The sequence below is a fragment of the Microbispora sp. NPDC049633 genome (assembly GCF_040675265.1).
Taxonomy (GTDB): Bacteria; Actinomycetota; Actinomycetes; order Streptosporangiales; family Streptosporangiaceae; genus Microbispora; species Microbispora maris.
Window position 1 is genome coordinate 1 of sequence record NZ_JBFAOO010000018.1, and the last position, 55055, is coordinate 55055.

Annotated in this window: 62 protein-coding genes (1 of these 62 running past the window's edge); 25 read left to right on the forward strand and 37 right to left on the reverse strand. The window is 72.0% G+C overall.

Going from position 1 to position 55055, the window contains the following annotated elements; all coding sequences use genetic code 11:
- From AB0J39_RS07325 to lipB, 5 genes are all read left to right on the forward strand, one after another.
- Positions 1-951, forward strand: a 951-nt coding sequence (locus AB0J39_RS07325; RefSeq protein ID WP_363462564.1) for an iron ABC transporter permease, incomplete at its 5' end; no start/stop codon positions are given.
- Positions 948-2012: an iron chelate uptake ABC transporter family permease subunit gene (locus tag AB0J39_RS07330; protein WP_363462565.1), complete on the forward strand. Its 1065-nt coding sequence runs from the start codon at positions 948-950 to the stop codon at positions 2010-2012. The genes AB0J39_RS07325 and AB0J39_RS07330, both read left to right, overlap by 4 nt.
- Positions 2009-2806 (forward strand): ABC transporter ATP-binding protein, encoded by a 798-nt coding sequence (locus tag AB0J39_RS07335; RefSeq protein ID WP_363462566.1) that lies wholly within the window; start codon positions 2009-2011, stop codon positions 2804-2806. The genes AB0J39_RS07330 and AB0J39_RS07335 overlap by 4 nt, the downstream gene beginning before the upstream one ends.
- A gap of 105 nt (positions 2807-2911) precedes the next feature.
- Entirely contained in the window at positions 2912-3127 is a 216-nt protein-coding gene (locus AB0J39_RS07340) for a PspC domain-containing protein (RefSeq protein WP_346224866.1), read from the forward strand.
- 58 nt (positions 3128-3185) lie between these two features.
- Positions 3186-3821 (forward strand): lipoyl(octanoyl) transferase LipB, encoded by a 636-nt coding sequence (gene lipB / locus AB0J39_RS07345; protein ID WP_363462567.1) that lies wholly within the window; start codon positions 3186-3188, stop codon positions 3819-3821.
- A gap of 9 nt (positions 3822-3830) precedes the next feature.
- On the opposite strand, the gene AB0J39_RS07350 is transcribed toward lipB, so the two are convergent.
- The 5 genes from AB0J39_RS07350 to AB0J39_RS07370 form a co-directional block, all read right to left on the reverse strand.
- The gene (locus tag AB0J39_RS07350) at positions 3831-4829 is read right to left on the reverse strand and encodes a phosphotransferase (protein ID WP_363462568.1); all 999 of its coding nucleotides are present in this window, start codon (positions 4827-4829) and stop codon (positions 3831-3833) included.
- A gap of 48 nt (positions 4830-4877) precedes the next feature.
- The gene (locus tag AB0J39_RS07355; protein WP_363462569.1) at positions 4878-6449 is read right to left on the reverse strand and encodes an amino acid permease; all 1572 of its coding nucleotides are present in this window, start codon (positions 6447-6449) and stop codon (positions 4878-4880) included.
- Between the two features lie 387 nt (positions 6450-6836).
- Entirely contained in the window at positions 6837-7268 is a 432-nt protein-coding gene (locus tag AB0J39_RS07360; protein WP_363462570.1) for a fasciclin domain-containing protein, read from the reverse strand.
- Between the two features lie 706 nt (positions 7269-7974).
- Complete coding sequence (locus AB0J39_RS07365) at positions 7975-8853, reverse strand: sugar kinase (protein WP_363462571.1); 879 nt, start codon at positions 8851-8853, stop codon at positions 7975-7977.
- A gap of 67 nt (positions 8854-8920) precedes the next feature.
- On the reverse strand, positions 8921-9466 hold the full coding sequence (locus tag AB0J39_RS07370) for a type 1 glutamine amidotransferase domain-containing protein (protein WP_363462572.1): 546 nt from the start codon (positions 9464-9466) through the stop codon (positions 8921-8923).
- 83 nt (positions 9467-9549) lie between these two features.
- On the opposite strand from AB0J39_RS07370, the gene AB0J39_RS07375 reads away from it, so the two are divergent.
- Entirely contained in the window at positions 9550-10320 is a 771-nt protein-coding gene (locus AB0J39_RS07375) for a DUF72 domain-containing protein (RefSeq protein ID WP_363462573.1), read from the forward strand.
- 34 nt (positions 10321-10354) lie between these two features.
- Here AB0J39_RS07375 and AB0J39_RS07380 read toward each other — a convergent pair whose 3' ends face one another.
- Entirely contained in the window at positions 10355-10852 is a 498-nt protein-coding gene (locus AB0J39_RS07380) for a hypothetical protein (RefSeq protein WP_363462574.1), read from the reverse strand.
- A gap of 167 nt (positions 10853-11019) precedes the next feature.
- Here AB0J39_RS07380 and glnII point away from each other — a divergent pair, with 167 nt between their 5' ends.
- From glnII to AB0J39_RS07410, 6 genes are all read left to right on the forward strand, one after another.
- A complete protein-coding gene (glnII, locus tag AB0J39_RS07385; protein WP_363462575.1) occupies positions 11020-12075 on the forward strand; it encodes a glutamine synthetase in 1056 nt (351 codons plus the stop codon).
- 88 nt (positions 12076-12163) lie between these two features.
- Positions 12164-13156, forward strand: a complete 993-nt coding sequence (locus AB0J39_RS07390; protein ID WP_363462576.1) for a glycerophosphodiester phosphodiesterase — start codon at positions 12164-12166, stop codon at positions 13154-13156.
- A gap of 66 nt (positions 13157-13222) precedes the next feature.
- Positions 13223-14221, forward strand: a complete 999-nt coding sequence (locus AB0J39_RS07395) for a metal ABC transporter substrate-binding protein (RefSeq protein ID WP_363462577.1) — start codon at positions 13223-13225, stop codon at positions 14219-14221.
- A complete protein-coding gene (locus tag AB0J39_RS07400; protein WP_346224855.1) occupies positions 14218-14979 on the forward strand; it encodes a metal ABC transporter ATP-binding protein in 762 nt (253 codons plus the stop codon). The genes AB0J39_RS07395 and AB0J39_RS07400 overlap by 4 nt, the downstream gene beginning before the upstream one ends.
- Positions 14976-15860 (forward strand): metal ABC transporter permease, encoded by an 885-nt coding sequence (locus AB0J39_RS07405; protein WP_363462578.1) that lies wholly within the window; start codon positions 14976-14978, stop codon positions 15858-15860. Before AB0J39_RS07400 ends, AB0J39_RS07405 begins: the two co-directional genes overlap by 4 nt.
- Entirely contained in the window at positions 15857-16696 is an 840-nt protein-coding gene (locus tag AB0J39_RS07410) for a metal ABC transporter permease (RefSeq protein WP_363462579.1), read from the forward strand. Before AB0J39_RS07405 ends, AB0J39_RS07410 begins: the two co-directional genes overlap by 4 nt.
- On the opposite strand, the gene AB0J39_RS07415 is transcribed toward AB0J39_RS07410, so the two are convergent.
- The 8 genes from AB0J39_RS07415 to AB0J39_RS07450 all read right to left on the reverse strand — a co-directional run bounded on the left by AB0J39_RS07415 (position 16686) and on the right by AB0J39_RS07450 (position 23526).
- The gene (locus AB0J39_RS07415; RefSeq protein ID WP_363462580.1) at positions 16686-17867 is read right to left on the reverse strand and encodes a zinc-dependent alcohol dehydrogenase; all 1182 of its coding nucleotides are present in this window, start codon (positions 17865-17867) and stop codon (positions 16686-16688) included. The genes AB0J39_RS07410 and AB0J39_RS07415 overlap by 11 nt on opposite strands.
- An 84-nt stretch (positions 17868-17951) precedes the next feature.
- Positions 17952-18227: an isoamylase early set domain-containing protein gene (locus AB0J39_RS07420; protein WP_363462581.1), complete on the reverse strand. Its 276-nt coding sequence runs from the start codon at positions 18225-18227 to the stop codon at positions 17952-17954.
- Between the two features lie 74 nt (positions 18228-18301).
- Complete coding sequence (locus AB0J39_RS07425; RefSeq protein WP_363462582.1) at positions 18302-19123, reverse strand: SAM-dependent methyltransferase; 822 nt, start codon at positions 19121-19123, stop codon at positions 18302-18304.
- 15 nt (positions 19124-19138) lie between these two features.
- Positions 19139-19858, reverse strand: a complete 720-nt coding sequence (locus AB0J39_RS07430) for a hypothetical protein (protein WP_363462583.1) — start codon at positions 19856-19858, stop codon at positions 19139-19141.
- Complete coding sequence (locus AB0J39_RS07435) at positions 19855-21315, reverse strand: hypothetical protein (RefSeq protein ID WP_363462584.1); 1461 nt, start codon at positions 21313-21315, stop codon at positions 19855-19857. The genes AB0J39_RS07430 and AB0J39_RS07435 overlap by 4 nt, the downstream gene beginning before the upstream one ends.
- Positions 21312-22166 carry an ATP-binding cassette domain-containing protein gene (locus tag AB0J39_RS07440; RefSeq protein ID WP_363462585.1) on the reverse strand — a complete coding sequence of 285 codons (855 nt, stop codon included), beginning with the start codon at positions 22164-22166 and terminating at the stop codon, positions 21312-21314. Before AB0J39_RS07440 ends, AB0J39_RS07435 begins: the two co-directional genes overlap by 4 nt.
- Positions 22163-22990 carry a zf-HC2 domain-containing protein gene (locus AB0J39_RS07445; RefSeq protein ID WP_363462586.1) on the reverse strand — a complete coding sequence of 276 codons (828 nt, stop codon included), beginning with the start codon at positions 22988-22990 and terminating at the stop codon, positions 22163-22165. Before AB0J39_RS07445 ends, AB0J39_RS07440 begins: the two co-directional genes overlap by 4 nt.
- Positions 22987-23526 (reverse strand): sigma-70 family RNA polymerase sigma factor, encoded by a 540-nt coding sequence (locus AB0J39_RS07450; RefSeq protein ID WP_363462587.1) that lies wholly within the window; start codon positions 23524-23526, stop codon positions 22987-22989. Before AB0J39_RS07450 ends, AB0J39_RS07445 begins: the two co-directional genes overlap by 4 nt.
- 146 nt (positions 23527-23672) lie before the next feature.
- Between AB0J39_RS07450 and AB0J39_RS07455 the strand changes: the two genes are divergently transcribed.
- A complete protein-coding gene (locus AB0J39_RS07455; RefSeq protein ID WP_363462588.1) occupies positions 23673-24662 on the forward strand; it encodes a zinc-binding dehydrogenase in 990 nt (329 codons plus the stop codon).
- Positions 24663-24667: 5 nt separating this feature from the next.
- Here AB0J39_RS07455 and AB0J39_RS07460 read toward each other — a convergent pair whose 3' ends face one another.
- From AB0J39_RS07460 to AB0J39_RS07470, 3 genes are all read right to left on the reverse strand, one after another.
- Entirely contained in the window at positions 24668-25726 is a 1059-nt protein-coding gene (locus AB0J39_RS07460) for a sulfite oxidase (protein WP_363462589.1), read from the reverse strand.
- 38 nt (positions 25727-25764) lie between these two features.
- Entirely contained in the window at positions 25765-25929 is a 165-nt protein-coding gene (locus AB0J39_RS07465) for a hypothetical protein (protein WP_363462590.1), read from the reverse strand.
- A 94-nt stretch (positions 25930-26023) separates the two neighbouring features.
- Complete coding sequence (locus AB0J39_RS07470; RefSeq protein ID WP_363462591.1) at positions 26024-26353, reverse strand: helix-turn-helix transcriptional regulator; 330 nt, start codon at positions 26351-26353, stop codon at positions 26024-26026.
- Positions 26354-26446: 93 nt separating this feature from the next.
- On the opposite strand from AB0J39_RS07470, the gene AB0J39_RS07475 reads away from it, so the two are divergent.
- The 5 genes from AB0J39_RS07475 to AB0J39_RS07495 all read left to right on the forward strand — a co-directional run bounded on the left by AB0J39_RS07475 (position 26447) and on the right by AB0J39_RS07495 (position 30759).
- The gene (locus AB0J39_RS07475; RefSeq protein WP_363462592.1) at positions 26447-27544 is read left to right on the forward strand and encodes an NADH:flavin oxidoreductase/NADH oxidase; all 1098 of its coding nucleotides are present in this window, start codon (positions 26447-26449) and stop codon (positions 27542-27544) included.
- A 28-nt stretch (positions 27545-27572) separates the two neighbouring features.
- Positions 27573-28538, forward strand: coding sequence for an LLM class F420-dependent oxidoreductase (locus tag AB0J39_RS07480; protein ID WP_363462593.1), 966 nt, complete (start codon positions 27573-27575; stop codon positions 28536-28538).
- A 64-nt stretch (positions 28539-28602) separates the two neighbouring features.
- The gene (locus tag AB0J39_RS07485; protein WP_363462594.1) at positions 28603-29412 is read left to right on the forward strand and encodes an SDR family NAD(P)-dependent oxidoreductase; all 810 of its coding nucleotides are present in this window, start codon (positions 28603-28605) and stop codon (positions 29410-29412) included.
- Entirely contained in the window at positions 29409-30008 is a 600-nt protein-coding gene (locus AB0J39_RS07490) for a TetR/AcrR family transcriptional regulator (protein WP_363462595.1), read from the forward strand. Before AB0J39_RS07485 ends, AB0J39_RS07490 begins: the two co-directional genes overlap by 4 nt.
- 37 nt (positions 30009-30045) lie before the next feature.
- Complete coding sequence (locus tag AB0J39_RS07495) at positions 30046-30759, forward strand: dienelactone hydrolase family protein (protein ID WP_363462596.1); 714 nt, start codon at positions 30046-30048, stop codon at positions 30757-30759.
- Here the strand turns inward: AB0J39_RS07495 and AB0J39_RS07500 are convergent.
- A complete protein-coding gene (locus AB0J39_RS07500) occupies positions 30741-31709 on the reverse strand; it encodes a sulfite exporter TauE/SafE family protein (protein WP_363462597.1) in 969 nt (322 codons plus the stop codon). The two genes, AB0J39_RS07495 and AB0J39_RS07500, sit on opposite strands and share 19 nt — an antisense overlap.
- A 148-nt stretch (positions 31710-31857) precedes the next feature.
- On the opposite strand from AB0J39_RS07500, the gene AB0J39_RS07505 reads away from it, so the two are divergent.
- The 6 genes from AB0J39_RS07505 (at position 31858) to hypF (ending at position 40169) form a co-directional block, all read left to right on the forward strand.
- Positions 31858-32772, forward strand: a complete 915-nt coding sequence (locus AB0J39_RS07505) for an ROK family protein (RefSeq protein WP_363462598.1) — start codon at positions 31858-31860, stop codon at positions 32770-32772.
- Between the two features lie 32 nt (positions 32773-32804).
- Positions 32805-34775: a cellulase family glycosylhydrolase gene (locus tag AB0J39_RS07510; RefSeq protein ID WP_363462599.1), complete on the forward strand. Its 1971-nt coding sequence runs from the start codon at positions 32805-32807 to the stop codon at positions 34773-34775.
- Positions 34776-34914: 139 nt separating this feature from the next.
- A complete protein-coding gene (locus tag AB0J39_RS07515; protein WP_363462600.1) occupies positions 34915-36486 on the forward strand; it encodes a GAF domain-containing SpoIIE family protein phosphatase in 1572 nt (523 codons plus the stop codon).
- On the forward strand, positions 36483-37490 hold the full coding sequence (locus AB0J39_RS07520; RefSeq protein WP_363462601.1) for a cobalamin-dependent protein: 1008 nt from the start codon (positions 36483-36485) through the stop codon (positions 37488-37490). The genes AB0J39_RS07515 and AB0J39_RS07520 overlap by 4 nt, the downstream gene beginning before the upstream one ends.
- Complete coding sequence (locus AB0J39_RS07525; protein WP_363462602.1) at positions 37490-37816, forward strand: STAS domain-containing protein; 327 nt, start codon at positions 37490-37492, stop codon at positions 37814-37816. Before AB0J39_RS07520 ends, AB0J39_RS07525 begins: the two co-directional genes overlap by 1 nt.
- A gap of 28 nt (positions 37817-37844) precedes the next feature.
- A complete protein-coding gene (hypF, locus tag AB0J39_RS07530; protein WP_363462603.1) occupies positions 37845-40169 on the forward strand; it encodes a carbamoyltransferase HypF in 2325 nt (774 codons plus the stop codon).
- On the opposite strand, the gene AB0J39_RS07535 is transcribed toward hypF, so the two are convergent.
- The gene (locus AB0J39_RS07535) at positions 40166-41050 is read right to left on the reverse strand and encodes a LysR substrate-binding domain-containing protein (protein ID WP_363462604.1); all 885 of its coding nucleotides are present in this window, start codon (positions 41048-41050) and stop codon (positions 40166-40168) included. The two genes, hypF and AB0J39_RS07535, sit on opposite strands and share 4 nt — an antisense overlap.
- Before the next feature lie 121 nt (positions 41051-41171).
- On the opposite strand from AB0J39_RS07535, the gene AB0J39_RS07540 reads away from it, so the two are divergent.
- A complete protein-coding gene (locus tag AB0J39_RS07540; RefSeq protein WP_363462605.1) occupies positions 41172-41891 on the forward strand; it encodes an SDR family oxidoreductase in 720 nt (239 codons plus the stop codon).
- 17 nt (positions 41892-41908) lie between these two features.
- On the opposite strand, the gene AB0J39_RS07545 is transcribed toward AB0J39_RS07540, so the two are convergent.
- From AB0J39_RS07545 to AB0J39_RS07630, 18 genes are all read right to left on the reverse strand, one after another.
- Positions 41909-42244, reverse strand: a complete 336-nt coding sequence (locus AB0J39_RS07545; protein WP_363462606.1) for a hypothetical protein — start codon at positions 42242-42244, stop codon at positions 41909-41911.
- Positions 42245-42262: 18 nt separating this feature from the next.
- Positions 42263-43345 (reverse strand): hydrogenase expression/formation protein HypE, encoded by a 1083-nt coding sequence (gene hypE, locus AB0J39_RS07550; RefSeq protein WP_363462607.1) that lies wholly within the window; start codon positions 43343-43345, stop codon positions 42263-42265.
- Positions 43342-44466, reverse strand: a complete 1125-nt coding sequence (gene hypD / locus AB0J39_RS07555; protein ID WP_363462608.1) for a hydrogenase formation protein HypD — start codon at positions 44464-44466, stop codon at positions 43342-43344. The genes hypE and hypD overlap by 4 nt, the downstream gene beginning before the upstream one ends.
- 6 nt (positions 44467-44472) lie before the next feature.
- Positions 44473-44763, reverse strand: coding sequence for a HypC/HybG/HupF family hydrogenase formation chaperone (locus tag AB0J39_RS07560; RefSeq protein WP_363462609.1), 291 nt, complete (start codon positions 44761-44763; stop codon positions 44473-44475).
- Positions 44711-45118: a hydrogenase maturation nickel metallochaperone HypA gene (locus tag AB0J39_RS07565; RefSeq protein WP_363462610.1), complete on the reverse strand. Its 408-nt coding sequence runs from the start codon at positions 45116-45118 to the stop codon at positions 44711-44713. The genes AB0J39_RS07560 and AB0J39_RS07565 overlap by 53 nt, the downstream gene beginning before the upstream one ends.
- Before the next feature lie 103 nt (positions 45119-45221).
- The gene (locus AB0J39_RS07570; RefSeq protein WP_363462611.1) at positions 45222-45710 is read right to left on the reverse strand and encodes a hydrogenase maturation protease; all 489 of its coding nucleotides are present in this window, start codon (positions 45708-45710) and stop codon (positions 45222-45224) included.
- An 8-nt stretch (positions 45711-45718) separates the two neighbouring features.
- Positions 45719-46993, reverse strand: coding sequence for a hypothetical protein (locus AB0J39_RS07575; RefSeq protein ID WP_363462612.1), 1275 nt, complete (start codon positions 46991-46993; stop codon positions 45719-45721).
- Positions 46990-47640, reverse strand: a complete 651-nt coding sequence (locus AB0J39_RS07580) for a DUF6084 family protein (RefSeq protein WP_363462613.1) — start codon at positions 47638-47640, stop codon at positions 46990-46992. The genes AB0J39_RS07575 and AB0J39_RS07580 overlap by 4 nt, the downstream gene beginning before the upstream one ends.
- Positions 47641-47642: 2 nt before the next feature.
- The gene (locus tag AB0J39_RS07585) at positions 47643-48248 is read right to left on the reverse strand and encodes a DUF5947 family protein (protein ID WP_363462614.1); all 606 of its coding nucleotides are present in this window, start codon (positions 48246-48248) and stop codon (positions 47643-47645) included.
- Positions 48245-48715: a NifU family protein gene (locus tag AB0J39_RS07590; protein ID WP_363462615.1), complete on the reverse strand. Its 471-nt coding sequence runs from the start codon at positions 48713-48715 to the stop codon at positions 48245-48247. Before AB0J39_RS07590 ends, AB0J39_RS07585 begins: the two co-directional genes overlap by 4 nt.
- Positions 48712-50490, reverse strand: a complete 1779-nt coding sequence (locus AB0J39_RS07595) for a nickel-dependent hydrogenase large subunit (protein ID WP_363462616.1) — start codon at positions 50488-50490, stop codon at positions 48712-48714. The genes AB0J39_RS07590 and AB0J39_RS07595 overlap by 4 nt, the downstream gene beginning before the upstream one ends.
- 2 nt (positions 50491-50492) lie before the next feature.
- Entirely contained in the window at positions 50493-51545 is a 1053-nt protein-coding gene (locus tag AB0J39_RS07600; protein WP_363462617.1) for a hydrogenase expression protein HypE, read from the reverse strand.
- On the reverse strand, positions 51532-52224 hold the full coding sequence (locus AB0J39_RS07605) for an SIS domain-containing protein (protein ID WP_363462618.1): 693 nt from the start codon (positions 52222-52224) through the stop codon (positions 51532-51534). Before AB0J39_RS07605 ends, AB0J39_RS07600 begins: the two co-directional genes overlap by 14 nt.
- Positions 52221-52442, reverse strand: coding sequence for a hydrogenase assembly protein HupF (locus AB0J39_RS07610; RefSeq protein WP_363462619.1), 222 nt, complete (start codon positions 52440-52442; stop codon positions 52221-52223). Before AB0J39_RS07610 ends, AB0J39_RS07605 begins: the two co-directional genes overlap by 4 nt.
- Positions 52439-53056 (reverse strand): SIS domain-containing protein, encoded by a 618-nt coding sequence (locus AB0J39_RS07615; RefSeq protein WP_363462620.1) that lies wholly within the window; start codon positions 53054-53056, stop codon positions 52439-52441. Before AB0J39_RS07615 ends, AB0J39_RS07610 begins: the two co-directional genes overlap by 4 nt.
- Before the next feature lie 171 nt (positions 53057-53227).
- Positions 53228-53500: a GlsB/YeaQ/YmgE family stress response membrane protein gene (locus tag AB0J39_RS07620; RefSeq protein WP_363462621.1), complete on the reverse strand. Its 273-nt coding sequence runs from the start codon at positions 53498-53500 to the stop codon at positions 53228-53230.
- Between the two features lie 75 nt (positions 53501-53575).
- The gene (locus AB0J39_RS07625) at positions 53576-54232 is read right to left on the reverse strand and encodes a response regulator transcription factor (RefSeq protein ID WP_363462622.1); all 657 of its coding nucleotides are present in this window, start codon (positions 54230-54232) and stop codon (positions 53576-53578) included.
- A protein-coding gene (locus AB0J39_RS07630; protein ID WP_363462623.1) for a histidine kinase crosses the window boundary here: on the reverse strand, positions 54229-55055 show its 3' portion. 328 nt of this gene lie beyond the right edge of the window; only the last 827 of its 1155 coding nucleotides appear in the window; its start codon lies beyond the right edge, outside the window — the gene reads right to left on this strand; its stop codon occupies positions 54229-54231. The genes AB0J39_RS07625 and AB0J39_RS07630 overlap by 4 nt, the downstream gene beginning before the upstream one ends.

The window sequence follows — 55055 nt, forward strand, 5'->3', positions numbered from 1 at the left end:
CTGGTCCTCGCCGTACTGCTCAGCCTCGCGCTGGGCAGCCGCCAGATCGCGCCGAGCGTGGTGGTGGACGCCCTGCTGCACGGCGGCGCGGGCGACGACGCCCAGGTCGTACGGTCGTTGCGGGCGCCTCGCACCCTCATCGGGGTGATGGTCGGCGTCGCCCTCGCCGTGGCCGGTACGGTCATGCAGGGCGTCACCCGTAACCCCATCGCCGAGCCCGGCATCCTGGGCGTCAGCCAGGGCGCCTCGGTGGGCGTGGTGTGCGCGATCGCGTTCTTCGGAGTGCACTCGCTCAGCGGCTATGTGTGGTTCGCCTTCGCGGGCGGCGGGATCGCGGCGGTCGCGGTCCACATCATCGCCGCCGGCGGGCGCGGCGGCGCCACCCCGGTCAAGCTCGCTCTGGCCGGCACCGCGATGAACGCCCTGCTCGCCTCCGTGGTCTCCGGCATCGTGACGACCGACGCCCGGGCCCTGGACGAGTTCCGGTTCTGGCATGTCGGCTCGATCAGCGGCCGGAGCGTCGAGATCGCCGGTCAGACCTGGCCGTTCCTGCTCGCCGGACTGCTGCTGGTCGCCGCGACGGCTCGGGGACTCGACGCGCTCGCGCTGGGTGAGGACGTGGCCAGAGGGCTCGGCCACAACATCCCTCTGCTGCGGATCCTCGGAGGGCTTGGCGCGACCGTCCTCACCGGCGTCGCGGTCGCCGCCGCCGGTCCGATCGCCTTCACCGGCCTGGCCGTCCCGCACATCGCGCGAGCGCTCGTGGGCACCGACCATCGCTGGGTGCTTCCCGCGGCGGCCCTGCTCGGTCCCGTGATGATCCTGGTCGCGGACGTCCTCGGCCGCGTCGTCTTCCCGCCCTCGGAGGTGCCGGTGGCCGTCATGACCGCACTGCTCGGTGTGCCGTTCCTGATCGCGCTGGTACGGAGGAAGGCGGTGGTGGCGGCGTGACGGTGTCCAGAAGCCCCGTGCGCCCCACGGGCTTCTCCGTCCTGCGCGCGGGGCGGGGCAGTTTCCTGCTGCACCGCAGGGCGACCCTCGTCGCCTCCGTGCTCGGCGCGGCGCTCGCGGTGACCGCCGTCGTCTATCTGTGCGTCGGCGAGTCCTTCGTCAGTCCTGCGGAGGTCGTGCGCGTGCTCGCGGGGCGGCCGAGCCCCGACGAGTTCGTGGTCGGCACCCTGCGGATGCCCCGCCTCGTGGTCGGTCTTCTCACCGGCGCCGCCTTCGGCCTCGCCGGAGGCTTCATCCAGACCGTGGCCCGCAACCCGCTCGCCAGCCCGGACGTGATCGGTGTGACACAGGGCGCGGGCGCGGCGACCGTCGCCGCGATGACCTTCGGCCTCACCGCGCACACCACCCTGCCGTACGTCGCGATCCTCGGCGGCATGGCCGCCGCCGGGCTGGTCTACGTCTTCGCCTGGCGCAAGGGCCTGCACGCCGCCCGCTTCGTGCTCATCGGCATCGGCATCTCGGTCGCCCTCGGCTCCCTGACGCAGCTGTTCGTGACCAAGGGCGACTACCTGGTGGCCCAGCAGGCCAAGGTCTGGCTCACCGGATCGCTCAACGGCCGCGGCTACGAGCACGCCGTGCCGCTCGCCTTGATTGGGCTCGTGCTGATGCCGGCGCTGCTCTGGGCGGCCCGGGCGCAGCGCACCGTGTCGTTCGACGACGACACGGCGACCGCTCTCGGCGTACGGCTCGGCCGGGTCCGTCTGTGCCTGATCGTCCTCGGCGTCGCCCTGGCGTCGGTGGCGACGGCCGCGGTCGGCCCGGTCGACTTCGTCGCGCTGCTCGCCCCGCAGATCGCCCGCCGCCTCACCCGCACCGCTCAGATCCCGCTGGCCGGCTCCGCCCTGACCGGCGCCCTGATCATGGCCGTCGCGGATCTGCTGGCCCGCACGCTGTTCTCCCCGATCGAGCTGCCGGTCGGCGTGTTCACCGCCGCGGTGGGCGCACCGTATCTGATGTGGCTGATCGTCCGCACTCGCAGCCGTTCCGGAGGCGCCGCATGACCGGCAACCGTCTGAGGGCCGAAGGGCTCGTGCTCACCTACGAGGACCGCACGGTCGTCGACGGCCTCGACCTGGAGATCCCGGACGGGCAGGTCACCGTCATCATCGGGCCCAACGCGTGCGGCAAGTCCACCCTCCTGCGCGCGCTGGGCCGGCTGCTCAAGCCGCGACGCGGCGCGGTCCTGCTGGACGGCACCGAGCTGTCCCGAATCCCCACCAAGCGGGTCGCGCAGAAGATCGGGCTGCTGCCGCAGACCCCGGTGCCGCCGGAGGGGATCACGGTCTCCGAACTGGTCACGCGCGGGCGGCAGCCACACCACAGATGGTGGCAGCAGTGGACGGAGGCGGACGAGAAGGCCGTCGGCGAGGCCATGGAGCGCACCGCGACCGGCGATCTCGCGGAGCGGCCGGTCGACGAGCTGTCCGGCGGCCAGCGGCAGCGGGCCTGGATCGCGATGGCCCTCGCCCAGGACACCGACCTCCTGCTGCTGGACGAGCCGACGACATACCTCGACATCGCGCATCAGGTCGAGGTGCTCGACCTGGTCCGGCGGCTCAACCGGGAGCGTGGCCGGACGGTCGTCGCCGTCCTGCACGACCTCAACCAGGCCGCCCGCTACGCCGACCACCTCATCGCCATGAAGGCGGGACGGATCGTCGCGCGGGGTGCGCCGGGCGATGTCATCACCGCCGATCTGGTCCACGAGGTCTTCGGGCTCACCTCCGTCGTCGTATCGGACCCGGTCACGGGCGGTCCGCTGGTCGTGCCGGGCGCGCCCTGGCAGTGCGGATAGGTCCCTGTCACCTCAGGGTCGGGGGATCGGGGTTTTCTCAGGGTTCCTCGCGGAACGTGACTTGTGAGGCCGTCCGTTGAACCGGATGACGAAAGGAGCCGATCGATGTACCGATCGAGGCAGCACAAGATCATCGCTGGCGTCTGTGGGGGGATCGCGGACCGGTACGGCATGTCGCCGACGGTCGTACGCCTGCTGTTCCTGCTGTCGTGCATCTTGCCGGGTCCGCAGTTCGTGGCCTACATCATCATGTGGGTGCTCTTCCCCAAGGCCCCGGCCCCCACGTCGGCGGGCCACGACTACTCGTACGGGCGCAGGTAGGCGGCTGCGCCGCACGGCGCGGGCGCGTTTATGCTCACATCGGAAGAGGTGAGCGATGATGCGGCAACGGCCCCTGACGCTGATCCAGGACGAGCTGGTCGACTACGAAAAGGCCATGGAGCGGATGGCCGCGCTGGTCGAGGAACGGCAGGACGACGCGCGGCCCGACACGTTGTGGCTGCTCAGCCACCCGCCGGTCTTCACGGTCGGCAAGCGGACGCTGGAGACCCACCTGCCCGACCCGTCGGCCGGCATCCCCGTGGTGCCGACCGGCCGCGGCGGGCAGCTCACCTATCACGGCCCCGGGCAGCTGGTGGGCTATCTCATCGTGAAGCTGCGGGACGGCGAGGGTGTGGTCGACTACATCCGCGAGGTGGAGCTGCGGCTGGTCGAGGCGCTGGCCCGGATGGGTGTCCCGGCCGAGCGCCGCGACACCCCGCCCGGGTCGGAGCTGCTGACCGGAGTGTGGACGCGGGACACCGGGCGGAAGATCGTCTCGATCGGCATGCGGTCGAGCCGGTCGGTCACCAGTCACGGTTTCGCGCTCAACGTGGACGGCGACCTCACGCCGTGGAACCTCGCCATCCCGTGCGGCATGCCCGACGTGGACATGACCTCGATCGCCCGCGAGCTCGGACGGGCCTCCATGGAGGAGACCCGCCCGGTGGTCGCGGAGGCGTTCGAGGCCTCCTGACGCCGGCGGTCACAGGGCCCGGGCCGCGCTCTCCAGGCCGCGGGTCACCCGGTCCCGCCAGTCGTCGCGGAACATCGGCTGTGCCCGTTCCTGCAGCACCCACAGCGTGAGCTGGAGACGCCGCAACGCCGTGAAGTCCCCGATCGCGTCCTCGTGGCTCGGGGGCAGCGGCCGTACGGCGCGGTATCCCGCGAGCAGGGCGGCACGCAGATCCGCGGCGTGTGGCAGGTGGGCGAGTTCGCCCGTGGTCACGGCCAGGTCGTAGACGAAGTGGCCGTACCCGCAGTCGTCGAAGTCGATGGCGCGGACCTCGCCGCGGTGGAAGAGATAGTTCTCCTGGTGCAGGTCGCCGTGGATCAGCCCGTAGGCGTCCGGGCCCTGCCCCAGGGTGTCCCGGATGCGCCGGACGCGCTCCGTCACCGTCCGCACGATCTCGGCGCCCGCCGCCGAATGCACCCGCTCCACCAGGTGTGCCGCCTGCTCGGCCTCCTCCTGCGGCGGGGTCGCGGTGCGACGGCCAGACTCGGTGACGGCGTCGACGCGTCCCCGGGCGAAGCCGGGCGGCGCCGTCCATTCCGCGCTGTGCAGGTGCAGGTGCGCGGTGAAGGCGCCCACCCGGCGCAGGTGCGCGGTGGTGAGCGTGGTGTCCAGGAACCGGCCGTCCACCCAGTGGTACAGCACGCAGCTGCGCGCCGCCGGCACCTCCGCGTGCTCGGCCACGGTCAGGAGGTCACCCGTACGGGTGGGCACCGGTTCGGGGACGGCCAGCGCGGTGTCGCGGCGCAGGGCCCTCAGCCACAGAGCCTCCGACCTGACCATCTCCGGGCTCGGGCCGTCCGGACGCTGGACGCGGAGCACATAACGCCGGCCGTCCGCGCCGTCCACCCGGAAGGTGGTGTTGAAGCCCTTCGCCATCGCGGTCAGGCGGGCCACCGGCACGTCATAGGCCGTCAGGGCCGTGCGGGCGAGCGCGGCCAGGTGGCGCCTGCGCCGAGTGTCGTCGATCATCAGACGAGCGTACGGCCCGCCGGGGCGGGCGGGCCGTACACCGGGAGATCAGGTCACGGGCTCGGGCCGGCCGACGTCGTCACCGACGTCGTCGCCAAGGTCGTCCACGGTACGGCGGGGACCGGTGAACCAGTGCTTGGCCGACAGGTGCCACCACAGGGCGATGCCGACGAGCACGGCGCCGACCGCGATGGGGGCGTAGTTCACCGAGGTCCAGGTGAAGTCCGCGTTGCCCGGCACGCCCGCCGGGGCGATGGGCAGGACGAAGTAGACGGAGATGATCGCGATCTCGATCACGGCGATCCAGGACAACGCCTTGTACTTGCGGCCCAGGGTCCACGGCCCCGGCTGGAATGAGTCCCCGGCGCGAAGGCGCAGCCAGATCGGGATGAGGAACGCGAGGTAGAGCCCGATCACGGCGATGGACACCACGGCGAGGAACGCGACGGGAGTCGTCGTCCCCTCGGGCGCGTAGAGCGCGGGCAGCGTGATCAGCAGCGCGACCCCGCAGCCGGCGATGATCGCGTTGACCGGCGTCCGGTTGCGGTCCACCTTCGACCACAGCCTCCAGCCCGGCACCGCGCCGTCCCGGGAGAACGCGTACGTCATCCGCGACATCGAGGTCACGCAGCTCATGCCGCAGAAGAACTGGCCGATCGTGGAGATGCCGAAGATGACCGTGGCGAGCGTGGACGACAGCGACGAGGTGAAGATGGCGCCGACGAAGCCGCCCTCGGCGTTGACGGCGTCCACGTTCGTGGCCGCGAACAGGAACGACAGCAGCAGGATCCAGCCGCCGATCGCGGAGTAGAAGATCGACTGCCACAGGCCCTTGGCCGCCGTGCGGGCCGCGCCGTGGGTCTCCTCCGACACGTGCGCGCAGGCGTCGAAGCCGGTGATCGTGTACTGCGTGAGCAGGAAGCCCAGCGGCAGCACGTACAGCCAGAACGCCGGGCCCGAGTCGCCGTCGCCGAACCCGGAGTTGTTGAACGTCTCGAACAGGAAGCCCACACTCTGGTGCTCCGTCGGGCCGAAGATCAGGATCAGCACGACGGCCGCGGCGCCGAACACGTGCCACCACACCGATACGTTCTGCAACAGCGAGATCAGCCGGTGGCTGAAGATGTTGATCAGCGCGTGCAGCACCAGGACCACGGCGAACAGCAGGAAGGTCTGGTGCAGCGCGTTGCCGTTCGCCCAGGAGTCGCTGAAGCGCCCGATCGTGATGTTCAGGAACGTCGCGCAGCCGTAGTCGACGGACGCGGTCACCGCGATCAGCCCGATCAGGTTCAGCCAGCCCGTGAACCAGCCGTGCACGGGCCGGCCCAGCTTGGCGGCCCACCAGTAGATGCCGCCCGCCGTGGGGAACGCGGAGACCAGCTCCGCCATGCAGAAGCCGATGATCAGGATGAACGCCGAGATCAGCGGCCAGCCGACGGAGATCGCCAGCGGTCCGCCGTTGTTCCACGCCTGTCCGAAGGTCGTGAAGCAGCCGGCCAGGATCGAGATGATGGAGAAGGAGATGGCGAAGTTGGAGAACCCGCTCCAGGTGCGGGCCAGTTCCTGCTTGTAGCCGAGTTCCGCTAGTCGTTTGGCGTCGTCGTCGAGGGCTTGCGCCACTGAGGCCTCCTCTAACCGGCTCTAACAGGTGCGGGGTGTCCAGCCGCCGATCTTGTCGATCGGGCGGCCGAAGCATGGATCCTCGGTCGCGTACGGGCTGGGCGACCGTGTCGGCGACCTCGGCGGGAATAGCCCGGCCCAGGCCGTGACGAGATCCATCGCGTCTGCGGCGGGATCTGACATGCCCGGCTCCTTTGGTCTACCTCCAGACCATTGATCAGATTTTCCGGGCCGGGTGTTACAGGGCGGTACCGATGTCGCAACTTCCCGCAGTCGCCCGCGCTGCCTGGTGCTGGATGACGATCGCGGTGTCTGCCTGGGCGGTGAGCCCGTCCGGCTGGACGGCCGCCCGATTTCCCGCGTCACGAGCGGTGGGTGTGGTCACCGCTACGGAATCAGCACTTTGTCGATGAGGTAAACCGTGGCGTTGGCCGTCTGGATCTCTCCGCAGAGGACCTTGGCGTCGTTGTTGATTACGAGGTCCTGACCGGACAGGCGAGTGGTGAGCTCGTGGCCCTCCTTGGTGGTGAGCTTGGCATTGCTCAATTCGTCCCTGGTCTTGCGCCCTTCGGTCACGTGATACGTAAGGACCTGGCGCGTCCAGTCCTTGTCTTCGTCCGAGAACATCCGGTCCAGCTCGAACTTCGGCAGTTTGACGAACGCGTCGTTGACCGGCACGAACACGGTGATGTCCTTGGCCGAATCGAGGTACTGGGCCAGGTTGCCTCGAGAAAGGGCCGACGCCATCTTCGACAGGTCGGGAACGCCGGCGATCGCGGTGGCCACCGGCCGCTCGCCCATGGCCTCGGTGCCGGTCACGGCCGAGCAGCCGGAGCCGGGCGGCGCGGACCGCGCCCTATCCCAGCGGCCTTGTGGTGTCGCGCCGTCGCCCGGCCTCCCACAATAAGGCTGCCGGACCGGACAGTCGGACGACGGATGCGGGCCCTGACACCTGGGCGGCTGATACGGACAGGAAGACGGGGTTGGCAAGGTGGAGGGCGGCGTGAGCGGGCTGGTCGGTGACGTGGGCGGGCTGGTCGATGGCCCCAGCGGGTTTTGAGCCGGCGGAGCCGAATCACGCGGCGGTAAGGGCTGCGGCGTTGTGTCCGGAGCCTGAGGTGCCTCCCGTTCGGCGGGTGGAGAGGGAGGCGCGGGATTGGCGAACCACCGGGCCGCGCCGACGGATTGCGGCATCACGCCGAAGGTGAAGGTGACCGCGCTGAAGGTGGACGCGACAAGGACCCTCTTCTTCATGGCTCTGCCTCCAGGACGACGAAGATCTAGGGTTTGCAGGCCGGGATCGGCCGTTCGTGCCTAGGAATACGGCGGAGCCACAGGGCCTGTGTGGGCAAATCCGGTTGTGTCGGCCTCCGCATGGGCCTGACGAGTTGGACGCCGGATGCCGTGGGTCACCCCACTCACATCCAAGTATCTCTACTGGTGAGTAGCTACGCTTCCGTCAACTTTGAAACATCCGCAAACGACTCGCCTCACAGGTAAATCGCGATGCTGGAGTTGCCAAGCGTCACGGAGGCAGTTCGCCGCGGGTGGGCAAACCCTGCCAGGAGCTGTGGCTGGCGACGGCGAAGGCGGCCACCGAGATGCCGCGCTTGAGGCGGTCCGACGGATGGAGCCCGTCGAGGATCGCGCTGAGGTAGCCCGCGACGAACGCCCCGCCGACCTCGGCGGGGTCGACCGTGGTCACGGGGGCGGCCTGGGTGTCGTAGCGCAGGCCCTCGACGGTGGCGCTGGCTCCCTTGGCGCCCCGGGTCACGACCAGTTCGGGCGTGGACGCGAGCACGTGCTCCACGAGCATGAGCTCGTCCTGGGTCGCGAACAGCACGTCGGCGGAGGCGGCGAGTTCGGTGAGACCCTGGCGGGCCTCCTCCGCGCTCTCCCAGAGGTTCGCGCGGTGGTTGACGTCCACCGAGACGAGCACCCCGGCGTCTCTGGCGAGCTTGACGGCGTGGTGGACGGCGCTCCACGCGAGGCCGCTGAGGCCGAGGGTGACGCCCGTGACGTGCAGGATCCGTGCCGACTGCACCGCCTCGCCGGGCACGTCGCCGGTCGACAGGTGGGACCCGGCCGAGCCCTCCCGGTAGTGGACGGCGTGCGACGAGCGGCCGATGCGCCGCTGACGGAGGATCAGCCCGGTGGCCGCCGTCTCGTCCACCCGTACGTGGGAGACGTCCACGCCCTCGCCGCGCAGGACGGTCAGCGTGCGGGTGCCGAGTTCGTCGGCGCTGACCCGGCCCAGCCAGCTCACCGTGTGGCCGAGCCGGGCCAGGCCGACCGCCGTCGTCAGCTCGGGCCCCTCCACGTCGAGGCGGATGGTCGTGTCATGCCGCAGCCGGTCGCCGGAGACGACGCCCAATGCCTCTCCGAGCGTGAAAACCTCGGTCATGCCGTGAGTCCGCGGAATTGCACCCGGAAAGCATGACAGACCCTGATCCGCAGGGGGAAGCCCTCCCTCAGGCGCCGAAGGCGTCCACGGCGGCCTGGCAGAAGGCCTTCAGGTCGTCCGGCTTCCGGCTGGTGACCAGCGTGTTCGGGCCGCCGGTGCAGACCATGACCTCCTGGTCCACCCAGGTCGCTCCCGCGTTGCGCAGGTCGGTCTGGAGGCTGGGCCACGAGGTCAGCGTGCGCCCGCGCACCACGTCGGCCTCCACGAGGGTCCACGGCGCGTGGCAGATCGCCGCGACCGGCTTGCCCGCGTCGAAGAACTCCTTGACGAACCGTACGGCCTCCGGCCGCATCCGCAGGAAGTCCGGGTTGGCGACCCCGCCGGGAAGGACCAGCCCGTCGAAGTCGGCCGCGGAGACCTCTCCCGCCACGGCGTCCACCGGGAAGGTGCCGGCCTTGTCGAGGTGGTTGAACGCCTGGATCTCCCCACGTTCCACCGAGACGAGCCTCGGTGTGCCACCCGCCTGCTCGACGGCCTTCCACGGCTCGGTGAGCTCGACCTGCTCGACCCCCTCGGGGGCGACGAGGAACGCGATCGTCTTACCCTGGATCATCGTTGCTCCCCTCTTTTGCTCGTTCTTGACGTCGCGTGCCCGGAGGGATGCGATCTATGCCGTCCGCTGGGTAGGGGACGGATATGCCCGTGCTCGTGGGGACCTCCGGCTGGCAGTACGCCGACTGGCGCGACCCCGTCTACGGGGGCGTGCCCCAGAGACTGTGGCTGGAGAGCTACGGCGAGATCTTCGCCACCGTCGAGAACAACAACGCCTTCTACCGGTTGCCGAAGCGGGAGACGTTCGAGTCGTGGCGGGAGCGTACGCCGCCCGACTTCGTCATGGCGGTCAAGGCCAGCCGCTTCCTCACGCACATCAAGCGGCTGAAGGACCCGGAGGAGCCGGTCGAGCGGCTGATGGGCGTGGCCGAGGGGCTCGGCCCGAAGCTGGGCCCCGTCCTGCTGCAACTGCCGCCGACCCTGCAGGTGGACGCCGGCCGGCTGCGGGCCTGCCTGGCCCGGTTCCCGCGTACCGTACGGGTCGCGGTCGAGCCGCGGCACGCCTCGTGGTGGACCGACGAGATCCGGGCCCTGCTGACGGAGTTCGGGGCCGCGTTGTGCTGGGCAGACCGTCTCGGCCGGCCGGCCGGGCCCCTGTGGCGTACGGCCGACTGGGTCTATCTGCGCTTCCACGAAGGGCGGGCCGAACCCTGGCCCAGCTACGGGTCACACGCGTTGCGCAGCTGGGTGGACCGCCTGGGCGAGGTGCCGGACGCCTACGTTTACTTCAACAACGATCCCGGCGGCGCCGCCGTACGCAACGCGATCACCTTCGCGGAGCTGGCACGCGCCCAGGGCAGGGACGTGAGCAGGGCACGGCTTCCCGAGCGGTCCCCCGAGCCCGTCCGGCCATGACCGGACGGGCGAGTGTCACCCCCGGCATCACGGATCAGCCGCGGCGCTCGTCGGTCGCGTGACGTCCGCCGGCCACCAGCTGGTCGGGGGACGACTGCTGCGCGGGCACCGACACGCGGTTGTGCGGCGCGGTGGGACGCTCGGCGCGCTCGGCCCGGTCGTCGACGCCGTCGCGATCCCGGTCGACCTTCGGCCGCTCGGCCGTCGAGGACGCCGTCGAAGTCGTCTCCAGGCGGCGCTCCAGGTCGCGCTTCTCGGCCTCCAGGCGGGACACGCGGTCCCGCTCCGCCAGGCGGGCCTCACGCAGCCGGCGGCGCTTCACGGCGGCGCGGCGCATGCCGCCGGTGATGAGCAGCAGGCCGACGACGAAGACGACGGCGGTCACGACACCGGCGATGAACAGCTCGAACGGGCTGAGGTTGAACGTGCGGTCCAGGACCGTGATCGGCAGGGTGTTCGCGGTGTCGTTGACCGACACCTCGATCACAGCCGCCGCCGCGATCAGGACCAGAAGCAGGCCCAGTAAGACCATCTGCCCTCACTCCCAGTGCGGTTGCGATTGGTGGACGCCCTCCAACTGCCCAGGAGAGCGGAGATCATGTGCCACGGGTCACAGCACCGCCAAGGCAAAGAACTCGCGTTAACACTCTGGTTACAAACGGGCAAAAGCTACGAAATCCCGAAACGGCACTGTTGGGCGTGGCGGACGAACGCCAGGCCGCCTCGCTCGAAGGGATCGACGTGACCTACAAGGCCGAGTACATCTGGATCGACGGCACGGAGCCGACCGCGAAGCTCCGCTCCAAGACCAAGATCCTTGCCGACGGCGCCGAGCCGCCGCTGTGGGGCTTCGACGGGTCCAGCACCAACCAGGCCACCGGTCACTCCTCCGACCTGGTGCTGCGGCCGGTGTTCACCTGCCCCGACCCGATCCGGGGCGGCGACAACGTGCTGGTCCTGTGCGAGGTCCTGCACACCGACATGACGCCGCACGCCACCAACACCCGCTCCCCGCTCGCGGAGGTGGCCGAGCGGTTCGCCGACCAGGAGTCGTGGTTCGGCATCGAGCAGGAGTACACCTTCTTCAAGGACAGCCGCCCGCTCGGCTTCCCGCTGGGCGGTTTCCCCGCTCCGCAGGGCGGCTACTACTGCGGTGTCGGCGCCGACGAGGTCTTCGGCCGCGACATCGTCGAGCTGCACCTCGACCGCTGCCTGGCCGCCGGCCTGAAGATCTCCGGCATCAACGCCGAGGTCATGCCCGGTCAGTGGGAGTTCCAGGTCGGCCCCGCCGGTCCGCTGGAGGTCTCCGACCACATGTGGGTCGCCCGCTGGCTGCTCTACCGCACCGCCGAGGAGTTCGACGTCGCCGCCACGCTCGACCCCAAGCCGGTGAAGGGCGACTGGAACGGCGCCGGCGCGCACACCAACTTCTCCACGAAGGCGATGCGCGAGGGCTACGAGCCGATCATCACCGCCTGCGAGGCCCTGGGCGACAACGCCATGGAGCACGTCAAGAACTACGGCCACGGCGTCGAGGACCGCCTCACCGGCCACCACGAGACCGCCCGGTGGGACAAGTTCAGCTACGGCGTCTCCGACCGCGGCGCCTCCGTCCGCATCCCGTGGCAGGTCGAGGTCGACAAGAAGGGCTACATCGAGGACCGGCGCCCCAACGCCAACGTCGACCCCTACGTCGTCACCCGCCTGATCGTCGACACCTGCTGCACGGCTCTGGAGAAGGCCGGCCAGGTCTGACGGTTCCCCCGTCCTCGTACGGCTCCCGCGTCCGGCGCGGGAGCCGTACGCGTTTGTCGTGCACGCACGCGCATGTACGGTGGCCGCTGTGCCGCACCAGCCAGAACCCCTCGTCATCGGCCACCGGGGCGCCAGCGCCCTGCGGCCCGAGCACACGCTGCCGTCGTACGAGACGGCGATCGCGCTCGGGGCCGACTACATCGAGCCCGACCTGGTTTCCACCAGTGACCACGTCCTGGTGGCCCGCCACGAGAACGAGATCTCGGGGACCACGGACGTGGCGGACCATCCCGAGTTCGCCGCCCGCCGCACCACCAAGACCATCGACGGCGTGGCCGTCACCGGCTGGTTCACCGAGGACTTCACGCTGGCCGAGCTGCGCACGTTGCGGGCCACCGAGCGCATCCCGGACCTGCGCCCGGGCAACGCCGCATTCGACGGGCTGGCCCCGATCCCGACGTTCGACGAGGTCGTGGAGCTGGCCGTACGGCACGGCGTGGGTGTCTACCCCGAGACCAAGCACCCTTCCTACTTCGACTCCGTCGGCCTGCCGCTGGAGGAGCCGCTGCTCGACGTGCTGGGCCGGCACGGCTGGCGCGACCGGCACGACCCGGTCTTCATCCAGTCTTTCGAGGCGGCCAACCTGCGCGAGCTGCGCGGAAGGACCCGGCTGCCGCTGATCCAGCTGATCGGCGGCTCCGGCGCGGCGTACGACCGGATGGTCACGCCCGCCGGGCTCGAGGAGATCGCGACGTACGCGGACGGCATCGGCGTGGCGACCTCTCGGGTCGTTCCCACCGGTTCCGGCGGTCGCCTCCTCGCCCCCACGACACTCGTGCGGGACGCCCACAGGGTGGGGCTCGACGTGCACGTGTGGACCGTCCGCGACGAGAACGCCCAGCTGCCGGCCGACTTCCGGCGCGGAGACCCGGCCGGCCCGGCGTACGCGCGGGCGACGGGAGACGTGATGGGCTGGCTGGCGATGCTCTACGACCTCGGCGTGGACGGCGTCTTCGCCGACAATCCCGGCACGGCCCGGGCCGTGCTCTCGGGGCGTTCCCGGCGGATCGCCGCAAGTTGACAATGATTTTCATTTGCGGGACATTTGGAAGGGATGTTTCCCCTGATACCGACTTGAGGAATCGTCGTGCTCTCGCCACTTGTCCGTACGCTCTCGTCCGCCGCGCTGCTGGTGCTGTTCGCAGCCGCGTGCGGCGGCGCGCAGAAGCCTTCTGATTCCTCCGATCCCGCCCTGGGACCGGCACAGCCGTTGAAGGTGGTGGCGACCACCACGCAGGTGGCCGATTTCGCCCGCAACGTCGGCGGCGACCGGATCACGGTCCACCAGCTGCTGAAGCCCAACGTCGATCCCCACGACTACGAGCCGTCCCCGGCCGACATGCGGGCCATCGGCGAGGCCGACGTGCTCGTCAAGAACGGCGTGGGCCTGGAGAAGTGGCTGGACGAGACGATCTCGGCCGCCGGCTTCGACGGGACCGTCGTCGACGCCTCCCGGGGCGTCCAGATCCGCATGGGCTCCGGGGAGGGGCACGAGGAGGGACACGGGGAGGAGGGGCACGATCACGACGAGTCCGAGGGCGACCCGCACATCTGGCACAACCCGCTCAACGTCAAGACGATGGTCGCCACGATCGAGACCGCCTTCGCCGCCGCCGATCCGCCCGACGCCGCGGTCTACCAGGCCAACCGGGTGGCGTACGACGCGAAGCTGGACGCGCTCGACGCCGACATCGCGAGGAAGATCGAGTCCGTGCCCCCCGACCGGCGCAAGCTCGTGACCAACCACGACGCCTTCGGTTACTACCTCGACCGATACAAGCTGACGTTCGTCGGGTCGATCATTCCGAGCTTCGACACCTCCGCGGAGCTGTCGGCCAAGCAGGTGTCCGATCTCGTCGCCGAGATCAGGACGACCGGGGTGGCGGCCATCTTCTCGGAGGCGTCGCTGCCGCCCAAGACGGCCGAGGCGATCGGCCGCGAGGCCGGGGTGAAGGTCGTGGCGGGCGAGGACGCGCTGTACGGCGACTCGCTCGGCCCCGAGGGCTCGGCCGGTGCTACCTACCTCCAGATGGAGGAGCACAATACGGACACCATTGTCAACGCGTTGAGGGGGACCGCCGCATGAGCGAGCGCACGCCCACCCTGGTGCTCGACCGGGCGAGCGTGGCCTACGGCGACGTCCCGGTCCTGGAGGAACTGCACGGCGTCGTCCACGAGGGCGAGGCCGTCGCGCTGATCGGCCCGAACGGCGCGGGCAAGTCGACGCTGATCAGGGCGCTGCTCGGCCTGGTGCCGGTGGTGCGCGGCCGGATCGAGGTGCTGGGCAGGCCCCCGGCGCAGGCCCGGCGCGACGTCGCCTACGTGCCGCAGGCCGACACGCTCGATCCCGATTTCCCGGTGTCGGTCGAGCAGGTGGTGATGATGGGCCGCTACCGGCGGATCGGCTGGCTGCGCCGCCCCTCCGCCGCCGACCGGGCCGAGACCGCCGAGGCCCTGGAGCGTGTCGGGCTGGCCCACCGGGCGCGGGAGCGGTTCGGCACGCTGTCGGGCGGGCAGCGCCAGCGGGTGCTGCTGGCCCGTGCCATCGCCGCCAAGCCCCGGATGCTGCTGCTCGACGAGCCGTTCAACGGCGTGGACGCGGTCAGCCAGCACGCGCTGCTCGAGGCGATCGGCTCGCTGAAGGAGCAGGGCGCCTCCGTCGTCGTCAGCACCCACGACCTCGCCATCGCGCATCTGGCCTGCGACGAGGTGTGCCTGCTCAACCGGCACCAGTTCGGCTTCGGTCCGACCGGCGACGTGCTGACGCCCGAGCGGCTGCGCGCGACGTACGGCGGGCACGCGCTCGAACTGCGCGGCGACCGGGTGATCGTGACCCAGACATGATGTTCTTCGAGCCGTTCCAGTTGCCTTTCATGGCGCGGGCGCTGGTCGAACTGGTCATCCTCGGCGCGCTCGCGGGCACGGTCGGCGTGCTGGTGCTGCTGCGCCGGCTCGCCTTCGTCAGCGACACCCTGACGCACACCGTCTTCCCCGGCGTGGTCATCGGCCACCTCATGGCCGGGGACGGCGGCATCTTCTGGGGGGCGCTGGCCGCCGGGGTCCTCACGGCCGTCCTGCTCACGCTGCTGACGCACCGCCGCCGCGTGAGCGAGGACGCCGCGCTCGCCATGCTGCTGACCACGTTGTTCGCCGTCGGCGTCGTGGTGGTGTCGCGGCAGACGGGCTTCACCTCCGACCTCACGGCGTTCCTGTTCGGACGGGTGCTGACGGTCAGCGAGGAGCAACTCGCGCAGACCGCCGTCGTGACGGTCGTGGTCGTGGCGTTGCTGGCGGTGCTGCGGCGGCCGCTGCTGCTGCGGGCCTTCGACCCCGAGGGCGCCCGCGCGGCCGGCGTACGCGTGGGCCTGCTCGACCTCGTGCTGAACATCGCGGTCGCGCTGGTCGTCGTGGCCGCGGTGAAGGCGGTCGGCACGATCCTCGTGATCGCGCTGCTCATCGTGCCGGCCGCGGCGGCCCGGTGCCTGTCCGACCGGCTCGCCGTCATCGTGCCGCTGGCCTGCCTCGTCGGCGCGGCCGGCGGGTGGCTCGGGCTCGTCGTGAGCTACGAGGCGTCGGTGGGGCACGGAGTGCGGCTCGCCTCCGGCGCGACCGTGGTGCTCGTCCTGGTCGCGTTGTACGGCCTGGCCCACGCCGCCGGGGCCGTACGCAGGAAGGCGGGCCTGAGCCGCGCCCGCCGCCGCACGGTAGTGGAGAGTGCGGCATGAGTTGGCTCGACTCCACCGTGCACCGGGCCCTGGTCGAGGCCGTCCTGGTCGGCGCGCTCGGCGGGGTGGTCGGGGTGTTCGTGGTCGCGCGGCGGCTGCCGTTCTTCACGATGGCCCTCACGCACGCGACGTTCCCCGGCATCGTCGTCGCCGCCCTGCTCGGGGTGAACCTCTACCTCGGCGGCGGGCTGTTCGGGCTGCTGGTGGTCGCCGCGGTCCTCCTGTTCGGCCGGGGCCGCGGGCAGGACTTCGGCACGGCCACCGGCATCGCGCTGTCGGGCGGCTTCGCGCTCGGTGTGGTGCTGGTGTCGGCGCAGGACGGCTTCACCAAGGACCTGGCGGCGTACACCGTGGGCGACGTCCTGGCCGTGGGCACGGGCGACCTGGTGGTGACCGCCGCCGTCGCCGTGGGGGTGCTGCTCCTGCTCGCCCTGGTGGGAAAGGAACTGCTGCTCGCGGCGTTCGACCCGGTGGGGGCGGCGGCGCTCGGACTGCCCACCCTGCTGCTGGACTTCGCCCTGCTCGCGGTCGTCGAGGTGACCGTCGTCGCCACCGTGCCCGCGCTGGGGACGATCCTCGCCGTGGCGCTGATCGTGGGCCCGGCCGCGACCGCCCGCCTGCTCACCGACAGGCTCGCGCCGCTGTTCCCGCTCGCCGCGGCGATCGGGGTCGCCTGCGCGCTGGCGGGCGTGTGGGTCTCCACGCAGTGGAACGTCGCGACCGGGGCCTCCATCGCCCTGTTCGTGGGCCTGGTGTTCGGGACGGTGTTCCTCGGGACCGCCGTACGCGGCAGGGTCAGGCGGGCCGCGGCGAGGAGAGTGGCCGTCAGGGCTTGAGCAGGACCTTGATCGCGCCGTCCTCCTTCTTCTGGAAGATCTCGTAGCCGTGCGGCGCCTGCTCGAGCGGCAGGCGGTGGGTCGCCAGGTCCGCGACCCCCAGGGGGTCGCCGTCGCCGGTCAGGAGCGGCATGATGTCGCCGATCCACCGCTTGACGTGGGCCTGGCCCATCCTGAGCGCGATGCCCTTGTCGAACATCCGCAGCATGGGCATGGGGTCGGTCATCCCGCCGTAGACGCCGCTGATCGAGATCGTGCCGCCGCGGCGCACGGTCTCGATGGCGTCCTGCAGGGCGGCGAGCCGGTCGAGGCCGGCGCGGGTCATCATGGCGGCGGCGGCCTTGTCGGGCAGCATCCCGGTGACCGTCTGGGCGAACTTGCCGACGGTGTAACCGTGCGCCTCCATGCCCACGGCGTCGATGACCGAGTCGGTGCCCCGGCCTCCGGTCATCGCGCGGACCGCCTCGGGCACGTCGTCGGTCTCGTTGCCGTCGATCACCTCGATGCCGTGCCTGCGGGCCATCTCCAGGCGCTCGGGGACGATGTCCACGCCGATGACGCGGTAGCCGCGGTGGCGCGCGATGCGGGCCGACATCTGCCCGATCGGGCCGAGACCGAAGACGGTGACGCTGCCGCCGTCGGGCACCTCGGCCCACTCGACGGCCTGCCAGGAGGTGGGCAGCACGTCGGAGAGGTAGACGAACCTCTCGTCCGGCGGCCCGTCCGGCACCTTGATCGGTCCGAACTGCGCCTGCGGGACGCGCAGGTACTCCGCCTGGCCGCCGGGCACCTCGCCGTACAGCTTGGTGTAGCCGAACAGGGCGGCGCCCGTGTCGTATTCGCGGACCTGGGTGGTCTCGCACTGGGCGTACAACTCGCGGTCGCACATGTAGCAGTGGCCGCACGAGATGTTGAACGGGATCACCACCCGGTCGCCCGGCTTGATGTGGGTGACCTCCGCGCCGACCTCCTCGACGATGCCCATCGGCTCGTGGCCCAGGATGTCGCCCTCGCCGATGAACGGGCCGAGCACCTCGTACAGGTGCAGGTCGGACCCGCAGATCGCGGTCGTGGTGACGCGGATGATCGCGTCGGTGGGTTCCTTGATGGCCGGGTCCGGGACCTCGTCCACCCGTACGTCGCGCTTGCCGTGCCAGGTAACTGCCTTCATGGTTTCCCCTCCAGAAAAGGGCCGGGGTGTCGCGATCGTTCCCGTATGCCCTACTTCTGTCGGGAGAAACGGCCCTTCTGGTGGTCAGAGGTGCAGCACGCTGCCCTGCTCGTCCACGTGGTCGGCGCTGTCGTCGTCGAACCAGACGCCGCCCGTCGCGAGGTAGCGGAACCGGTGCGCGCCGGCCGGAAGGATCACCGACACGGTGCGGGTGCCGTTCCGGCGCCGCAGCAGTTCGTGGCGGCCGGGCAGCCAGTCGTTGAAGTCGCCGACCACGCTGACCGTCCCCGTGGGGTCGTCAACGGGCAGGGTGAAGGTGACTCGGGTCTTCTGCCCGAACAACCGGGTGCGCTTGAGCATGCCGCATAGCCTGGCGTATCGCATGTAAAGGAAGAAACCTACAGGCAGGACGTAACACAATATTCACGGCCTTTTCAGGGCGCGTGTCCGACCCCGCAGAGGAACCAGGTGGGCAGGTGCCGCCGGGCCTGCCGCGCGAGCAGGTTCTCGTCGTCGGGCCGCCAGTCGTCCAGCGGGACCAGGCCCGGTTCGACGAGGCGGAAGCCGTCGAACAGCTCGTGGATCTGCTCGCGGCTGCGCAGGGTGACGCCGCTGCTGGCCTGCCGGTAGACGGCCGCCCCGTCGTGGGCGTCGCCGGACCGCTCCTCGTCGGTGACATGGGACAGCACGAGGTGGCTTCCGGGGGCGACGGACTCCCTGAGCCGGGCCACGAGCTCGGCCGGCTTGTCGTCGTCGGTGAGGAAGTGCAGCACGGCCACGAGCAGGATCGCGACCGGCTCGGCGGGGTCGATCACCGAGCGCAGCTCCGGGTGGTCCAGGATCTCCTCGGGCCGCCGCAGGTCCCCCTGCACGGTCACGGTGGTGGCCGAGGTGCCCGACAGCAGGGCCCGGGAGTGCGCGAGCACCACCGGGTCGTTGTCCACGTACGCCACGCGGACGCCGGGGTCCATCTCGTGCGCCACCTCGTGGACGCTGCCCTCGGCCGGCAGCCCGGTGCCGATGTCCACGAACTGCCGGATCCCGGCCTCGGCCACCAGGTGGCGTACGGCCCGGCGCATGAAGGCCCGGTTGCGGCGGGCCAGCGCACGGGCCTCGGGCGCGACCCGCAGAACCCGCTCCGCGGCCTCCCGGTCGGCGGCGAAGTTGTCCTTCCCGCCCAGGAAGTAGTTGTACATGCGCGCGGGATTGGGGACGCGCGAATCGATACCGGGGGGTGGCGGCGCGTCATCGGCCACGCAACATCTCCTCACTCACGGCAGTAAAGAGGACGTGCTGCGAGCATAAGGGCCGCGCGGGAGAAACCCAACGAAGAACGCCATAACTCTGTGACTCCACCTTGTCGCGGGATTGCCGTTCGCCCACACGAGGCACGCCACCGGCAGCGGCAGGAGGACGAGCCACAGCCGATGGGCCACCGGCCACTGCGGGTCGTCCTGCAGCGGCCACAGCCACAGCTCGGCGGTGAGGAAGAGCGTGAGCGCGAGCAGCGTGAACTGGGCCGCCGTGCCCGCGAGGGCCGCCGAACGGCCGTGCCGGGGCCGCAGCCGTACGGCGACGGCGGCGCCGGACAGCCCGGTGAGGACGCAGGTGGCGGCCTCCAGCGCCAGATCGCCGGTGAGCAGTGGGGAGCCCTGGGGCAGGAAGACGACGATCAGGGCGAGAGCCGTCCCCCAGGCCCCGAGCGCGGCCCCGGCGGCGAGGGCGGTGCGCAGCCACATCCGCAGCCACCTCGGAACGGGCGTCGCCAGCGCGTCGTACGCCATGGGATCGACGAGGGCGAACCCCGCCGTCGCGCCCATCGCCCCGGCGGACAACCGCGAGAGGACCACGGCGTCGCAGCTCACCACCGCGCCCCGGGTGAGGGCGGCGGCGACGATCACGACTGTGGACGCCAGCCAGGTCCAGGCGAGCGGCGCCCAATCGACGCCCCGGAGGGTCGGGCGCACGAGGAGCAGTGCCGTACGGATCACGAGCAGTCCTTCCTGTCATCGGGGTCCGGTGTGAGGCCGAGCAGCGGGAGCGCCCGCTCGATCGTGGTCTTCGGGTCCATGAGCGTCGTCCAGTGGGTCCACACGCGCGAACGGGCGTCCTGACGCGCGACCAGCCGCTCGGCGTACCGGTAGAGGCGCTCGGCGGCGGGCCGCTCGGAGTCCTTGGTCTGGGCCCAGGAGGAGGCGGCGGTGCGCACCGGCCCGGCCTGGCCGCCCAGCCACAGGGCGACGAGCGTGCGCGCCCGTCCCCAATCGGCGCAGTCGGGCCGGGTTTGCTGGAAACCGAGGTCTTCGGCGCCGAACAGCGGGTCGGTGACCGACACGAACCAGTAATCGGGGTCCGGTAGGCCGGCGACGCGGGCGGCCACCTGACCGCCTAGCCAGGCTTCCGAGAGCTCCGCGGTCCCGTGCCTGCCCCACAGGAAGAACGGTCCGGTGGGGTGCGGCCACCCCGGCTTCATGATCGTCCCTCGCCCCTGGCCGAGGGAGACGTCGCCGACCCGCTGCCGGATCTCGGGCACCAGGTCCCGCTCGGCGGGCGGGACCGCGGCGACCACGGGCCGTACGGCGCGTGCCCACAAAGGGATCCACGCCTCGTAGCCCGGATAGGCGCAGTAACGCACCCCCTCGGCCTCCCGGCAGCGCTGCGCCTCGGGGGTCATCCACCGGGCCAGCCTCTCCTCGGGCACCGCGTCGTGCATGCCGCCGATCGCGACGGCCCCCGTGGGCACCGCGACCGCCAGCCCGGCCAGCGCCGCGATCGAGCGCCGGGGACGCAGGCCGTACCGGACCATCCCCAGGGCGGCGACCAGCGGGATCAGCGCGAGGAGGTAGACGAGATGGGCCCCCGAGGGCCGTGGGTTGATCTCCACGGGTAGGTCGTGGTGCAGGATCACCGGGAGCAGCGCCGCCCACGAACCGCCCGACCTGGACAACTCCAGGGGTGCCGCGACCGCGAAGAGCACGACGGGCCCCGTCGCCGGCCCGGGGAGCCACCGCCCCGCCGCGACGCCGAGGACACCGCAGAGCGCCGCGCCGGCCGGCCCGGTCAGGGCCTCCCACGGATCGAACCGGGCCGCCGCATGCGCGGGGAGCAGGCTCATCAGGTGGACCGCCGTGGTCGCGCAGGCCACCGCCGCGGCGACGGCGGGAGCGGCGACCAGCAGCGCCCTGGTCCTGGCCGGGGCCCGGACCGGCAGCGCCCGGATGGTCTCCGGCATGCCGTGACGCCGCTCCCGGTTCACCGCGAGGTTCGCCGCCAGCAGCACCCCCGCCCCCACGAGCAGGCAGCCGTACGCGGTGTCGATCGTCACCTCGGGCCAGGCGGGCGCGCGGGACCAGGTCTGCCAGACGCGCAGCGCGACCATGAGCACCGCCGCTCCCCAGACCAGCGGGCTGCGCAGCAGCCGGGCGGCCTCGAAGCGCACAAGGTTCACGCCGCCTCCTCGATCCGGCCGACGAGGAGCAGGTAGCCGTCCTCCACCGTCGGCTCGGCCGGGGCGGCTCCCACCGGGGCCTCGCCGATCGTGCGGTAGCGCCCGTCGGCCGTACGCCAGAACAGCACGCCGGGGCCGGGGCGCTCGCCGGTGAGGCCGACGCGGCCGGTGGCGACGGCGGCGAGCCCGACGGGGGCGCCGTCGAACAGGATCCGCCCGCCGTGCATCACGACCACCCGCTCGCACAGCGCCGCGACGTCCTCCGTCTGGTGCGTGGACAGCAGCACCGTACGGCTCTCGCCCAGCCGGGAGACCAGGGCGCGCAGCCGCAGCCGTTGCTCCGGGTCGAGGCCGACCGTGGGCTCGTCGAGGACGAGCAGATCCGGCCCGCCCAGCAGAGCCTGCGCGAGCGCGAGCCGCTGCCGCATGCCGCCCGACAGCTTGCGCGTCTTCGTGCGCGCCCGGTCGCCGAGGCCGACCTCGTCGAGCACCCGCGTCACCTCCCGGTGCCGCGCGCGCCGGTCGGTCATCTCCTTGAGGATCGCGACGTAGTCGAGCGTCTCGAAGGCGGTGAAATGAGGGTAGAACCCGGGGTCCTGCGGCAGGTAGCCGAGCCGGCGGCGTACGGCCGTCCGGCCCGACGGCGTGGCCGGGTCGAGACCGAGGATGCGCAGTTCCCCGGCGTCGGGCGCGAGGGTGGTGGCCAGGCAGCGCAGCAATGTCGTCTTGCCGGCGCCGTTCGGGCCGAGCAGGCCGGTCACGCCCGCGCCGAACTCGATGTCGAGGCCGTCGAGCACGGGTCTGCGGCCGTACCGTCTGCGCAGGCCGCGCACGGTGACGATGGGGGTCATCTGGGCTCCAGGGCGGGATCGAGGCGGTGGCGCCGGACGTACAGGACGAGGGCGAGCAGTGCCGCGGCACAGAGGTAGAGCACCTGCGCGGCGGGCCGGAACGGCAGCGCATGGTCACCCGTCATCGCTCCCACCGCGGTCACGACCCCGAGCCATCCGCCGCCCAGGGCCGCGGCGGCGAGGGACAGCGGCACCCGCGTGGCCAGCGCCAGGCAGCCCGAGGTCACCGCCAGCGCGGGCAGCAACCAGGCCCAGGCGACGGACGGCATGGCCGCGGCGGGCAGCAGCGGGACGGCCAGGGCGGTCAGCACGACGGCCGTCAGGAGCACGGCGACGGAGCGCACCAGGAGCAGCGGCGCCCCCGCCATGGGCGTGGCCGAGTACATCTCGTGGGCGGGGTCGGCCCGCCGTCCGTACGCGAGCGCGATGCCCGCCGTCGGCAGCACGGGTGCCAGCGTCAGGAACGCGAGGAAGCCGTGCTCGGCCAGGTGCGCGGCCGCCACCGCGAACGCGAGCGCCGCCGTGACGCCCGCGGCCCACGCGCGGCTCAGGGCGGGCGTCGCGGCGAGCAGCCGGGCCAGATGCCCGGGAACCCCCGCGCGGCGCAGCAGGTGCTCCGTCACCGGCGGCCTGGGCGCCGCGACCTCCGCCGCGATCCGCTCCCACGACGCGGCGAGCCACCCCTCGTCGGCGGGCACCTCCGTACGGCACCGGCCACAGCCGACGAGGTGGGCCTCCAGGGACATGACGCCCACCGGGTCGAGCGTGCCGTCCAGATAGCGTTCCAGCAGGTCGGGCGGGATGTGCCAGTCACCGGCCGTCATGCCAGCTCCTCTCTCAGCCGGGCCTTGGCCCGCATGAGCCGGGTCTTCACGGTGCCCTCCGGGATGCCGAGCAGCCGGGACGCCTCGCGGACGGTCAGGCCGTCGAGGACGGTCGCCTGGATCACGGCGCGCAGTTCGGGCGACAGACGGGCCAGAGCGCCGCCGAGGTCGCCGTGCTCGACCCCGAGCAGCACACTGTCTTCCGCGGAGGCCAGGCGGGCGTCGGTGCCGGCGAGCGCGGTTCCGGTGATCCAGCGTCCGCCGGGGCGTCTCAGCGCGGACGCCAGGCGCCGGGCGGCGATCGTCCAGATCCACGCGGCGGCATCCTCGCCCTGTGGTGAGTAGCGCCCCGCCCCACGCCAGACCGCCACGAACGTGTCCTGAATCGCGTCGTCCACGATGTCGGAGTCGGCGCACCTGCGCAGCAGGCGGGCGCGCAGCCAGGGGGCGTGCCGGTCGTGCAGCAGCCGCAGCGCCTCGACGCGTTCCGCCGCCACCGCCGCGATCAGATCGTGGTCGTCACTCGACGGGCCCACGGGCGGCGGATGCGGACGTCCGCGGGGGAGCCGCAAGGGGAAGGGGCGCATGTCTCGTCTATCGCGCCGTCTACTCCGAACGGTTCATGGGGACCTAGGACCATCGCCCGATGTGGAGGCGCGGCCCGGAAATCTATAACGGGCAGATGTACGCAATCAGATTGCACGCTTTCGGTCCCGCCGAGAATCTCGTCTACGAGGAGGTCGAGGATCCACAGCCCGGGCCGGGCCAGGTCCGCGTCGCCGTACGGGCGGCCGGGGTGCACCTGGTCGACACCACGTTGCGGGCCGGGAAGTACGCGGGCGGCCCGATCCCCGTCCCCGACCTGCCCACGATCCCCGGCCGGGAGGTCGCCGGGGTCGTCGACGCGGTCGGTCCCGAGGTCGATCCCGGCCTGGTCGGCAGGCGGGTGGTGACTCATCTCGGCATGGCTCCCGGCGGCTACGCCGAGCTGGCCGTACGGGACGCGCCGGCGATCCACGAGATCCCGGACGGCCTCGGGTACGGCGAGGCGGTGGCGATGATCGGCACGGGCCGGACCACGATGGGGATCCTCGACGTCGCGGAGATCCGGGCGGACGACGTCGTGCTGGTGACGGCGGCGGCCGGAGGCGTCGGCAACCTGCTCGTGCAGGCGGCGGTGCGGGCCGGCGCCACGGTCGTCGGGCTCGCCGGCGGCGCGGCGAAGCTGAGCCGGGTGCTCGCACTGGGCGCGCGGCACGCCGTGGACTACACCGCTCCCGGCTGGTCCGACGAGGTGCGGGCGCTTCTCGGCGACCGGGAGGTCACGCTGGCGCTCGACGGCGTCGGCGGGGACCTCGGGCGCGCGACCCTGGAGTTGCTCGGCGTCGGCGGCAGGATCGTGCTGTTCGGCTGGGCGGACGCGCAGGGCGGCCCGACCGCGCTGACCACGGAGGACCTGTACGCCCGGGGCATCACGGCGGCGGTGGCGGTCGGTCCCCGGGTGCTGAAGCGGCCGGGCGGCCTGCGGGGCCTGGAGGAGCGGGCGCTCGCGGCCGCGGGGTCGGGCGCGCTGGTCCCGCTGGTGCAGAGTTTCCCGCTCAAGGACGCCGCCGCCGCGCACGCCGCGCTGGAGAGCCGCGCGACCACGGGCAAGGTCGTCCTCGTGCCCTGAGCCCGTCAGGCCACGAGCACGGGGTGGGGGAGCACCGAGTTGTGGCAGTAGCCGAGGTCGTTCCAGGGGGTGGCGTCCGGCTGGGCTCGGCCGTGCTCGTCGGTGGCCCGCACCCGCACGACGTGCGCGCCCGGGGCGGGATCCCAGGGGAACCGCCAGCGGGTCCAGACGCCGGGGAGGTCCGGTCCGTCGAGGGCGGCCGATCGCCAGGGGCCGTCGTCGATCCGGTAGTCGACGGCCGTGACGCGGTCCTCCCCGGCGTACGCGCGGCCGCGGATCGTCTGCGGGCCGGGGCCCAGGCGCGCGGGCCAGGGCAGTTCGACCAGGCTCGCGACCGGCGTGGAGGTGATTGGCACGGCCGGTCGGCCGGGTGCGATGATCACGTAGTCCTCGGTGTTCCACGGCTCGCGCAGCGGCCGGTCGGACACCTCGATGCGGCCCACCCACTTGATGCTCGCCGCGCCGAGCCAGCCGGAGACGACCACGCGGGCGGGAAAGCCGTGGTCGGGCGGCAGGACCTCGCCGTTCATGGCGAGCGCGAGCAGGGTGTCGGGCGCCAGGGCCTTGGCGAGGGGCATCGGGCGGCGTCCGCGCGCCGCGTCGAGCCCTTCCGGCATGACCTCGACGGCGGCGTCCGTGAGCCCCGCCGGTTCGAGCAGGTCGCGCAGCGGGATCCCGGTCCACTCGGCGGTGCCGATCGCGCCGCGGCCCCACTGCACCCCGCCGAAGCGGTGGCCGTGCTCGGCGCCGAAGAGGGCGCGCCGGTTGCCCGCGCACTCGAGGGTCCGGACGACGGACACGAGCGGGAAGCGGCGCCACAGGTCGTCGTAGGTGTAGCGGACGGTCCGGCGTACGCCGCCGCCCTCGACGCGCAGCGTCCAGGTTCGCGCGTCGAGACGGGGGGTCGGGGCGTGGTTGCGGACGAAGAACCGGTCGATCGGGGTGAGCAGGCCGGGCAGGCGGTCGGGCCGGGTGCCGTAGTCGAGTCCGGTGCCCGCGTCCTCCATGAGGTCGGCGGTCGCCGGCTTCACCACCGCCGTGCGGATGCCGGGTGCCGTACGCATCGGCCTTTCCCTTCCGGGCCGACGCGGTGACGGGCCCGTCAGCCCAGGTCGTGGCTCGCTCTCCGGGCCTGCCGCTGGGCCCAGGACGCGAGACGCGACCAGCGCCGGGCCGCGACCAGGCGGCTGGCGACGCGCGCGTTGTCGGCCTCGCGGTGCAACTCGGTCATGCGCTCGGTGGCCAGGGAGTAGTCGTAGAACATCATTGCCGTCCCGGTCGTCGTTGTAACTGTCCTAATTGTCTTAGTCAGTTACAAAGGTACGGCAAAGAGGCGTAACTGGTCAAGGCAGTTTGGACAGTTACAGGGTCGCCGCCCGCTGGGTGTCGTACGCCTGGATCACGGTGTCGAGCAGGCCGGGGAAGAGGGCGTCGAGGTCCTCGCGGCGCAGAGAGCTCATCTTCGCGGTCCCTTGGTAGACCTGCCTGATCACGCCCGCCTCGCGGAGCACGCGGAAGTGGTGGGTGCTCGTCGACTTGCTGACCGCGAGGTCGATCGCCGAACAGGACGACTCGCCGCTGCCGGCGAGATAGCGCACCACCTGGAGGCGTGCGGGATCGGACAGCGCGTGCAGCACGTCCTCGAGCCGGATCTCGGACCGGTCCGGATGGTCGAGCGTCCGTGGGGTCATCGGCTCTCCTTTGTACGAAGGTCTTCGTAGTTTGACAGATGGCGTACTACGAGGTCTATCGTACAAGAGTCCCGACGACGAGAGGAGCGCGGCGTGAGCGCCTTGTTCGAGCCCCTGACCCTGCGGAACCTGACCATCCCCAACCGCGTCTGGATGTCGCCGATGTGCCAGTACTGCGCGGCCGTCGAGGGCCCGGAGCAGGGCGTCCCGACCGACTGGCATCTGACCCATCTCGGATCCCGGGCGGTGGGCGGGGCCGGTCTGGTCATCGTCGAGGCCACCGCCGTGTCCCCCGAGGGCCGGATCAGCCCCGCCGACCTCGGGCTGTGGAACGAGCGCCAACAAGCACAGTTCGGCCGCCTCGCCCGGTTCCTCGCCGACCAGGGCGCGGTGCCCGGCATCCAGCTCGCGCACGCCGGGCGTAAGGCGTCCACCGACCGCCCGTGGCGGGGCGGCGCGCCGGTCGGCCCGGAGGACCACGGCTGGCGGCCGGTCGCGCCCAGCCCGATCCCCTTCGCGGAGGGCCACCCGGTGCCGGACGAGCTGAGCGAGGCCGACATCCGGCGGCTGGTGGAAGGCTTCGCGGCGGCCGCGCGCCGCGCGCTCGCGGCCGGCTTCAAGGTGGTGGACATCCACGGCGCCCACGGCTACCTGATCCACGAGTTCCTGTCGCCGTTCAGCAACCGGCGCACCGACGCGTACGGCGGCAGCTTCGAGAACCGGGCTCGCTTCGCCCTGGAGGTGGTCGACGCGGTGCGCGCCGAGTGGCCGGACGAGCTGCCGGTGTTCTTCCGGATCTCGGCCACCGACTGGCTGAGTGAGAACCCCGAGGACCCCCGCGAGGGCTGGACCGCCGACGACACCGTGAGGCTGGCCAAGGAGCTGCTCGCCCACGGGGTGGACCTGCTCGACGTCTCGACGGGCGGCAACGCGCCGAAGGCCCGGATCCCCGTGGGGCCGGGATACCAGGCGCCGTTCGCGGCCCGGGTGAAGGCGGAGACCGACCTGCCCACGTCGGCCGTCGGCCTCATCACCGAGCCGCGCCAGGCCGAGGAGATCGTCGCCTCCGGGCAGGCCGACGCGGTGATGCTCGGCCGTGAGCTGCTGCGCGACCCCTACTGGCCGCACAACGCGGCGCGCGAGCTGGGGGCGGCCGTGCGCCGGCCCGACCAGTACGGCTGGGCGGTCTGAACGCCCGGACGTGGGTAGGGGTGGCCGTATGGCAGAGATCGGTTTCACCCTTATGTGCGAGCAGACGCCCGCGAAGGAGCTGGTGGAGGACGCGGTCGCGGCCGAACGGACCGGTTTCGACTACGCGGTCATCTCCGACCACTACTTCCCGTGGCTGGAGGAGATGGGCCACTCTCCGTACGCCTGGTCGGTGCTGGGCGCGGTGGCGCAGGCCACCGAACGGCTGCCGCTGATGACGTACGTGACGTGCCCGATCATGCGGTACCACCCGGCCGTGGTGGCGCAGAAGGCGGCCACGATGGGGGCGCTCAGCGACGGCAGGTTCACCCTCGGCTTGGGCGCGGGCGAGAACCTCAACGAGCACGTGATCGGGCACGGCTGGCCGCCGGTCAACACCCGGCACGAGATGTTCCGCGAGGCCATCGAGGTCATCAAGGAGCTGTTCCAGGGCGGATACCGCAACTACCGCGGCGAGTACTTCGACCTCGATTCGGCCCGGCTGTTCGACCTGCCCGAGCGGCCGGTGCCCATCGCGGTGGCCGCGTCCGGCGAGCAGTCGGTGGACATCGCGGCCGAGCTCGGCGACGGTCTCGTGGCGACCGACCCGGACGGGTCGCTGGTGGAGAAGTTCGCCGCGTCCGGCGGCGAGGCCAAGCCCGTCTACGGCCAGCTCGCCGTCTGCTACGACCCCGACAGGGACGCCGCGATCGAGCGGGCGCACCGCATGTGGCGCTGGGCGGTGACCGGCTGGAAGGTCATGTCGGAGCTGCCCGCGCCGGTCAACTTCGCCGCCGCGACCGAGACCGTACGGCCGCAGGACGTGGCGGAGAAGGTGCCCTGCGGCGCGGACGTGGACGCCGTGGTCGAGGCCGTGCGGCAGTACACCGACGCCGGCTTCACCCACCTCGCGCTCGTGCAGGTCGGGCGGGAGCGGCAGCGGGAGTTCTTCGAGTGGTCGGAGAAGGAGCTCCTCCCCGCGCTGCGCGACCTGTAGCGAGCAGCGGGCGGGGAAGAATTAGAGACTTGATCTAGAGAGTTGCTCTAATTAGAGTCGCCGCATGACACCCACCGCTGTGGTGACGGGCGGCTCGCGCGGCATCGGGCAGGCGGTCGCGTCCCGTCTCGCCCGCGAGGGGTTCCGGGTGGTGATCGTGGCCCGCGATTCCGTACGCGGGGAGGCGGCGCGGGCCGCCCTCCCGGGCCACGCGGTGCTCGTGACCGCCGATCTGGCGGAGACCGCGTCGGTGCGCGCGGCGGCCGGCGCGCTGCTGGAGGCCTGCCCGCGGATCGACGTGCTGGTGCACAACGCGGGGATCTGGCCGGCCCGGCGTGAGATCACCGGGGACGGCGTCGAGCGGGCGTTCGCGGTGAACCATCTCGCGCCGTTCCTGCTGAACCACCTGCTGGAGGAGCGGCTGCGGGCGGGCGGCGCGCGGGTGGTGCAGGTCAGCGCGGGCCTGTACGTCAAGGGCCGGTCCGACCCCGGCCGGACGGTGACCGGACTGGACTTCCACCCCGTCAGGACGTACGCCGACACCAAGCTGTGCAACCTGATGCTGGTGCCGCTGTTCGCCCGGCGATGGCAGGATGCCGGGGTGACGATCGACGCGGTCCACCCGGGGGTGATCCGGACCGATCTGGGAGCGCGCGGCGGCCTGCTCGGGCTCGTGCTGAAGGCGGTCAAGCGCACCTGGGGCACCCCGGACGACGGCGCCGAACCCGTCGTACGGCTCGCCCTCGACGGCTCCGGCGGCACCGGGCGCTACTTCGAGATCGGCAAGGAGACCCCGCTCGCCCCCGTCGCGTGTGATCCCGAGATCGCGCAGGCGCTGTGGCGGCAGGCCGCGGCCCTGACAGGGACGGCGTGACCCGTCAGCGGCGCGGCGAGGAGACGGTGCGGCGGCTGCTCGACGCCGCGCTCGCCGTCTACACCGACGACGGGCCGCAGGGCTTCACGATGCGGGCGGTCACGGCCCGCGGCGGGGTCAGCGTCGGCAGCCTCTACCACCACTTCGGCAGTTTCGACGGCCTGGCGACCGCGCTCTACTCCGAATGCATGGCCGATCTGCTCGACGAGCTGATCGCGGCATTGGAGGGCGTGGACGACCCCCGCGCCGGGGTGCGCGCGCTCGTCGGGGCTTATCTCGGGTTCGTGCGGGCGAGCCCGGTCAAGGCGCGGTTCATCCACGCCTCGCCGTACCTCGGGCACCTGGAGCAGAAGACGGCCGCCGTCGCCAAGGCGCCCCGCCTCGACGCGCTGGTGGCGTGGCTGCGCCCGCACGTGGCGTCCGGGGCGGTCGCGGACCTGCCCGTTCCGATGATCGAGATGCTGCTGATCGGCCCGGTCGCGGAGGTCGCCCGCCGCTGGGTCGCCGGCGAGCCGGGGGTGGACCTCGACGAGGCCGCCCGGCTGCTGCCCGCGCCCATCTGGCGGTCCCTGAGCGCCGGCCCGCACGGCGCGTGAGATGATCGCGCTCGGCACCGCGGATGGGGAGGAACGGATGTCCGAGCGCACGCAGACGGTGACGGTCGCGGACGGCGGGTTCGACCTGCGCCTGTGGATTCCGGAGCGGGGGAGCGGCCCGGGGCTGCTGCTCATTCCCGAGATCTTCGGCGTGAGCGACTACATCCGGGCCGTCGCCGCCGACCTCGCCGGGCTCGGCTACGTCGTGGGCGTCCCGGATCTCTTCTGGCGGCTGAACCCCGGCTGGGCGGCCGCGCACGACGAGGAGGGGCTGCGCGCCTCGCTGGAGCAGGTGGCGGACCTCGACCCCGAGAAGGCCGCGGACGACTGCGCCGCCGCGCTCGGCGCGCTCGCCGCGCGGCCCGAGGTGACGGGCCGGACCGGGGCGCTCGGCTTCTGCCTCGGCGGCTCGCTGGCCTACGCGGTGGCGGCCCGCGGTGACGAAAGCGGCCTGTCAGCCGTGCTGTCCTTCTACGGCTCGGCCGTCCCGGACGCGCCGGAGTCGCTGGACGACATCCGCTGCCCGATCCAGTTCCACTTCGGGGGGCGGGACCCCTACATCCCCCGGGACCGGGTGGCGATCGTGGAGGAGGCGGCGGCCGGGCGGCCGGGCGTGGAGGTCCACGTGCAGGAGGAGGCCGGCCACGCCTTCCACAACTTCTACGCGCCGATGTTCCACGACCCCGAGGCGGGCCCTGCTGCATGGGCGCTGGCCATGGACTTCCTGCGCCGTCACCTCCCGGCGGCCTGAGCCTCCCGCGCCTCCCGCTTCCAGGGGAGCGCGGGCAGGCCGCACCGCACGCGCAGGAGCATCCAGAAGGCCGGGGCCAGCAGCAGCACGGCGAGCAGTATCCAGACGGTCTCGGTGTTGCCGACGCCGAACATCTTCAGCGCCGAGGCGAGCAGCACGAACGCGAGGGCGCGGCGGATCAGCCCGCCGGGGGCGCGCGAGGAGATCCGCGAGCCGAGGTAGACGCCCGGGATCGAGCCGGCCAGCAGCGCGACCGTGACCGACAGCGTGAACTCGCCGAACATCAGATGACCGAGCGCGGCCGACATGACCAGCGGCACGGCCTGGACCAGGTCGGTCCCGACGAGCTGGTTGGCCTTCAGCGCGGGGTAGAGCGCCAGCAGGGCCACGATGATCAAGGAGCCGGAGCCGACCGAGGTGATGCCGACCACCAGCCCGCCCACGGCCCCCACCAGCGCGGTCGGCAGCGGCCGTACGGTGACGGCGGGCATCTCGGTCGCGGCCGGTTCGCCGGGAGCGGCGGTGCGCCGGCCGGTCTCGGGGGTGCGGCCCTCGGCGCGGTCGCGCATCGCGAGATAGCCGCGTACGGCCAGGCCCGCCGCCGCGATGAGCAGCGCGATGCCGAGGCCCTTCTGGATCACGTTCTGCACACCCTCGCCGTCGCCGAGCGCGCGGGCGATGAGCACGCCGCAGAACGCCGCGGGGACCGAGCCGGCGCACAGCCAGGCGACGAGCCGCAGGTTGACCGTCCCCCGGCGCAGGTGCACGAAGCTCCCCACCGGTTTCATCACGGCGGCGGCGACGAGGTCGCTCGAGACGGCGGCGAGAGGCGGCACGCCGAAGAACGTCACGAGCATGGGCGTCATCAGGGCGCCGCCGCCCATCCCGGTCAGGCCGACGACGACGGCGACCAGGAAGGAGCCCATCGCCATGGTGTAGTCGAAATCCACTCATTTACCCTACCAAACCCATCGGAAATACGGATACCCCCCTGGATGGACGGCCGTTGACGTGATGGTCATCGAGCGATTACGTTTGCCCGGACTTATCCGGTTAAGTGGCGGGAGTGCCAGTGGTCGAAGGGCCGGGGATGCGGCGATGACCGTCCTCGCGGTGGACATCGGCGGCACGAAGTTCGCCGCCGCGGCCGTCGCACCCGACGGCGAGATGCTGGCCCGCGCCGAGGTGCCGCTGCGCGGCCCGGCTTCGGCCGGCGAGACGTTGTCGGAGGTCGTGGGCCGGATCACCGAGCGCGTCGCGCCCGCTCGCCTGGACGGGATCGGAGTGGGCTCGGCCGGGCCGCTCGATCCCCGCCGGGGCACGGTCAGCCCGGTGAACATCCCCACCTGGCGAGAGTTCCCGCTGGTGGACGCGCTGGGCGAGGTGCTTCCCGGCAGGCCCGTACGGCTCGCGGGCGACGCCCAGTGCATGGCGCTCGGAGAGTGGTGGCGTGGCCTCGGCGGGGACCGCGCGGCGCGGGCCATGCTCGGCATGGTGGTCTCCACCGGCGTCGGCGGGGGCTTCGTCCTCGACGGCGTGCCGTACGTCGGCCCGACCGGCAACGCCGGGCACATCGGGCACATCACGGTAGACCCCGGCGGTGAGCCGTGCCCCTGCGGCGGTGCCGGGTGTGTGGAGACCATCGCGAGCGGGCCCGGCATGGTCCGGTGGGCCGCCGCGAACGGCTGGTCCGGCGCGGACGCGCGGGCGCTGGCCGCCGACGCCCGGGCCGGGCACCCCACCGCCGCACTCGCCTTCCGGCGCGCCGCCGGTGCGCTGGCCACCGCCGTGCTCACGGCGTCCGCCCTGTTCGACCTCGACCACGTCGTCATCGGAGGGGGCGTGGCCGCGGCGGGGCCGATTCTCTTCGACTCGCTGAGGCAGGCGATCGAGAGGAACGCCGGGCTCGGCTTCCTGCGGCGCCTGCGGGTGGACCCGACCTCTCTGGGCCGCGACGCCGGGCTGTTCGGCGCCGCCGCCCTCGTCCTGATCCAGGACAACCCGGGCACCTGACCTGCCCGGGCCTCCCGACACAAGGAGCGTCGATGAGAGGACTGCGTACGGGCGTCATGGTGGCCGCCGTGCTGGCGGGGCTGGTCGCGGCCCCCGGCACGGCGGAGGCCGCCACCGGGAACGACGGCTTCGTCAAGCGCGCGGGGACCCACCTCGTGCTCGACGGCAAGCCGTTCCGCTTCGCCGGGGCCAACAACTACTACCTGATGTACAAGTCGCACGCGATGGTGGACGACGTGTTCGCCCGCGCGAAGACCGCGGACCTGTCCGTGATCCGCAACTGGGGGTCGCTGGACATCGGCAACCAGGACGGGTCCGACTCCATCCAGGGCAAGGCGGACGGCGTCTACTTCCAGTACTGGGACGGGACCAAACCGGCCTACAACGACGGGGCCGACGGCCTCGAACACCTCGACTACGTGCTGTGGAAGGCCAGGAAGTCCGGGATCAAGCTGGTCATCCCGCTTGTCAACAACTGGAACGCCTACGGCGGCATGGACCAGTACGTCCGCTGGGCCAAGGGACAGCACCACGACGACTTCTACACCGACCCGGCGATCAGGGGCTGGTTCAAGGGCTGGATCAGCCATCTGCTCAACCGGGTCAACACGCTGACCGGCGTCGCCTACAAGGACGACCCCACGATCATGGCGTGGGAACTGGCCAACGAACCCCGGTGCAAGGGGTCGGGCAACTACCCGGCATCCCCCGGCTGCACGACGGCCACCGTCACCGCGTGGGCGGACGAGATGTCCCGGCACATCAAGTCGGTGGACGCAAGGCACCTGGTCGGCGCGGGCGACGAGGGCTTCTACTGCGCCGATCCCGGCGGCCCGGACTGGACCGACAACTGCGGCGAGGGCGTGGACACCGTCGCGCTGGCCAGGCTGCCGAAGATGGACCTGATGTCCCTGCACCTCTATCCGGACGGATGGGGCAAGGACGCCGCCTGGGGCACGACCTGGATCGAGAAGCACCTCGCCGACGGCCGCAGGATCGGCAAGCCGGTGATGCTGGGCGAGTTCGGCCTGCTGAGCAAGGCCGGGCGCAACCCCGTCTACCGCGAGTGGACGGACGCCTTCGTGTCCGGGGGCGGCGCGGGCTTCCTGTACTGGCTGATCGCGGGCACGCAGGACGACGGCACGCTCTATCCCGACTACGACGGCTTCACCGTCTACTGCCCCAGCCCGGTCTGCACGACGATCACCAACGCCTCGGCGACGATCCGCGGCAGGCTGCCGATCTTCCCGCCGGTGGCCGACGACGACACGGCCGTCACGACCTTCCGCACCGCGGTCACGGTCGACGCCACCGCCAACGACATCGCGTACCTCGCGAGGATCAGGCCGGAGACGCTCGACCTCGACCCGGCGAGGGCGGGCCGTCAGGCGAGTCTGACCGTGACCGGCGGCACGTTCACCGCCGACACGTCGGGGAAGGTCGCCTTCACTCCCGCCGAAGGCTTCAGCGGCCGGGCCACGGCGACCTACCGGGTGCGCGACAGCCTGCTGCGGTGGTCCGGCACCGCCACGATCACGGTGACCGTCAAACCCGACCCGGGCGCGGCGATCAGGCTGTTCTCCTTCGAGGACGGCGTGCAGGGCTGGGCGCCCGGCAACTGGCAGAGCGACGCCGGCACGGTGGCGCAGTCCACCGACTGGGCCACCGACGGCACGCACGCCCTGCGGGTGGACGCGACCGGCGGCGGCTGGTTCGGCGCGGCCTTCCCCGAGCCCGTCGACCTGTCGGCCAAGGGCACGCTGAAGTACGACGTCAAGACGGGGGCCGCCGGCACCTCGACCAGTGTCGCGCTGCAGACCGGCTCCGGCTGGGCCTGGTGCCAGTCCACCTGGGGATGGCAGAACCAGGACGCCACGGGGACGGTGGAGATCGACCTCACCTCGGCGATGTCCTGCACGACGGAGGATCTCAAGGACGTGCGCGGCATGTTCGTCTGGGTGAGCCCCGGCACCGTCCGGATCGACGACGTACGCGCCGAGTGATCGGCTGCATCCCCACGGCCGTACGGCTCGTTGGGGTAGGGATGACCGAAATTAGTGCGATATTTCCATTTCTGGGGCAAAGGTAGTCTGGAGGACCGAATCGGAATCGGGGGGACGCGGCCATGACGGGAACGCACAGGTGAAAGGGGCCATCGCCCCCGATCTCATGGCGGCGTTGCTCGAACGCGGCGACGAGGGCGTCGTGCTGTGCGACGCCGGCGGCGTCGTGACACTGGCCAACCCGGCGGCGGCCCGCCTGGTGCCGGGGATCGAGCCGGGGCTGCCCCTGCCCGCCCCGCTCGGTCCCGCCCCGTCCGCCCTCAAAGGCCGGACCGTGACGCACGGCGGCCGGGAGATCCGGGTCCGCGCCGAGGAAATGGGCGAAGGCCGAACCGCCTGGTATCTGACCGCGGAATCGCCCCGGGAACAGCGGGAGACGCAGCGTACGGAGTTCCTGCTGGAGGCCGCGCGGCGCCTGTCCGCCTCGCTCAACCCCCACCGGTGCGCCCGGGCCGCGGCGGAGCTGGGCACCGACTTCCTGTGCGACGCGGCGGTCGTGCTGCTGCCGCCCACCGCCCGCCGCCGCGTGGAGTGGGTGCGCGCCGTCTCCGGCCGCTCCGGCCCGGACGAGGGCGTCGTGCCGGCCGCCGCCGCGGCCGAGGTGCCCGGCCTGACCGACGCGCTCGCCGGCCTGCGCGAGGACGCCGCGGGACGGCGGGACCCGGCGGGCACGCCCGGCTGGCTGCTGCCGGAGGGGTTCGGCCCGGTCGGCCACCTGCTGGTGCTCCCGCTGCCCGGCAACGGCGTGTCGGCCGGCGCGATCGTGCTCGCCCGCCGGGCCGGGCGGCCGCCGTTCGACGAGGACGACCAGGGGATGGCGTGCGACCTGGCGACCCGGGCCGGTGCCGCGATCTCGGCGGCCTCCCTGTTCCGGGAGCAGAGCACGGTCAACGCCATCCTGACCGGCGACCTGCTGCCGCCCGACCTGCCGGAGATCGAGGGCATGCGGCTGGCCGGTCGGCTGCGGGCCTCACAGCAGGCGGGTGCCATCGGCGGCGACTTCTATGACGTCTACCTGCCCGAGATCGCGCCGGAGAGCGGGATCGTCGAGCGGCCTCCGCTGGTCATCCTGGGCGACGTCTGCGGCAAGGGCGCCCGCGCGGCGGTCCTGGCCGGTCAGGTCCGCCACAGCCTGCGTACGCTGCTGCTGCTGGAAAGCCGTCCCGAGCGGCTGCTCGAACTGCTCAACCGGTCGCTGGTCGCGTCCCCGTCGCCGAACTCCTACGTCACGCTGATCCTCGCGGCGCTGCGGAGCGCCCCCGGCGACCACGTGCTGGTGGACCTGGCCGTCGCCGGGCACCCGCCGCCGCTGGTCCTGCGCCGGGACGGCACGGTGGAGGAGGTCGCCGTCCGCGGTTCGATCCTCGGCGCAATGAAGAAGATCAGCCTGTGGCCCGTCACGCTCGACCTGGCGCCCGGCGAGGTGTGCCTGCTGTACAGCGACGGGATCACCGAGGCGTTCGGCGGCCCGAGCGGCCGGGAGATGTTCGGCGAGGAGCGGCTGAAGCGGGCGCTGGCGACCTGCGCCGGCATGCCGGTCGACGCGCTCGTCGAGCGCCTGGAGCAGCTCAGCACCGAGTGGTTGCGGGGCGGGCAGCAGGACGACCGCGCGTTGCTCGCCGTGAGCGCGGGGAGGGGGACGTCGCGATGATGCCGGACCTGGAGGCCGCCACCGGACGCTACCTGGAGTTGATCGGCCGGGCCGACGAGTACGGCGCGGTCGACCTGGTCGTGGGCCTGATCGACGGGGGCGTCCCCGCCGAGGATGTGCTGCTGAGGGTCATCGCGCCCGGTCAGCGCCAGGTGGGCGAGCTGTGGGCGTCGAACGAGTGGTCGGTGGCGCGCGAGCACGGCGCGACCGCGGTCAGCGAGCGCGCGGTGGCCGCCGTCAGCGGGCACGTCCGGCCCGCGCCGACACGCGGCCGGGTGGCCGTGGCCTGCGCCGACGGCGAGTATCACGCGCTGCCCACCCGCATCATGGCGGAGGTGCTGCGCCTGCGGGGCTGGGACGTCGACTTCCTGGGCGCCAGCGTGCCCGGGCCGCACCTGATCACCCATCTGCACCAGACGGGGCCCGACGTGGTCGCGCTCGGCTGCATGCTGCCGACCCGGCTGCCCCTCGCGCACGCCACCATCGCGGCCTGCCAGGCCGTGGGCATCCCCGTGCTGGCCGGCGGGGCCGGGTTCGGCGCCGACGGCCGCTACGCCCGGCTGCTCGGCGCGGACGCGTGGGCGCCCACCGCCGACGCGGCGGCCGACCGGCTCGCCGCCGGCCTGCCGTCCTTTCCCACCGCCAACAACGGTGCGGCCCAGCTGGGCGACGAGGAGTACGCGTACCTGACCCGGCACCGTGCCGAACTGCTGTCCCGCGTCATGGACACGCTCGGAGAGCACATCGGCGAGGATCTCGGTCACCTCGCCGACTTCCTGATCGCCGCGATCTACGTCCACGACGCCTCGCTGTTCACCGATTTCGTGACGTGGACCTGCCGGATGCTGGTGGCCCGGGACGTGCCGGCGGAGTCCGTCGCGCTCCGGCTGGGCGTTTTCCGTGATGTACTGACGGACTGCCCCCGCGCCCGGGCGCTGCTGACCGAGGGCGTCACCGCGGCACAGATGTGTTGCGCGGTCCGACGAACAGAGACGAGCGTTTGATGCAGGACACGCCCCCGTTCCAGGTCGAATCGCTTGTTTCCGAGCCCGGTGCCGTGCGCCTCGTGATGACCGGTGAGCTCGATTTCGGCGCGGCGGACGAGGCGTCCGCCGCGGTGGACAAGGCGCTCGCCGAAGACCTGCGTCTGCTCGAACTCGACCTGGCCGGGCTGAGTTTCATCGACTCCTCGGGCATGGCCGTGCTGATGAACGCCTACATGGGGGCCGGGGAGCGCGGGGCCGGCTTCCGGATCGTCGCGCTCACCCCCTATCTGCGTCATCTGATCGAGGTCGTCGCCCTCGACGACGTGCTGGACCTCCCTGACTGAGATCTCGCCCGGCTGAGACAATGAGCGGGTGAGCAGGCGTGCCGTCGCCGTCCGGGTCGAGGGGATCGTGCAGGGGGTCGGCTTCCGGCCCTTCGTGTACGGCCTCGCCACGCGGCTCGGCCTCGCCGGGGTTGTGGGCAACGACGAACGCGGCGTCTTCATCGAGGTCGAGGGCGGCAGCGCGCCGGTCGAGCAGTTCCTCGCCGCGCTGGCCGGCGACCCGCCGCCGCTGGCGGTGATCGAGCGGATCAGCACGGGCCCGGCGCCGGTCACCGGCCGCAGGACCTTCGTGATCGCGCCCAGCACGGCCTGCGGGGACCGGCGCGCGCTCGTCTCGCCGGACGTGGCGACCTGCGACGCCTGCCTGCGCGAGCTGACCGACCCCGCCGACCGCAGGCACGGCTACGCCTTCATCAACTGCACCGGCTGCGGGCCGCGTTTCACCATTGTCCGCGACGTGCCGTACGACCGGGCGAACACGACGATGGCCGGCTTCCGGATGTGCGCGGACTGCGCCCGGGAGTACCACGACCCCGCCGACCGGCGCTTCCACGCCCAGCCCGTGTGCTGCCCCGCCTGCGGGCCCCGGCTGCGCTTCGTCGGTTCCGGGAGCGGCGGCGACCCGGCAGGCGACCCGCTCGCGCGGGCCGTACGGCTGCTGCGGGCGGGCGGGGTGCTGGCGGTCAAGGGGCTCGGCGGCTACCACCTGGCGGCGCTCGCGGCCGACGAGCCCGCCGTGGCGGCGCTGCGGTCGCGCAAGCACCGCGAGGACAAGCCGTTCGCGGTGATGGCGGGCGATCTGGACGAGGCCCGGCGGCTGTGCGTGGTGGACCCGGCCGAGGAGCGCCTGCTGACCGGGCCCGCCCGCCCCGTCGTGCTGCTGCGGCGGCTGCAGGGCACCTCCGTCGCACTGTCCGTCGCACCGTCCGTCGCACTGTCCGTCGCACCGTCCGTGGCACCGGGCAACCGGTGGCTGGGCGTGCTGCTGCCCTACACCCCGCTGCACCACCTGCTGCTCCGGGCGCTGGGCCAGCCCGCCGTCCTGACCAGCGGAAACGTGTCCGACGAGCCGATCGTCTACCGCGACGAGGACGCTCTGGAACGGCTTGGCGGCATCGCCGACGCCTTCCTCACGCACGACCGCCCCATCCATATCCGCACGGACGACTCGGTCGTACGGGTCTTCCGGGGCCGCGACCTGCCGATCAGGCGGTCGCGGGGGTACGTGCCGCAGCCGCTGGCGCTCGCCCGGGCGGCCCCCCGGCCCGTGCTCGCCTGCGGCGCCGAGCTCAAGCACACGTTCTGCCTGGTCAAGGGTGACCGTGCGGTCGTCTCCCACCACATCGGCGACCTGGAGAACTACGAGACCCTGCGGTCGTTCACCGAGGGCGTCGAGCATTTCCGGCGGCTGTTCGACATGACGCCCGAGGTGGTCGCGCACGACCTGCACCCCGAGTACCTGTCCACGAAGTGGGCCCTCGACCAGGACGCGGACCTGGTCGGCGTGCAGCACCACCACGCCCACATCGCCTCCTGCCTGGCCGACAACGCCGCGGCCGGGCCGGTCGTGGGAGTGGCCTTCGACGGCCTCGGGTACGGCCCGGACGGCACGCTGTGGGGCGGGGAGTTCCTCGTGGCCGGCCTGGCGGGGTTCGAACGGGTGGGTCACCTGACGCCGGTGCCGATGCCCGGCGGCGCCACCGCGATCCGGCAGCCCTGGCGCATGGCGGCGGCCTACCTCGATCTCGCCTACGACGGGGACGTCCCGGAGGACCTGGAGGTCCTGCGGCGCAACGCCGAACGGTGGGCGGCCGTCGTCGCGCTGGCCCGGAGAGGCGGGAACGCGCCTGTCAACCCGCCCCTCACCTCCAGCATGGGCCGCCTGTTCGACGCGGTGGCGGCGGTCGCGGGCGTGCGCGACGCGATCACCTACGAGGGTCAGGCCGCGGTCGAGTTCGAGCAGCTGGCCGACCCCGCGGTGGACGAGGCGTATCCCTGCGGCATCGCCGGAACCGGCACGCGGTTCACCGTGCCGGGCGTGGCCCTGGTCCGCGCGGTCGCCGAGGACCTGCGCGCGCGTGTGCCGCGTGACGTCGTCGCCACGCGCTTCCACAACGCCGTGGCCCGCGTCGTCGCCGACGGCTGCGCCCTGGTCAGGGAGGCCCGCGGCCTGTCAACGGTCGCGTTGTCCGGCGGCGTGTTCCAGAACCTGCTGCTGCTCGGCCGGGCCGTGACCCTGCTGGAGGAGCGCGGCTTCACGGTGCTCACCCACCACCGCGTCCCCCCGAACGACGGCGGCGTCAGCCTCGGCCAGGCCGCCGTCGCCGCGGCGCTCGATCGCGGAGATCCCTAGACCGCGCGCAGGGTGTCGGCCCGCAGGTCCGTCGCGATGGCGGCGAACTCGCCGATCAGGGGGGTGCAGCGGGTGCTGTCCCAGGCCAGGCACACCTGGTTCGGCGGGATGTCGGCGACCGGGACGTAGGTGACGTCCGGCCGGGTGTAGAAGGTCACCACCGACAGCGGCAGGATGACGACGCCACGACCCGCGGCGACGTGTTCGAGCTTCTCCTCCACAGCGTGGAAGACCGGCGCGGGGCGACGCGGTCCCGGCCCTCGCAGCTCGCTGGCGATGTCGCGCCATTCGGGAACGGCATCGGGGTCCTGGAGGAGGTGCTCGTCGGCGAGGTCGGCGATGCCGATCATGTCCTTGCCCGCCAGATGGTGGCCGGTGGGCAGCACAGCGACGCGCGGCTCGTCCATCAGCGGCCGGACGCGCAGCCCGCGCTGGTCGATCGGCAGGCGCACGTAGCCGATGTCCACCCGCCCGTGGTGGATGGCCTCGACCTGATCGTCCCAGGTTGTGCGCACCACCTCCACTGTCAGCCGGGGGTGACGTTCGCGCAGCGCACGGACCGCCGGAGTGACGATCAGCCCTGGCATGAATCCGACGGTGAAGGTGTCGGCGCCGCGTGCGGCGCGACTGACGCGTCGGCGCAGCGCCTCGGCCGAGGCCAGCAGCGGGCGGGCGTCGGCGAGCAGTTGCTCGCCCGCGGAGGTGAGTTCGGTGGCCCGCCTGTCGCGTACGAAGAGCTGAACCTTCAGCTCTTTCTCGAGTGCCCGGATCTGGCGGGACAGTACGGGTTGCGCGATATGCAGCGCCTCGGCGGCCCGCCCGAAATGCAGCCGCTCGGCCACCGCGACGAAATATCGCAGCTTCCGCAGATCGACGTCCACCAGCGCATCCTCCCGCCTTTGATGCCCACAGGGTATTACAGGCGTGGCGGAGAGTCTTGGACGGCGGAGATGGGGTGGGCCCATCCTGAAGAAGTCGAGATTCCCAACAGAAGGACGAGTCATGGATCTGCAGGGGCAACGTGTCGTCGTGCTCGGCGGCACGTCGGGTATCGGACTGGCCACCGCGGAGTCGGCCACGCGACAGGGCGCCGTTGTCACGGTCGTTTCCAGCCGGCAAGCCAGCGTCGAGCACGCGCTGGCCCGGCTGCCCGGGCGCTGCGACGGCCGCGTCGCCGACCTCACGGACGCCCGGGCCGTGGGCCGGCTCTTCGAGGACCTCGGCGAGTTCGCCCACCTCGTCTACACAGCCGGTGAGCCGCTGACGATGATGCCGTTGGACACGCTCGACCTGGACGCGGCGTGCGACTTCTTCGCGCTGCGCTACTTCGGTGCGCTGGGGGCGGTCCGCGCCGCTCTGCCGTACTTGCGCGAGGATGGTTCGATCACTCTCACAACCGGCATCGCCAAGGACCGGCCGGGCCCGGGCTGGGCCGTCGCGGCGAGCATCTGCGGCGCCATGGAGGCACTGACCAAGGCGCTGGCCGTCGAGCTCGCGCCCATCAGGGTGAACGTCGTGTCGCCCGGCTTCGTACGGTCTCCGCTGTGGTCCGGGATGGGGGAAGAGGACCGCGAGCGGATGTATTCCGAGATCGGCGCCGCGATCCCGGCGGGCCGGGTCGGCGAGGTCGAGGACATCGCGCGAGCCTACGTGTTCCTGATGACGGAGCCGTTCGCCACCGGGACCGTCCTCACCGTGGACGGCGGGCACGTACTCGTCTGATCGGGCCGGGCGCGATCTCAGCCGCCCTGGTCGCCGGAGGGCAGCGGAGGGCTCTCCTCGTCGATGGGCCCCTCCGGTTCGATGCCGGTGGAGTCCTCGAGCGTGGAACGGCCCTGCGGCCGGTCGGCCTCGCCCCGCACGCCCTCCCGGTCCCGCCCGGGCTCCCGCTCCCGCTGGGCGGTCTCCTCGCCTCTCCGGCTGAGGGTCTCGCCCGCGCCGAGAGGAGATCTCGCCTCGGTGTCCGTGGCGGGCACGCCCGACTCCTCCTCGGCGGACGGCTTCCGCCCGGGCCCGGGCTCGCCCGCGGCCTCCGGCCGGAACGCCAGATCGCCCGCCCGCTCGGTCTCGCTCATGATGAAGTCACCTCCCGGTCAGCAGATCCGCGGCAGCGGGTCGCCGACCAGCACGTCGATGATCCGGGTGCCGCCGAAAGCGGTCTTGAGCAGCACCAGGCCCGGTGGATCGTCCCCGATGCGGCCGACGACCGCGGCGCCCTCGCCGAGCGGATGGCCCCGCAGGGCGGCGAGCGCGGCCCCGGCCGCGTCCCCGTCCACGACCGCGACCATTCGGCCCTCGCAGGCGACGTAGAGCGGGTCGATGCCCAGCAGCTCGCACGCTCCGCGTACGGCGGGCCGTACGGGCACCGCGTCCTCCTCGACCACGACGGCGACGCCGGAGGCCCGGGCGATCTCGTTGAGTATCGTCGCGACGCCGCCGCGCGTCGCGTCCCGCAGGCACCGCACTCCCTCGCCGGCGGCGGCCCGGAGGGCGGCGACCAGACCGTTCAGGGGAGCGGTGTCGGAGGTCACGTCGGCCTCGATGTCCAGCTCGCCCCGGGCCAGCATGATCGTGACGCCGTGCTCGCCGATAGGGCCGGACACGAGGACGGCGTCGCCGGGACGCGCGTGCGCGACGCCGAGACGGGCGTCCCGCTCCAGCAGTCCCACGCCCGCGGTGGTGACGTAGCAGCCGTCGGCCTTGCCGCGCTGCACCACCTTGGTGTCCCCGGTGACGATCGACACCTCCGCCGCCCCGGCGGCCCTGGCCATCGACGCCGCGATCCGCCGCAGGTCCTCGACCGGGAAACCCTCCTCCAGGACGAAGCCGGCCGACAGGTACAACGGCCGGGCCCCGCACACCGACAGGTCGTTGACGGTCCCGTTGACGGCGAGGTCGCCGATGTCGCCGCCGGGGAAGAACAGCGGGGAGACCACGTAGGAGTCGGTGGTGAACGCGAGCCGCGCGCCGCCCGCGCCGAACACCGCGCCGTCCTCCAGCGGTTCGAGCAGCGGGTTGCGGAACGCGTCGAGGAAGACCGCCTCGATCAGGGTCTGGGTGGCCTTGCCGCCCGCGCCGTGGGCCATCGTGATGTGCTCCTCGCGCACGCGGGCCTTCCGTTGCCGCGCGCGGTCGATGCGTTCGAGGACCTGCCGCTCACGGGTCGTCTCGGTCACCGCGTCGCCTCCCTCACCCGCTGCCGCGAGAAGCGGCCGAAGTTGTAGTAGGCCGCGCAGGCGCCCTCGGACGACACCATGCAGGTGCCGATCGGCGTCTCCGGCGTGCAGGCCGTGCCGAAGACCTTGCACTCCCACGGCTTGAGCACGCCCTTGAGCACCTCGCCGCACTGGCACGCCTTCGGGTCGGCCACCCGGCCGCCGGGGATCGCGAACAGGCGCTCCGCGTCGTACGCCGCGTACTTCTCCCGCATCCGCAGGGCCGAGTGGGAGATGAACCCGAGGCCGCGCCACTCGAAGTACGGCCGCAGCTCCATCACCTCGTTGATCGCCCGCAGGGCCCTGACGTTGCCCGCCCACGGCACGACCCGGGCGTACTGGTTCTCGACCTCCGAGCGCCCCTCGGCGAGCTGGAGCAGCAGCATGTAGACCGACTGCAGGATGTCCAGCGGCTCGAAGCCCGCCACCACCAGCGGTTTGCCGTATCCGCGTGCGATGAACTCGTACGGCCGGCAGCCGATGATCGTGGACACGTGGCCGGGCCCGATGAAGCCGTCGAGGCGCAGGTCGGGCGAGTCCAGGATGGCCTTGATCGCGGGAATGATCGTCACGTGGTTGCAGAAGACCGAGAAGTTGCGCACGCCCTCGGCCGCCGCCCGCAGGACGGTCATGGCGGTGGACGGCACGGTGGTCTCGAACCCGATGGCCATGAAGACCACCCGGCGGTCCGGGTTGCGGCGGGCGATCTTCAGGGCGTCCAGCGGTGAGTAGACCATGCGGATGTCGGCGCCCTGGGCGGTGGAGTCGAAGAACGACCCACGCCCGCCGGGCACCCGCATCATGTCGCCGAACGACGTCATGATCACGTCCGGCTGCTCCGCGATGTGGATCGCGTCGTCCACGCGGCCCATCGGGATCACGCAGACCGGGCAGCCGGGGCCGTGCACCAGTGTGATCGTCTCGGGCAGGTAGTCCTCCAGCCCGTGCTTGTAGATGGTGTGGGTGTGGCCGCCGCACACCTCCATGAACTTGTACGCCCGGCCCGGTTCGCACAGGCTCGCGATCCTGGCGGACAGCGCCCGCGCCTTGTCCGCGTCGCGGTACTCGTCGACGAAACGCACCGCTGTTCACCTCTCTATGGACGAGTCGCCGATGGACGAGTCACGCAGCGCGGCCAGCTCGTCCTCGTACGCCTGGCCGATGCCTTCGAGGAACTCCAGCGCGGCCCGGGCCTCGGCCTCGTCGATCTTCGACAGCGCGAAGCCGACGTGGATCAGGACCCAGTCGCCGGGCCCCAGGGGCTGGCCGTCGAGCAGGCCGATGTTGACGGCCCGCCGCACCCCGCTCACGTCGACCTTGGCGAGGTCAGTCTGGTCCGGCGGGATCTCCACGATCTCGCCGGGGATGCCCAGGCACATGGGACTCCTCCGCAGTGGTGTCGGGATCGAGCTGGATGGATTCGAGGACGAGGCTGTCGCCGCCCTCCGCGTCGACGTCGATGCCCCCGCACAGTCCGCAGATCATGAGCGGGTCCGCGCACAGCGCGGAGTGGCCGCACCCCCGGCAGATGAGCCGGGCGGGCTCGATGACCAGATCGAGCGTCGCTCCTTCGGCGACCGTCCCGGCGGCGGCCAGGCAGAAGGCCTGGTCCAGGGCCGCGGGCGCGATGCGCAGCAGGGCGCCGGCCCGCACCCGGGCCCGGCGCACCCGTCTGCCGTCCGCCCGGTGCTCGACGGTCTCCAGCACCGCCTCGGCGATCCCGAACTCGTGCATCGGAATCACATCCTTCTGATCCGCAGATAGCGTCGGATGTCGGGAAGCGACTGGACGACCAGGACGGTCATCCCGGCCACCAGCAGCACGAGGACCACGCGTTTCACCATTGCCGCTCCCCTTCCGCGAACTCCTTCGCGATGAGTTCGAGCACGAGACCGGCCGCCTCGGGGACGGCGGCCGCGACCGGCGGGCTCAGATCCATCCCGGGAGACACGTCGGCGGGTTCGCAGCCGACCAGCAGGACTCTGCCTCCCCGGTCTCCGCGGGGGAGATCGAGGCCGGAGGCCAGCGTGAGCACCGCGTCGGGCGTCATCGCGTGCGCGTCCACGAAGGCCGGGGCCGGCTCCGGGGACGCGGGCTCCAGGACGCACAGCGTGCCGGGAGCCCGCCCCGCCGGGACCGCGTCCACGAGGATCGCGAGGTCGTACCCCGAGGTCAGCTCGTAGGCGAGGTGGATGCCCCGGATGCCGTAGTCGCCGACCTCCACGCCCTCGGGAACCCCGGTGGCGGCGAGGTGACGGGCCACCGCCACGCCGAAGCCGTCGTCGCCGAGGAAGACGTTGCCCACGCCGGCCACCAGTGCTCTCATGCCGGTTCTCATGCGGGTTCGACCTCGTCCGGTGCGAAGTAGAGGAAGCGTCCCTGCTCGCGCTGGAGATCGGAGCCGGGATCGTCCTCCAGCGTCACGGCCAGGTGGCGCACCCCGTCCACGTCGAGGAACACCGCCTCGACCCGGGCGATCCGCCCGGTCAGGAACATGTCGTGCGCGTCGGCGCGCCGGGCGCCGGGCCGCAGCCGCACCCGGCTCCCCTTGCCGATCCGCACCCCGCACACGGTCACCGCGTCGTCCTCCGGCGTCCTGGCGGGCACCTCCAGGTGACGGATGGCGCCGTGGAGGCGTTCGAGCAGCTCCGGCGGCAGGTCGGCGGCCCGTTCGAGGATCTCGGCGGCGCGTGGGTCGGTGACCCTGGCCTCCCGCTTCTCCTCCTCGGTCAGCGTCTGCGTGCGCAGCGTGAGCAGCTCGTCGATCTCGGTCGAGTCGAACAGGTCGCCGGGGCTCTCCGGGGCGATGGCCGGGTGGTCGTACAGGATGATCGGCGAGGACAGCACGACGTCGCGGCGGCCGGGCTCGCCCACCAGGACCGGCCAGGTGTTCTCGTTGCGGCACTGCCGCGCCGCCCCCTCGGCCCACAGCGGCGGGTCGAGCAGCGAGACGAAGGCGCCTCCGCTCACCCCGATCAGCAGGTGGGCGGCGACCAGCGAGCGGCGCAGGGCCTCCTCACGCGGCGCGTCCGCCCGCTCCCAGTGGGCGGTGTTCTCCACCTCGACCCGCAGCCGCACCAGTCCGTACGGCCCGGGCAGCCGTTCGGCGGAGATCCGCATCTCCGCGTCGAGCGGCTGGTGCTCGCAGACGACCCGGCCCGTCCGCTCGCCGCCGGGACCGGTGATGGGCTCGATGACCCGCTCGCCGGGCACCCGGACCTCGATCGTGCGCCGCCCGTCCGTCACGTCCGGCAGGGACAGTATGGTTCTGGCCTCCCGCTCCGCGGCCTCGTCGAAGCTGAGGTAGTCGCGCCCGCCGACGGTCAGCCGCGGCACGGGCCAGTAGCCGTCGTCCTCGCGCCGCTCGACCGTCTTGCCCCTGACGTGCAGGAACCGCAGCCGCACGTCGAGCCGGGCCTCGCCGGGGGCCTCGAGCAGGCACTCGGTCACGCTGGCGGACGGCTCGCCGGGATAGTTCGGCGGCACGAGCACGCCGAACTGCCAGCGCATGCGGTTCTTGGCGGCCGAGGCGCGGTAGGGGTAGAGCAGGTAGCCCTCGTACAGCACGGCGTCCGCGACGCGGCGGGCCGACTCCATGGGCGCGGTCACCGCGCTCCCTCCTTCGGGCTCGCCTCTTTCAGCAGGGCTTCCACGGCTTCGTCGACGGTGGCGAGCACCCGTTCGGACTTGAAGCGGAGGAGCTCGCGCACGGTGTCGCGGCGCAGCCGCAGCCAGCCGGAGCCGGGAAAGGCGGTGTCGATCGTCTCCCGCCAGACCGCGACCGGCAGGCGGTGACGGGTCTCGCAGTGCCAGGGGACCTGCCGCATGCTCACGCCCCCGCCGGAGCGCGCGAGCACGGTCCCGCTGAACAGCAGCAGCAGCGGGATCTCGCCGTCGTCCAGGGAGGCGAAGTAGCGGCCCGCGGCCACCTCCAGGTCGTAGCCGCACGGCACGGGCATGTCGATCGTCGCGCCCCCGGTGAAGCCGGGCACCATCGTCTGCGCCATGGCGAACTGCACCGGCCGCAGCGTGTCGCCCCACCGGGCCGGCTCGCCGAACAGGTCCGCGAGCAGCGCCGCCTCCTGCGGGCCGTACGGCCTGCGGCGGGGCTCGATCCTGATCTGGCAGCGCAGCGCGATGGCGTGGACGCCCTCAGGAGAGGGGTCGGTGACGCGCAGGCGGAAGACGAGCGTGGGCGAGGCGGCGTACGGCTCGGGCCGGGCGTCCAGGCAGTCGAAGCGGAGACCGTCGTCCAAGGTCAAACCTCCTTAAGAACACGGGCCCGGCGGCGCAGGGCGGCGAAGAAGCCGTCGATGGCCTCCCATGCCTCCCGTCCGCCGTCGAAGCCCTTCCAGTGCAGCCGTACGAGGCCGACGAGCCGGTAGCAGGCGTCAATCGGCACGAGATGGCAGGAGAACGACCCGTCCGGAGCCCGGTCCACCAGCAGCGCCTCGACGTCGGGCTCGGCGTCCGCCAGCGCCGGGTTGGCCGCGAGCACGCGCTCCCAGGTCGCGAGCGGGAGCAGCGACTCGGTCGCCCCGGCCGGGCTGGGGTAGAAGGCCACGGTCCGGCCGAGCGAGGAGTTGCGGAAGAAGAACGCCGTACGCACCGGGATGCCCAGCTCGTCCCAGTCGGCGGGAGAGACCCGGAAGGACGGGGCGTAGAGGTAGCGGTCGGGAACGGCGCGGTAGCGTCCCCCGCCCGGCCGGACGAACAGCAGGCGGCAGCCCCGGCAGACGCACATCAGCGCCCTGGTCTCCAGGTCCACGACGTGCCCGTGCTCCGCCTCCACCGGGTCGGCGCACATCTCGCACAGCTCCGGCACTCCGGCCGGTTCGCGGAAGCGGCGAAGGCCGGTGCTCATGACGGGCGCCTGCCTATCTGCAGCAGAGTCACGGCGCTTTCGACGTCCACCCGCGTCACCTCGGGGGCCACCCGGGCGATGGCGCGTTCGATCGACTCGGTGACGGTGACCCGCGACGAGGGACAGCCGCAGGTCCCCTCCAGGCGCAGCCGTACGACGCTGTCCTCGACGCTCAGCAGCTCGGCGGGGTGGCCGTCGAGCGCGGCCCGCACCCGCTCGGCCGTGGTCAGCGGGTGCAGGTCGTGCAGCACGAGCAGGCCCGAGACCAGCGGGTCCTCCACCAGCCCGCGCAGTGCGCCGGCCGCCCCGGCCTCGGTGACGATCGCCATGACCCGTTCGAGACCCGCGCCGTACAGGCCGACGACCTCCCGCACGAGCTCCTCGGCCCCGGCCCGGGCTCCTGCGCCGGTCAGCTCCGCGATGAGCCGCTCGATCCGCTCCCCGGTGGCGGCGACGTCGTGAGTCACGGCGTCCCCGTGAAGGCGTGCGGGCTGTGCACGACGCGCAGCTGCCTGCCCCGGCCCAGGTACATGTGGACGCCGCAGGGCAGACAGGGGTCGAAGCTGCGCACCGTGCGCATGATGTCGATGCCCTTGAAGGTCTCCGGCGGGTTCTCCTCGAAGATCGGCGTGTTCTGCACCGCGTCCTCGTACGGCCCCGGCGTGCCGTTGAAGTCGCGCACGCTCGCGTTCCACGGCGTCGGCGGGTACGGGTGGTAGTTGGCGATCTTCCCGTTCCTGATCACCATGTGGTGGGACAGGACGCCCCGCACGGCCTCGGTGAAGCCGCAGGAGATCGCCTCGTCGGGCACGGTGAACGGCGACCACGTCTGGGTGTGCCCCTGACGGACCTCGCCCAGCGCCTGCTCCGCGAAGTGCAGCGCGCACGCGGCGGCGTAGGCCTGGAAGTACGTCCTGGCCCGGTTGCGCTCGATGGCGTTGGACAGCAGCTCCCCGTTCCGCCGGGGGATCCGCCACTCGAAGGTCTTCTCCGGCAGGCTCGCCGTCCTCGGCAGGTTGATCTCCACGCTGTGCCCGGTGGACCTGACGTAGCCGATGTCCACCAGCCCCGACAGCGCGGTGACCCACAGGCGGGCGAGCGGGCCGCCGCCGGTGTCGAGCGCGAGCAGGTCCCGCCCGTCGAACCAGCGGGGTGACATCACCCAGCTGTACTTGTCGCTGAAGTCCCGCTTCTGCGGATGCGGGATCGTGTGCTGGTTCCACGGATGGCGGATGTCCACCGGGTTGCCCAGCGGGTCCTCGGTGACGAACGGCTCCTGGTCGGCCCAGTCGTCGTAGTAGGAGCTGCCGAGCAGGATGCGGATGCCGAGGTTGATGTCCACCAGGTCGTTGGTGAGGAGCTTCCCGTCCACCACGATGCCCGGGGTGACGAACATCCGGCGGCCCCAGTCGTTCATGTGCCGGTAGTCGAAGTCGCAGTGCTCGGGGTCCTGGAAGCTGCCCCAGCAGCCGAGCATGACCCGCCGGCGGCCCACCTGCTCGTAGCCGGGCATCGCGTCGTAGACGAAGTCGAACAGGTCGTCGTGCATGGGGACGACCCGCTTCATGAACTCGGCGTACCGCGTCAGGCGGGTGAGGTAGTCGGTGAAGACCTGCACGGTCGCGACCGTGCCCACCCCGCCGGGGTAGAGCGTGGAGGGGTGCACGTGCCTGCCCTCCATCAGGCAGAACATCTCCCGGGTGGTGCGGCTCATCGCCAGCGCCTCGCGGTAGAACGCGCCCTCCAGCGGGTTCAGCGAGCGCATGATGTCGGCGATCGTGCGATAGCCGTGGTCGGCCGCGTGCGGCGCCTCGGTGCGCTCGGCCCGCGCCAGCACGCCCGGGTTCGTCTCGCGGACCATCTTCTCGCAGTAGTCGACCCCGACCAGGTTCTCCTGGAAGATGTTGTGGTCGAACATGTACTCGGCCGCCTCGCCGAGGTTGATGATCCACTCCCCGATGTGCGGCGGGCGCACGCCGTACGCCATGTTCTGGGCGTAGACCGAGCAGGTGGCGTGGTTGTCGCCGCAGATCCCGCAGATCCGGCTGGTGATGAAGTGGGCGTCGCGCGGGTCCTTGCCCTTCATGAAGATGCTGTAGCCACGGAACACCGACGAGGTGCTGTAGCACTCCGCGACCTCGCGGTTGGCGAAGTCGACCTTGGCGTAGATGCCGAGACTGCCGACGATCCTGGTGATCGGGTCCCAGGCCATCTCGACCAGTTCGCGTTCCCGGGTCGTCATCGTCAGCTCCAGGGGGCCTTGTAACCGGTGAGCAGCTCGCGGCCCTTCTTGTGCCACTTCGGCTCTTTGTCGACCGTCTTGAACGTGATGCTCCGCAGCGCGCGGATCACCGTGCCGTACGCCTGGCTCGCCGTCGACGAGACGCGGGCGCCGGGCGGCTCGTCCATGAACGGCATGAACTTGTCGGGGAAGCCGGGCATCGTGCACGCGATGCAGATGCCGCCCACGTTGGGGCAGCCGCCGACGCCGTTGATCCAGCCGCGCTTGGGCACGTTGCACTTGACGACCGGCCCCCAGCAGCCGATCTTCACCAGGCACTTCGGCGAGCCGTACTCGGTGGCGAACTGGCCCTGCTCGTAGTAGCCGGCCCGGTCGCAGCCCTCGTGCACGGTCTGGCCGAACAGCCACGTCGGGCGCAGCGCGTGGTCCAGCGGGATCATCGGCGCCTGCCCGGCGAGCTGGTAGAGCAGGTAGAGGATCGTCTCCGACAGGTTGTCCGGGTGGATCGGGCAGCCGGGCACGTTGACGATGGGCAGCCCGGCCTTCGACCGCCAGTCCCAGCCCAGGTAGTCGGCCACGCCCATCGCCCCGGTCGGGTTGCCCGCCATCGCGTGGATGCCGCCGTACGTCGCGCAGGTGCCGGCGGCGAGGACGGCGGTCGCCTTCGGCGCGAGCCGGTCGAGCCACTCGCTGGTCGTCATCGGCTGCCCGGTGTCGGGGTTGTTGCCGAACCCGCACCAGTAGCCCTCTCGCTTGATCGACTCGTTGGGGATCGATCCCTCGATGACCAGCACGAACGGGTCGAGCTCGCCCCGGTCGGCCTTGAAGTACCACTCGATGAAGGTGTCCGCGCCCTGCATCGGGCCGCACTCGAAGTCGATCAGCGGCCAGTGGACCTCGACCTTGGGCAGGCCGGGCAGCGCGCCGAGCACGATCTCCTCGATGCTCGGCTGGGTCGCGGCGGTGAGCGCGACCGAGTCGCCGTCGCAGCTCAGCCCGGCGTTTATCCACAGGATGTGGATGACAGGCTCGTTCTGTCCGTCAGGCGCCGTCATCGCTGTCACCGGCTTCCGATCGGATCAGCGCTTGCTGGGTCAGCTCCCAGAGCGCGTGGTAGACGGTCGTCTGGGCCTCCTGGATCCGGTGGACCGAGGCCGAGGGGACCACGAACAGGTGGTCGATGGTGCCGAGCTCGGCCATCTGGCCGCCGCCGTAGCCCGCCAGTCCGACCGTGAGCATGCCGCGCCGGCCCGCCTCCTCGAACGCGGCGATGAGGTTGCGGGAGTTCCCGCTGGTCGACAGGCCGAGCGCGATGTCCCCGGCGAAGGCGGACGCGGCGAGCTGCCGGGCGAAGACCACCTCGAAGCCGATGTCGTTGGCCAGCGCCGTCACGACCGCGATGTCCGCCGTGAGAGCGAACGCGGGAAGAGGGCGGGCAGGACCCCCGTGGTTGATGAAGCCGGGATTCATGAAGAGCGTGGCCACGTCCTGGGCGTCGGTCGAGCTGCCCCCGTTGCCGAAGGCGAACAGCCGGGCCCCCGCCGCGAACGACTCCGCCATGTCCTGCGCGCAGGCGGCGATCCGGTCCCCGTCGCGCTCCAGCACCGTCCGGCGCAGGGTGACGATCTCGTCCACCTTCTCCACCGTCGACTGACGTACGGAGGTCATGACCGCGTCGAGGTCGGTGGACTCCGAGTAGAGGAAGGGGTAGAGCGCCTCCATGTCGCCGGTCACGGCCGACCCACCTCCCGCGCGACCGCGATGACCGCGATGGCCTCCTTGGCGTGGACCAGGATCGTGTCGCCGGCCCCGGCGTCCACCAGGGCGACGCTGACCACCTCCCGGCCCCGGCCGGTGTCGACGAGCGCGAGCTCCCGCTCCAGGAGCCGTACGACGGTCACCGCGACCGCCTCGTCGGAGCAGGTGACGCAGCTTTCGCCGGGGCAGTTCACGGGATCACCCGTGGGTCGAGCACACCCGGCTGCTCGAAGAACACGTGCACCAGCTCCCAGAGGATGTGGTAGGTGGTGACGTGCACCTCCTTGACCACACGCGGATCGGCGGAGCGGGCGATCAGGACGTGGTCGACGGCCGGGCTGCGGCCGATCGGCCCGCCGTCGTCGCCGCCGGTCAGCGCCAGCGTGAGCAGGCCGAGCCGGTGTGCGGCCTCCAGGCCGCGGAGCACGTTCACGCAGCCGCCGTCGGGCGAGACGCCGAGGGCGATGTCCCGCGGCGCGGCGAGACGGCGCAGCTGGTGGGCGAAGACCTCCTCCAGGCCCGCCGTCGCGGCGACTCCTGTGATCGTCGCCACGTCGCTCGTGAGTGAGAACGACGGGAGCGCCCGTTTGCCCACGATCACCGGATGGACGAACTCCACCGAGATGTGCTGGGCGTCGGTGGCGGCCTCGCCGTTGCCGAAGACGATGAGCCTGCCGCCGCCGTGGAAGCGCGTCGCCATCGCGTGGCAGGCCCTGGCCACCGCGTCGGCCTCGTCGGCCAGGCCGAGCGCCGGTCCCACGCGGCGCGCGAAGACCTCCGGAACACGTGCAAGGACCGCCTGGTCCATCCCGGACCACTTCCCCCGGATCGCGTCATCCCTCAGGGAAAACCCCTGGATACCGACCGTACGCCGAGCCGGGACGGGGGGAATCAACAGATGTCGGTGATTTCGTAAAGATCACTACAGTCCGCACACGCCGACGGCCCCGGCCGGACCGGGGCCGTCGGCGGGGCAGGGTTACCCGACGCTCTTGCGACGGTACAACGCGACGGCGCCCATGACGCCGATCGCGGCGAGCGCCACCTGGATGATCAGCTGGATCCAGCCGAACCCGTCCGCGGGGGCGACTCCGAGCGCTCCGGCGATCGCCGTGCCGATGAAGGCGGCGATGATACCGATGATCATGGTCAGCCAGATCGGGATGGCCTGGCGTCCGGGGACGACCAGCCGGCCGAGGGCGCCGATGATGAGTCCGATGATGATGGCGGAGATGATGCCGCTGACGGCCATGCTGCCACCCTCCCTAGTGTTCGTGCCTCCCTTCTGCCCAGCCAAAACCAGACAAAACCCCACAAATCGGGATGATCAGGTGCCGTCCGCGATGCGGTTCTCCCAGGCCCACGCGGCGATCTCGACCCGGTTGCGCAGGCCGAGTTTGGCCTGCACACCGGCCACGTGGCTCTTGACCGTGCTCAGTGAGATGAACAGTTCGGCGGCGATCTCCTGGTTGGTGCGCCCCCTGGCGACCGCCCTGACGACCTCGATCTCCCGCTTCGAGAGCGGATGGTCCGCAGACGGCCTCGCGGCCGTCGCGGCGGCCGTCAGGTGGCGTAGCAGCCGCAGGGTGACCGACGGGGAGACCAGCGCGTCCCCGTGGTGCGCGGCGCGCACGGCCTCCACGAGCAGGGCGGGGCCGCAGTCCTTGAGCACGAAGCCGGTCGCGCCCGCCCGCAGCGCGCCGTAGACGTACTCGTCCAGGTCGAAGGTGGTGACCACGACCACCCGCAGCGGCTCGGGGATGCCCGGCCCGGCCAGGGCGCGGGTGACCGCGATGCCGTCGAGCCGGGGCATCCGCACGTCCACCAGGCACACGTCCGGCCGCAGCCGCCGGGCCGCCTCGACGGCCTCGGCTCCGTCGGCCGCCTCGGCGACCACCTCGATGTCGGGCTGGTCCTCCAGGATCAGCCGCAGGCCGCCGCGGACCATCGCCTGGTCGTCGGCCACCAGCACCCTGATCGTCATCGGTGGTCACATCGCTGGTCGCGCGCCGGGACCGGCAGGGTGGCGAGCACCGACCAGCCGGACCCTGGACGTGGCCCGGCCCGCAGCGTGCCGCCGAGGGCCTCGACCCGCTCACGCATCCCGAGCAGGCCGTATCCGCCGCGCTGGTGGTGCCGCGAGGGGCCGCGCGGCGAGTCGTCGGCGACCTCGACGGTGACGGCCTCCCGGTCCCGCTCCACGCTGACCGTGACCGAGCGCGCGTGCGGGGCGTGGCGCGCGATGTTGGTCAGCGACTCCTGCACGACCCGGTAGACCGTGCCGGTCACCTCGGGCGGCCACGCGGCCGTCTCCTCCTCGCCCGGCAGCCGCGCGCGTACGGCGCGGCCGTCGGCCTCGAAGCGTTCGACCAGCTCGTCCAGCTCGCCCGGTCCCGCGGGTGCGGCCGGGCCGGCGGGGTCACCGGGGTCGCGCAGCAGACCGACGACGCGGCGCATCGCGGCCAGCGCGTCGGAACCGGCGGCCTCGATGTCCGCCAGGGAGCCGCCGACCTTCTCGGGACTCCTGCGCGCCACGATCCGGGCGGCCTGGGCCTGCACCACGATGCCGGTGACGTGATGCGCGACGACGTCGTGCAGCTCGCGGGCCAGCGCCAGCCGCTCGGCGCGGCGCACGGCCTCGGCGGCGGCCCGGCGGCGGGCGTCGAGCAGCCGGGGAACCAGCCCGGCCACGACACCCGCGAGCCAGGCCGCCACGTTCAGCGCGGTGACAGAGGGAACCCCCGCGGTGAGCGCGTGCGCGGACAGCAGGCTGCCCACCGCCACGACGAGGCCGCCGCCCGCCACGG

Bases quoted from the DNA above. Each gene is read 5' to 3' on its own strand.
- AB0J39_RS07335 (WP_363462566.1), top strand. From the start codon at position 2,009: ATGACCGGCAACCGTCTGAGGGCCGAAGGGCTCGTGCTCACCTACGAG.
- AB0J39_RS07340 (WP_346224866.1), top strand. From the start codon at position 2,912: ATGTACCGATCGAGGCAGCACAAGATCATCGCTGGCGTCTGTGGGGGG.
- lipB (WP_363462567.1), top strand. From the start codon at position 3,186: ATGCGGCAACGGCCCCTGACGCTGATCCAGGACGAGCTGGTCGACTAC.
- AB0J39_RS07350 (WP_363462568.1), bottom strand. From the start codon at position 4,829: ATGATCGACGACACTCGGCGCAGGCGCCACCTGGCCGCGCTCGCCCGC.
- AB0J39_RS07365 (WP_363462571.1), bottom strand. From the start codon at position 8,853: ATGACCGAGGTTTTCACGCTCGGAGAGGCATTGGGCGTCGTCTCCGGC.
- AB0J39_RS07370 (WP_363462572.1), bottom strand. From the start codon at position 9,466: ATGATCCAGGGTAAGACGATCGCGTTCCTCGTCGCCCCCGAGGGGGTC.
- AB0J39_RS07375 (WP_363462573.1), top strand. From the start codon at position 9,550: ATGCCCGTGCTCGTGGGGACCTCCGGCTGGCAGTACGCCGACTGGCGC.
- AB0J39_RS07380 (WP_363462574.1), bottom strand. From the start codon at position 10,852: ATGGTCTTACTGGGCCTGCTTCTGGTCCTGATCGCGGCGGCGGCTGTG.
- AB0J39_RS07400 (WP_346224855.1), top strand. From the start codon at position 14,218: ATGAGCGAGCGCACGCCCACCCTGGTGCTCGACCGGGCGAGCGTGGCC.
- AB0J39_RS07405 (WP_363462578.1), top strand. From the start codon at position 14,976: ATGATGTTCTTCGAGCCGTTCCAGTTGCCTTTCATGGCGCGGGCGCTG.
- AB0J39_RS07410 (WP_363462579.1), top strand. From the start codon at position 15,857: ATGAGTTGGCTCGACTCCACCGTGCACCGGGCCCTGGTCGAGGCCGTC.
- AB0J39_RS07415 (WP_363462580.1), bottom strand. From the start codon at position 17,867: ATGAAGGCAGTTACCTGGCACGGCAAGCGCGACGTACGGGTGGACGAG.
- AB0J39_RS07420 (WP_363462581.1), bottom strand. From the start codon at position 18,227: ATGCTCAAGCGCACCCGGTTGTTCGGGCAGAAGACCCGAGTCACCTTC.
- AB0J39_RS07440 (WP_363462585.1), bottom strand. From the start codon at position 22,166: ATGACCCCCATCGTCACCGTGCGCGGCCTGCGCAGACGGTACGGCCGC.
- AB0J39_RS07445 (WP_363462586.1), bottom strand. From the start codon at position 22,990: ATGACGGCCGGTGACTGGCACATCCCGCCCGACCTGCTGGAACGCTAT.
- AB0J39_RS07455 (WP_363462588.1), top strand. From the start codon at position 23,673: ATGTACGCAATCAGATTGCACGCTTTCGGTCCCGCCGAGAATCTCGTC.
- AB0J39_RS07460 (WP_363462589.1), bottom strand. From the start codon at position 25,726: ATGCGTACGGCACCCGGCATCCGCACGGCGGTGGTGAAGCCGGCGACC.
- AB0J39_RS07465 (WP_363462590.1), bottom strand. From the start codon at position 25,929: ATGATGTTCTACGACTACTCCCTGGCCACCGAGCGCATGACCGAGTTG.
- AB0J39_RS07470 (WP_363462591.1), bottom strand. From the start codon at position 26,353: ATGACCCCACGGACGCTCGACCATCCGGACCGGTCCGAGATCCGGCTC.
- AB0J39_RS07480 (WP_363462593.1), top strand. From the start codon at position 27,573: ATGGCAGAGATCGGTTTCACCCTTATGTGCGAGCAGACGCCCGCGAAG.
- AB0J39_RS07485 (WP_363462594.1), top strand. From the start codon at position 28,603: ATGACACCCACCGCTGTGGTGACGGGCGGCTCGCGCGGCATCGGGCAG.
- AB0J39_RS07495 (WP_363462596.1), top strand. From the start codon at position 30,046: ATGTCCGAGCGCACGCAGACGGTGACGGTCGCGGACGGCGGGTTCGAC.
- AB0J39_RS07505 (WP_363462598.1), top strand. From the start codon at position 31,858: ATGACCGTCCTCGCGGTGGACATCGGCGGCACGAAGTTCGCCGCCGCG.
- AB0J39_RS07510 (WP_363462599.1), top strand. From the start codon at position 32,805: ATGAGAGGACTGCGTACGGGCGTCATGGTGGCCGCCGTGCTGGCGGGG.
- AB0J39_RS07520 (WP_363462601.1), top strand. From the start codon at position 36,483: ATGATGCCGGACCTGGAGGCCGCCACCGGACGCTACCTGGAGTTGATC.
- AB0J39_RS07525 (WP_363462602.1), top strand. From the start codon at position 37,490: ATGCAGGACACGCCCCCGTTCCAGGTCGAATCGCTTGTTTCCGAGCCC.
- AB0J39_RS07540 (WP_363462605.1), top strand. From the start codon at position 41,172: ATGGATCTGCAGGGGCAACGTGTCGTCGTGCTCGGCGGCACGTCGGGT.
- AB0J39_RS07545 (WP_363462606.1), bottom strand. From the start codon at position 42,244: ATGAGCGAGACCGAGCGGGCGGGCGATCTGGCGTTCCGGCCGGAGGCC.
- AB0J39_RS07560 (WP_363462609.1), bottom strand. From the start codon at position 44,763: ATGTGCCTGGGCATCCCCGGCGAGATCGTGGAGATCCCGCCGGACCAG.
- AB0J39_RS07565 (WP_363462610.1), bottom strand. From the start codon at position 45,118: ATGCACGAGTTCGGGATCGCCGAGGCGGTGCTGGAGACCGTCGAGCAC.
- AB0J39_RS07570 (WP_363462611.1), bottom strand. From the start codon at position 45,710: ATGAGAGCACTGGTGGCCGGCGTGGGCAACGTCTTCCTCGGCGACGAC.
- AB0J39_RS07585 (WP_363462614.1), bottom strand. From the start codon at position 48,248: ATGAGCACCGGCCTTCGCCGCTTCCGCGAACCGGCCGGAGTGCCGGAG.
- AB0J39_RS07595 (WP_363462616.1), bottom strand. From the start codon at position 50,490: ATGACGACCCGGGAACGCGAACTGGTCGAGATGGCCTGGGACCCGATC.
- AB0J39_RS07600 (WP_363462617.1), bottom strand. From the start codon at position 51,545: ATGACGGCGCCTGACGGACAGAACGAGCCTGTCATCCACATCCTGTGG.
- AB0J39_RS07615 (WP_363462620.1), bottom strand. From the start codon at position 53,056: ATGGACCAGGCGGTCCTTGCACGTGTTCCGGAGGTCTTCGCGCGCCGC.
- AB0J39_RS07620 (WP_363462621.1), bottom strand. From the start codon at position 53,500: ATGGCCGTCAGCGGCATCATCTCCGCCATCATCATCGGACTCATCATC.
- AB0J39_RS07625 (WP_363462622.1), bottom strand. From the start codon at position 54,232: ATGACGATCAGGGTGCTGGTGGCCGACGACCAGGCGATGGTCCGCGGC.